At 56.7% G+C, this 57671-nt stretch carries 51 protein-coding genes and 2 pseudogenes (1 of these 53 cut by a window edge); 37 read left to right on the forward strand and 16 right to left on the reverse strand.

The features are described from left to right. Both sufE and ldtE read left to right on the forward strand, forming a co-directional pair. Positions 1–241, forward strand: the 3' portion of a protein-coding gene (gene sufE, locus HV213_RS12535; protein WP_181485912.1) for a cysteine desulfuration protein SufE. The gene continues 176 nt to the left of window position 1, outside the view; the window shows 241 of its 417 coding nt (coding positions 177–417); its start codon lies off the left edge, out of view; its stop codon occupies positions 239–241. Positions 242–340: 99 nt separating this feature from the next. Further along, a complete protein-coding gene (gene ldtE / locus HV213_RS12540; RefSeq protein ID WP_181485913.1) occupies positions 341–1324 on the forward strand; it encodes a L,D-transpeptidase LdtE in 984 nt (327 codons plus the stop codon). A gap of 66 nt (positions 1325–1390) precedes the next feature. Here ldtE and lpp read toward each other — a convergent pair whose 3' ends face one another. The 3 genes from lpp to ynhH form a co-directional block, all read right to left on the reverse strand. Then, positions 1391–1627, reverse strand: a complete 237-nt coding sequence (lpp, locus tag HV213_RS12545) for a murein lipoprotein Lpp (RefSeq protein ID WP_003029373.1) — start codon at positions 1625–1627, stop codon at positions 1391–1393. Positions 1628–1939: 312 nt separating this feature from the next. Next, complete coding sequence (pykF, locus tag HV213_RS12550; RefSeq protein ID WP_181485914.1) at positions 1940–3352, reverse strand: pyruvate kinase PykF; 1413 nt, start codon at positions 3350–3352, stop codon at positions 1940–1942. A gap of 7 nt (positions 3353–3359) precedes the next feature. Then, positions 3360–3770 (reverse strand): protein YnhH, encoded by a 411-nt coding sequence (gene ynhH / locus HV213_RS33725; RefSeq protein WP_442788159.1) that lies wholly within the window; start codon positions 3768–3770, stop codon positions 3360–3362. A gap of 93 nt (positions 3771–3863) precedes the next feature. Between ynhH and fumD the strand changes: the two genes are divergently transcribed. After that, positions 3864–4076: a fumarate hydratase FumD gene (gene fumD, locus HV213_RS12555; protein WP_110275751.1), complete on the forward strand. Its 213-nt coding sequence runs from the start codon at positions 3864–3866 to the stop codon at positions 4074–4076. Between the two features lie 26 nt (positions 4077–4102). Here the strand turns inward: fumD and HV213_RS12560 are convergent, their stop codons facing one another. Then, positions 4103–4741 carry a TetR/AcrR family transcriptional regulator gene (locus HV213_RS12560; protein ID WP_110275752.1) on the reverse strand — a complete coding sequence of 213 codons (639 nt, stop codon included), beginning with the start codon at positions 4739–4741 and terminating at the stop codon, positions 4103–4105. 126 nt (positions 4742–4867) lie between these two features. On the opposite strand from HV213_RS12560, the gene HV213_RS12565 reads away from it, so the two are divergent. The 4 genes from HV213_RS12565 to HV213_RS12580 all read left to right on the forward strand — a co-directional run bounded on the left by HV213_RS12565 (position 4868) and on the right by HV213_RS12580 (position 9785). Further along, complete coding sequence (locus HV213_RS12565) at positions 4868–6724, forward strand: bifunctional sugar phosphate isomerase/epimerase/4-hydroxyphenylpyruvate dioxygenase family protein (RefSeq protein WP_181485915.1); 1857 nt, start codon at positions 4868–4870, stop codon at positions 6722–6724. Positions 6725–6800: 76 nt separating this feature from the next. Further along, a complete protein-coding gene (locus tag HV213_RS12570) occupies positions 6801–8120 on the forward strand; it encodes an MFS transporter (RefSeq protein ID WP_181485916.1) in 1320 nt (439 codons plus the stop codon). A gap of 29 nt (positions 8121–8149) precedes the next feature. After that, positions 8150–8986: a shikimate dehydrogenase family protein gene (locus tag HV213_RS12575; RefSeq protein ID WP_181485917.1), complete on the forward strand. Its 837-nt coding sequence runs from the start codon at positions 8150–8152 to the stop codon at positions 8984–8986. Between the two features lie 55 nt (positions 8987–9041). Continuing rightward, positions 9042–9785, forward strand: coding sequence for a substrate-binding domain-containing protein (locus HV213_RS12580; protein WP_442788160.1), 744 nt, complete (start codon positions 9042–9044; stop codon positions 9783–9785). On the opposite strand, the gene HV213_RS12585 is transcribed toward HV213_RS12580, so the two are convergent. From HV213_RS12585 to HV213_RS12600, 4 genes and pseudogenes are all read right to left on the reverse strand, one after another. Further along, positions 9769–10518 (reverse strand): ABC transporter ATP-binding protein, encoded by a 750-nt coding sequence (locus HV213_RS12585; protein ID WP_181485918.1) that lies wholly within the window; start codon positions 10516–10518, stop codon positions 9769–9771. The two genes, HV213_RS12580 and HV213_RS12585, sit on opposite strands and share 17 nt — an antisense overlap. After that, positions 10518–11522 (reverse strand): FecCD family ABC transporter permease, encoded by a 1005-nt coding sequence (locus HV213_RS12590; protein ID WP_181485919.1) that lies wholly within the window; start codon positions 11520–11522, stop codon positions 10518–10520. The genes HV213_RS12585 and HV213_RS12590 overlap by 1 nt, the downstream gene beginning before the upstream one ends. Continuing rightward, positions 11512–12573 (reverse strand): ABC transporter substrate-binding protein, encoded by a 1062-nt coding sequence (locus tag HV213_RS12595; RefSeq protein WP_181485920.1) that lies wholly within the window; start codon positions 12571–12573, stop codon positions 11512–11514. The genes HV213_RS12590 and HV213_RS12595 overlap by 11 nt, the downstream gene beginning before the upstream one ends. A gap of 98 nt (positions 12574–12671) precedes the next feature. Next, a pseudogene (locus HV213_RS12600) lies at positions 12672–13479 on the reverse strand (DNA-binding transcriptional regulator). 192 nt (positions 13480–13671) lie between these two features. Here HV213_RS12600 and HV213_RS12605 point away from each other — a divergent pair. The 9 genes from HV213_RS12605 to HV213_RS12645 all read left to right on the forward strand — a co-directional run bounded on the left by HV213_RS12605 (position 13672) and on the right by HV213_RS12645 (position 23863). Next, the gene (locus tag HV213_RS12605) at positions 13672–15336 is read left to right on the forward strand and encodes a bifunctional 3-(3-hydroxy-phenyl)propionate/3-hydroxycinnamic acid hydroxylase (protein WP_181485921.1); all 1665 of its coding nucleotides are present in this window, start codon (positions 13672–13674) and stop codon (positions 15334–15336) included. 1 nt (position 15337) lies between these two features. Next, the gene (gene mhpB, locus HV213_RS12610; protein ID WP_181485922.1) at positions 15338–16282 is read left to right on the forward strand and encodes a 2,3-dihydroxyphenylpropionate/2,3-dihydroxicinnamic acid 1,2-dioxygenase; all 945 of its coding nucleotides are present in this window, start codon (positions 15338–15340) and stop codon (positions 16280–16282) included. A gap of 16 nt (positions 16283–16298) precedes the next feature. Further along, positions 16299–17165, forward strand: a complete 867-nt coding sequence (gene mhpC / locus HV213_RS12615) for a 2-hydroxy-6-oxonona-2,4-dienedioate hydrolase (RefSeq protein WP_181485923.1) — start codon at positions 16299–16301, stop codon at positions 17163–17165. Positions 17166–17174: 9 nt separating this feature from the next. Further along, positions 17175–17981, forward strand: coding sequence for a 2-keto-4-pentenoate hydratase (gene mhpD / locus HV213_RS12620; RefSeq protein WP_181485924.1), 807 nt, complete (start codon positions 17175–17177; stop codon positions 17979–17981). Beyond that, positions 17974–18924: an acetaldehyde dehydrogenase gene (gene mhpF, locus HV213_RS12625; RefSeq protein ID WP_181485925.1), complete on the forward strand. Its 951-nt coding sequence runs from the start codon at positions 17974–17976 to the stop codon at positions 18922–18924. Before mhpD ends, mhpF begins: the two co-directional genes overlap by 8 nt. Continuing rightward, positions 18921–19937: a 4-hydroxy-2-oxovalerate aldolase gene (gene mhpE, locus HV213_RS12630; RefSeq protein ID WP_181485926.1), complete on the forward strand. Its 1017-nt coding sequence runs from the start codon at positions 18921–18923 to the stop codon at positions 19935–19937. The genes mhpF and mhpE overlap by 4 nt, the downstream gene beginning before the upstream one ends. A gap of 264 nt (positions 19938–20201) precedes the next feature. Further along, positions 20202–21398 carry a 3-(3-hydroxy-phenyl)propionate transporter MhpT gene (gene mhpT, locus HV213_RS12635; RefSeq protein WP_181485927.1) on the forward strand — a complete coding sequence of 399 codons (1197 nt, stop codon included), beginning with the start codon at positions 20202–20204 and terminating at the stop codon, positions 21396–21398. A gap of 242 nt (positions 21399–21640) precedes the next feature. After that, positions 21641–22396, forward strand: coding sequence for a purine nucleoside phosphorylase YfiH/LACC1 family protein (locus tag HV213_RS12640; RefSeq protein ID WP_181485928.1), 756 nt, complete (start codon positions 21641–21643; stop codon positions 22394–22396). 63 nt (positions 22397–22459) lie between these two features. Further along, entirely contained in the window at positions 22460–23863 is a 1404-nt protein-coding gene (locus HV213_RS12645) for a CBM96 family carbohydrate-binding protein (protein ID WP_181485929.1), read from the forward strand. Positions 23864–24099: 236 nt separating this feature from the next. Here the strand turns inward: HV213_RS12645 and HV213_RS12650 are convergent, their stop codons facing one another. After that, positions 24100–25680 carry a rhodanese homology domain-containing protein gene (locus HV213_RS12650; RefSeq protein WP_181485930.1) on the reverse strand — a complete coding sequence of 527 codons (1581 nt, stop codon included), beginning with the start codon at positions 25678–25680 and terminating at the stop codon, positions 24100–24102. A 1-nt stretch (position 25681) separates the two neighbouring features. Beyond that, positions 25682–26278 (reverse strand): cysteine dioxygenase family protein, encoded by a 597-nt coding sequence (locus HV213_RS12655; protein WP_181485931.1) that lies wholly within the window; start codon positions 26276–26278, stop codon positions 25682–25684. 254 nt (positions 26279–26532) lie between these two features. On the opposite strand from HV213_RS12655, the gene HV213_RS12660 reads away from it, so the two are divergent. From HV213_RS12660 to HV213_RS12705, 10 genes and pseudogenes are all read left to right on the forward strand, one after another. Next, positions 26533–27426 carry a LysR family transcriptional regulator gene (locus HV213_RS12660; protein ID WP_181485932.1) on the forward strand — a complete coding sequence of 298 codons (894 nt, stop codon included), beginning with the start codon at positions 26533–26535 and terminating at the stop codon, positions 27424–27426. 144 nt (positions 27427–27570) lie between these two features. Continuing rightward, positions 27571–28675, forward strand: a pseudogene (locus tag HV213_RS12665) (LLM class flavin-dependent oxidoreductase). 34 nt (positions 28676–28709) lie between these two features. Then, positions 28710–29798 (forward strand): acyl-CoA dehydrogenase family protein, encoded by a 1089-nt coding sequence (locus HV213_RS12670; protein ID WP_181486401.1) that lies wholly within the window; start codon positions 28710–28712, stop codon positions 29796–29798. Positions 29799–29809: 11 nt separating this feature from the next. After that, positions 29810–30784 (forward strand): ABC transporter substrate-binding protein, encoded by a 975-nt coding sequence (locus tag HV213_RS12675; RefSeq protein WP_181485934.1) that lies wholly within the window; start codon positions 29810–29812, stop codon positions 30782–30784. Beyond that, positions 30781–31818, forward strand: a complete 1038-nt coding sequence (locus tag HV213_RS12680) for an ABC transporter substrate-binding protein (protein ID WP_181485935.1) — start codon at positions 30781–30783, stop codon at positions 31816–31818. The genes HV213_RS12675 and HV213_RS12680 overlap by 4 nt, the downstream gene beginning before the upstream one ends. Beyond that, on the forward strand, positions 31799–32794 hold the full coding sequence (locus HV213_RS12685; protein WP_181485936.1) for an ABC transporter permease: 996 nt from the start codon (positions 31799–31801) through the stop codon (positions 32792–32794). Before HV213_RS12680 ends, HV213_RS12685 begins: the two co-directional genes overlap by 20 nt. Continuing rightward, positions 32788–33576 (forward strand): ABC transporter ATP-binding protein, encoded by a 789-nt coding sequence (locus HV213_RS12690; protein ID WP_181485937.1) that lies wholly within the window; start codon positions 32788–32790, stop codon positions 33574–33576. Before HV213_RS12685 ends, HV213_RS12690 begins: the two co-directional genes overlap by 7 nt. A gap of 76 nt (positions 33577–33652) precedes the next feature. Then, positions 33653–34633, forward strand: coding sequence for an IS5-like element IS5 family transposase (locus HV213_RS12695; protein ID WP_000019403.1), 981 nt, complete (start codon positions 33653–33655; stop codon positions 34631–34633). A gap of 391 nt (positions 34634–35024) precedes the next feature. Further along, entirely contained in the window at positions 35025–36170 is a 1146-nt protein-coding gene (locus HV213_RS12700) for a toxin-antitoxin system YwqK family antitoxin (protein ID WP_228288607.1), read from the forward strand. A 14-nt stretch (positions 36171–36184) separates the two neighbouring features. Then, positions 36185–37918, forward strand: coding sequence for a tetratricopeptide repeat protein (locus HV213_RS12705; protein WP_181485938.1), 1734 nt, complete (start codon positions 36185–36187; stop codon positions 37916–37918). Between the two features lie 49 nt (positions 37919–37967). Here HV213_RS12705 and HV213_RS12710 read toward each other — a convergent pair whose 3' ends face one another. After that, positions 37968–40040 carry a TonB-dependent siderophore receptor gene (locus tag HV213_RS12710; RefSeq protein WP_181486403.1) on the reverse strand — a complete coding sequence of 691 codons (2073 nt, stop codon included), beginning with the start codon at positions 40038–40040 and terminating at the stop codon, positions 37968–37970. 505 nt (positions 40041–40545) lie between these two features. Here HV213_RS12710 and HV213_RS12715 point away from each other — a divergent pair. The 9 genes from HV213_RS12715 (at position 40546) to HV213_RS12755 (ending at position 48228) form a co-directional block, all read left to right on the forward strand. Next, positions 40546–41367: an ABC transporter ATP-binding protein gene (locus HV213_RS12715; RefSeq protein WP_181485939.1), complete on the forward strand. Its 822-nt coding sequence runs from the start codon at positions 40546–40548 to the stop codon at positions 41365–41367. Then, a complete protein-coding gene (locus HV213_RS12720; protein WP_181485940.1) occupies positions 41364–42389 on the forward strand; it encodes a FecCD family ABC transporter permease in 1026 nt (341 codons plus the stop codon). The genes HV213_RS12715 and HV213_RS12720 overlap by 4 nt, the downstream gene beginning before the upstream one ends. Then, positions 42386–43438, forward strand: coding sequence for a FecCD family ABC transporter permease (locus HV213_RS12725; RefSeq protein ID WP_181485941.1), 1053 nt, complete (start codon positions 42386–42388; stop codon positions 43436–43438). The genes HV213_RS12720 and HV213_RS12725 overlap by 4 nt, the downstream gene beginning before the upstream one ends. A gap of 15 nt (positions 43439–43453) precedes the next feature. Next, the gene (locus tag HV213_RS12730) at positions 43454–44401 is read left to right on the forward strand and encodes an ABC transporter substrate-binding protein (RefSeq protein WP_181485942.1); all 948 of its coding nucleotides are present in this window, start codon (positions 43454–43456) and stop codon (positions 44399–44401) included. Then, entirely contained in the window at positions 44398–45297 is a 900-nt protein-coding gene (locus HV213_RS12735; RefSeq protein ID WP_181485943.1) for a MurR/RpiR family transcriptional regulator, read from the forward strand. Before HV213_RS12730 ends, HV213_RS12735 begins: the two co-directional genes overlap by 4 nt. A 95-nt stretch (positions 45298–45392) precedes the next feature. Further along, positions 45393–46160, forward strand: coding sequence for a basic amino acid ABC transporter substrate-binding protein (locus HV213_RS12740; RefSeq protein WP_181485944.1), 768 nt, complete (start codon positions 45393–45395; stop codon positions 46158–46160). A 65-nt stretch (positions 46161–46225) separates the two neighbouring features. After that, positions 46226–46993 (forward strand): amino acid ABC transporter permease, encoded by a 768-nt coding sequence (locus tag HV213_RS12745; RefSeq protein WP_110277278.1) that lies wholly within the window; start codon positions 46226–46228, stop codon positions 46991–46993. Then, complete coding sequence (locus HV213_RS12750; RefSeq protein ID WP_181486404.1) at positions 46977–47699, forward strand: amino acid ABC transporter ATP-binding protein; 723 nt, start codon at positions 46977–46979, stop codon at positions 47697–47699. Before HV213_RS12745 ends, HV213_RS12750 begins: the two co-directional genes overlap by 17 nt. 79 nt (positions 47700–47778) lie before the next feature. After that, positions 47779–48228, forward strand: coding sequence for a methyltransferase family protein (locus HV213_RS12755; RefSeq protein WP_181485945.1), 450 nt, complete (start codon positions 47779–47781; stop codon positions 48226–48228). A gap of 48 nt (positions 48229–48276) precedes the next feature. Here the strand turns inward: HV213_RS12755 and HV213_RS12760 are convergent, their stop codons facing one another. After that, positions 48277–49482: an MFS transporter gene (locus HV213_RS12760; protein WP_181485946.1), complete on the reverse strand. Its 1206-nt coding sequence runs from the start codon at positions 49480–49482 to the stop codon at positions 48277–48279. A gap of 282 nt (positions 49483–49764) precedes the next feature. On the opposite strand from HV213_RS12760, the gene HV213_RS12765 reads away from it, so the two are divergent. Next, on the forward strand, positions 49765–50916 hold the full coding sequence (locus HV213_RS12765; RefSeq protein WP_228288608.1) for a M20 aminoacylase family protein: 1152 nt from the start codon (positions 49765–49767) through the stop codon (positions 50914–50916). Positions 50917–51233: 317 nt separating this feature from the next. Here the strand turns inward: HV213_RS12765 and HV213_RS12775 are convergent, their stop codons facing one another. The 3 genes from HV213_RS12775 to HV213_RS12785 all read right to left on the reverse strand — a co-directional run bounded on the left by HV213_RS12775 (position 51234) and on the right by HV213_RS12785 (position 56045). Continuing rightward, the gene (locus HV213_RS12775; protein ID WP_181482387.1) at positions 51234–52256 is read right to left on the reverse strand and encodes an IS110 family RNA-guided transposase; all 1023 of its coding nucleotides are present in this window, start codon (positions 52254–52256) and stop codon (positions 51234–51236) included. 317 nt (positions 52257–52573) lie between these two features. After that, positions 52574–54724 carry a formate dehydrogenase subunit alpha gene (gene fdhF / locus HV213_RS12780; RefSeq protein ID WP_181485948.1) on the reverse strand — a complete coding sequence of 717 codons (2151 nt, stop codon included), beginning with the start codon at positions 54722–54724 and terminating at the stop codon, positions 52574–52576. Positions 54725–54962: 238 nt separating this feature from the next. Beyond that, positions 54963–56045, reverse strand: coding sequence for a malate/lactate/ureidoglycolate dehydrogenase (locus tag HV213_RS12785; RefSeq protein ID WP_110277284.1), 1083 nt, complete (start codon positions 56043–56045; stop codon positions 54963–54965). Positions 56046–56407: 362 nt separating this feature from the next. Here HV213_RS12785 and HV213_RS12790 point away from each other — a divergent pair, with 362 nt between their 5' ends. Continuing rightward, positions 56408–56533 (forward strand): small membrane protein, encoded by a 126-nt coding sequence (locus HV213_RS12790; RefSeq protein WP_181421912.1) that lies wholly within the window; start codon positions 56408–56410, stop codon positions 56531–56533. Positions 56534–56553: 20 nt separating this feature from the next. Here the strand turns inward: HV213_RS12790 and HV213_RS12795 are convergent, their stop codons facing one another. After that, positions 56554–57441: a helix-turn-helix domain-containing protein gene (locus tag HV213_RS12795; RefSeq protein ID WP_228288609.1), complete on the reverse strand. Its 888-nt coding sequence runs from the start codon at positions 57439–57441 to the stop codon at positions 56554–56556. Positions 57442–57671: the final 230 nt, after the last annotated feature.

The following is a 57671-nucleotide window of genomic DNA, read 5'->3' on the forward strand; positions in this document are numbered from 1 at the left end:
GGCGCAGGATGAGACCGGCGCGATTACCCTGCGTGGCGACAGCGACGCGGCGATCGTGAAAGGGCTTATCGCAGTGGTGTTTATTCTTTATGATCAGATGACCGCCAAAGATATCACCGCTTTTGACGTGCGTCCGTGGTTCGAAAAAATGGCCCTGACGCAGCACCTCACCCCATCCCGGTCGCAAGGACTGGAAGCCATGATCCGCGCAATTCGCGCGAAAGCGGCAATTCTTAGCTAGAATAAAACAGGTAGATTTCATTCTGTTATGCGCGACGGGAGTTCGCTTCCCGTCGGCATACAGGCCTGGCGTTTTATCAGCGAAAGAAGGAATCTCAGTATGAAACGCGCGTCCCTCATTACCATAGCCCTTCTGAGCGCCCTCAGCGCGTCACACGCTGCCTGGGCCGTTGATTACCCACTTCCCCCAGCCAATAGCCGCCTGATTGGTGAAAACCAGTCCTGGACCGTGCAGGAGGACGACCGCAATCTACAGGCGATTGCCCGTCGTTTTGACACGGCGGCGATGCTGATCCTTGAAGCGAACGATACTATCGCGCCGGTGCAGCCTAAACCGGGTACTCAAGTGCTTATTCCCTCGCAAATGCTGCTGCCTGACGTACCGCGAGAGGGGATTGTCGTCAACCTGGCTGAACTGCGCCTTTACTACTTCCCGCCGGGCGTGAATCAGGTGCAGGTTTATCCGCTGGGAATTGGTCAACAGGGGCTGGAAACGCCAGAGATGACCACCCGTATCGGACAGAAAATCCCTAATCCGACCTGGACGCCGACGGCGGGCATACGAGCACGCTCGCTGGAGAAAGGAATTAAATTGCCGCCGGTAGTGCCTGCAGGGCCGTATAACCCGTTAGGACGCTATGCGCTGCGTCTGGCGTACGGTAACGGCGAGTATCTTATTCATGGTACTAATGCGCCGGACAGCGTAGGGCTACGCGTCAGCTCAGGCTGTATGCGAATGAATGCCGCGGATATTCAGTCTTTATTCAGTCAGGTGAGAAGCGGCACGCCGGTGCGCATTATCAATCAGCCAGTGAAGTTCGCCGTAGAGCCTGACGGCAAACGTTATGTTGAAGTTCATCGTCCGTTAACATCTGATGAAGGTAGCAATACGCAGACGATGGCCTATACGCACCCTGCGGAATTTCATCAGTTTGCTGGCGATAAAGCGGTAGATGAGGCGTTACTTAAGCGCGCACTGACCAGACGAGCAGGGTATCCGGTGGCGGTATCAGGTAGTGAGAACGCGACCTCAACGTTGTCGGTACAAAATGCGCCGGTGGATGAAGCGAAAAGAACGCAGTAGGCGGGGGCGAAAAGCAAAGCAAAAAAATGGCGCACAATGTGCGCCATTTTTATTACACAGATACTATTACTTACGGTATTTAGTAGCTGCGTTGTCCAGACGCTGGTTAGCGCGTGCTGCGTCATCTTTAGCAGCCTGAACGTCGGAACGCATTGCGTTCACGTCGTTGCTCAGCTGGTCAACTTTAGCGTTCAGAGTCTGAACGTCAGAAGACAGCTGATCGATTTTAGCATTGCTGGAGCAACCAGCCAGCAGAGTAGAACCCAGGATTACCGCGCCCAGTACCAGTTTAGTACGATTCATTATTAATACCCTCTAGATTGAGTTAATCTCCATGTAGCGTTACAAGTATTACACAAACTTTTTTGTGATGAGAATATTTTTTTACTTGAATGCACTTATTTTTGATCGTTCGCTCAAAGAAGCATCGAAATCGTCGCTTTAGTTTAAAAACGCGTGTGAAAACAGCACGCTTCCATCGGATTCATCTTAGATAATCTCTGGTTAAATAGTAAATTCCGATTTGCATTTTTATTAATAGTAGCTAGTACTAAAATAAAAAAAAGCGCCCCGAAGAGGCGCTTTTAAAGGAAACACTAATTAACCTGTAAATTATTACAGCACATGCACAGAAGCGGTATTGGTGGTTCCGCTTGGGACTAACGCGCCGGAAACCATAACAACTACGTCACCTTTGCGTGCCAGGCCGCTTTGCAGCGCCAGCTCTTTACCCTGGATATAGAAAGCATCAGTAGAAGAAATATCTTCTACCAGTTGCGCCACAACACCTTTGGTCAGCACCAGCTGACGCGCAGTCGTTTCGTTGGTGGTCAGCGCCAGGATGGTCGCATCCGGGAAGTATTTACGTACGGCACGTGCAGATTTTCCGCCCTGGGTCGCGACAACAATCAGCGGCGCTTCCAGTTTTTCAGCCGTTTCAACCGCACCGCGGCAAACCGCTTCGGTGATGCGCAGTTTACGGTTGTCGTTGTTGAACTCCAGACGGCTGGTCATCACGCGGTCGGTACGTTCGCAGATGGTCGCCATGATGGTGACCGCTTCTAGCGGATATTTACCTTTTGCGGATTCACCGGACAGCATCACTGCATCGGTACCGTCAAGGATGGCGTTAGCCACGTCGCCTGCTTCTGCACGGGTCGGACGCGGGTTTTTGATCATGGAATCCAGCATCTGAGTCGCGGTGATAACCACTTTACGCGCGCGGATACATTTCTCGATCATCATCTTCTGAGCGAAGATAACTTCTTCAACCGGGATCTCTACGCCCAGGTCGCCACGTGCAACCATGATGCCGTCAGACGCTTCGAGGATTTCGTCGAAATTGTTCAGGCCTTCCTGGTTTTCGATCTTGGAGATGATCTGGATCTTCTCGCCGCCGTGGGCTTTCAGGTGCTCACGGATTTCAACGACGTCAGAACGTTTACGGATAAAGGAAGCAGCAACAAAGTCAACGCCTTGCTCGCAACCGAAGATCAGGTCCTGTTTGTCTTTTTCAGCCAGCGCCGGCAGGGCGATGGAAACGCCAGGCAGGTTAACGCCTTTGTTCTCGCCGAGGTCGCCGTTGTTCAGTACTTTACAGACAACTTTGTTACCTTCGATTGCGGTGACTTCCATACCGATCAGACCATCGTCTACCAGTACGGTGTTGCCAACGCTCAGGTCGCTGGTGAAACCTTCATAGGTCACAGCAACGATATCGTTATTACCGACAACGGTTTTATCGGTGGTGAAGGTGAACGTCTGACCGGCTTTCAGGGAAACGTCGTTACCGCCTTCCAGCTTAATGGTACGAATTTCCGGACCTTTGGTATCCAGCAGGATAGCCGCTTTCTTACCGGTTTTACTCATCACATTGCGCAGGTTCTGGATGCGCTGACCGTGTTCCGCATAGTCACCGTGAGAGAAGTTCAGACGCATGACGTTCATGCCCGCGTCCAGCATTTTGGTTAACATCTCTTCAGATTCGGTTTTCGGACCGATGGTGCAAACAATTTTGGTCTTTTTCATGACAGTTTTAGTCTTTAAGTTGTGAAGGATAAGGATAGGGGATTCTCACTCCGTGGGCGCACTGCCATGGAGTTAAACCTGTATTACGAAAGTTGCTATGCCACGCTCTAAGGATAGGTGACAACATTAGAGCGTGCAGAAGAAAGTGTGCTGGCGGTTCAGCCCATGAAAAGAGGCAATGTGTTATGCGTTTAGTCATGCAATCCAATGCGCTGAAACCATTCAATAAGAATTTGCTGGGCATTATACGTTGCCAAATCCAAAAAAGAAAATGAAAACCATGTTTCATTTCTATAGCCATACACTTAACAAAAAGCAAACTAATCCTATGATTATCTGCAACACGTTTTTTCACCAGCTGACAAGATAAATAGCGCGAAAACGCGGATTTATTCACAAGTTTTGCAGAGAAAATCATCTACTGGCCAGCAAAAGCGGCACTGGTTTGATTTATCCAGAAAATATATCAATAATGATTTGATTGATAATGAAAATTTGTGAGCCAAATATAATGGGAAATAAAGCGAAAGACGACGAACTGTACCAGGAAATGTGTCGAGTAGTCGGTAAAGTCGTGCTTGAAATGCGCGATTTGGGCCAGGAGCCGAAACATATCGTTATCGCCGGCGTCCTGCGCACCGCTCTGGCTAACTCTCATGTTCAGCGTTCCGAACTGACGCAGGAAGCGATGGCGAAAGTTGTCCATGCTCTTTCTGGAAACTAGCCGTTCCTGCGCGCTGCCTTTTCGCTTCAGGAAATCACGAAGCGAACCACCGCTTTGACGGCAATATCGCAGTGATGTGTGACCATCGCTTCATCATCAATTTCCGGCAACGGATCGTCGAGATACAGGCTGCTGAAGGTATAAAAGTTTGATACCTGATAAAAGCTAAAGCTGCTGATCAGCCGATGCACATCGCGCGCTTCCAGTCCTGCCTGAAACACCCCTTGCTGCTGGCCGCGCTGAAGAATGTCTTCCAGAATCGACAGGGCGGTGCGGTTTAGCGGTTTTAACTGACCAGAATTTTTTAGCCATTTCCCGCGCTGCATATTTTCCATACAGATCACCCGCATATAGTCGGCGTGCGTAGCGTGATAGCGTACGCTCCACTTCACCAGTTGCACCAGCGCCTCGACCGGCGGCACGTTTTCCAGCCCAAGCTGCTGCTCGGTTTCGCGAATACGTGCATAGATGTGCTGGAGCACCGCCTGATAGAGTTGCTCTTTGGTCTTGAAGTAATAAACCACCATCCTTTTCGTGGTCTGCGCTTCGGTGGCGATCTGTTCCATTCGCGCACCTGACAATCCATGTTCCGCGAAAACGGTAATGGCAGCGGCAAAGATCCGCTCTTTGAGGGATTGTGCTTCATCGTGAGCAACGGCGGACATAACGGCTCCTTTTTAATAAGATGCAAAAAATACACATATTGATCACAATTTAGCAACCTATCATGGCGCAATTGAACCAAATGATACATATTCAGGTCTTAGGTCAGCTAATGACACGAGGACTCTATGCTGCGCTCAATCGCCACCGTCTCTATCTCCGGTACTTTACCCGAAAAGCTGCACGCGATTGCCGCGGCGGGTTATCAGGGCGTCGAAATCTTCGAAAACGATCTGCTCTATTATACGGGTACGCCGAGCGATATCCGTCATCTGGCCGCTGATTTAGGGCTAAAAATCACGCTTTTTCAACCCTTTCGTGATTTTGAAGGCGCCAGCCGCAGTCAGTTCGAAGCGAATCTGGAACGTGCAAAGCACAAATTCGCGCTAATGCATGAACTGGGCTGCGACACGATGTTGCTGTGCAGCAACGTCCAGCCGGATTGTTCCGCCGACGTTGAGCTACAGGTCGCTGACCTGCGTGCGCTGGCTGAACTGGCGGAGCAAGAGGGCATAGCTATTGGCTATGAGGCGCTGGCCTGGGGTACGCACGTCAACCGCTGGCATCAGGCCTGGGAGCGGGTCAAAAGCGTTGACAGCCCGGCGCTGGGCATTGTGCTCGACAGCTTCCATGTTCTGGCGCGCGGCGATACGCTCCAACGTCTGCCGGAAGTCCCGGCAGAGAAAATCACCTTTGTGCAGATGGCCGACGCGCCGCTGATGAAGATGGATATTCTGGAATGGAGCCGCCATTTCCGCTGCTTCCCCGGTCAGGGGCAGCTGCCGCTGGTGGATTTCGCCTGCGCGCTAACCCGCAGCGGCTATCGCGGCCCGTGGTCGCTGGAGATTTTCAATGATAGCTTCCGCGCCTCGCCCAACAATGTGACGGCGAAAGATGGCTATCGTTCTTTGCTGTGGCTGGAAGAGCAGACTCGCCAGCGGTTGCCGCAGAGCAGCGCGCCGTTGTTCGCGCCTCCGGAACTTCCTGAGTACGCCGGGCTGGAGTTTATCGAGTTCGCCGCGAATCCGGCGGAGGCTAAAGGGCTGGGACAACGGCTGGCGCAGCTCGGCTTTGCCGAAGAGGGAACGCATCGCTCAAAACGCGTCTCCCTCTGGCGTAACGGAGGGGCGCGGGTGGTGATCAATGCGCAACCGCACAGTTGGGCCGATCATTTTCACCAGCGCCATGGGGTGTCATTGTGCGCGATGGCGCTGCGCGTCAGCCAGAGTGAGGCGATTGTCGAACGCGCCCGCGCATACGGGTATGCTACCTGGCAGGGCGACGCAGGGCCGAATGAAAGCCCGATCCCGGCGATTTGCGCCCCGGACGGCAGCCTGATTTATCTGATTGAGATGGGGGATGATATTTACACCCGCGATTTCCATCTGTGCGCCGACCTGCCTCTGCGCGACGATTACCTCGGAATCGATCACCTGGCGCTGGGGATGGAGGCGGACAGCCGCGATAACTGGATTATCTTTTTCCGCACCGTATTTGGCTTCAGCCTTGAGCACGAACAAACTCTGCCGGACCCGTACGGGCTGGTGCGCAGCCTGGCGGTGCGCAGCCCACAGGGCGACATTCGCCTTGCATTAAATATCTCGCAAAGTCGCGCCACGCAGATTGCCCGCTCCGTCGCTTGCTATCAGGGCGCTGGCCTTCAGCACGCGGCCTTTGCCTGCCGTGATTTACCCGCCACGCTTGAAAGCCTGCCGCAGGTCTCCGTCAACGCGCTACCGATCCCGGCGAACTACTATGAGGATCTGCTGGCCCGTTTTGGTGAGAGCGACCGCGTTAACCTGCTAAAGCGCCTGCAAATTCTCTATGACCGCGATGGCAGCGGCGGCGAATTTCTGCATCTCTATACCCGTCCCTTCTCCGCAGGACGTTTTTTCTTCGAATTGACTGAGCGACGCGAGGGTTACGCACTTTATGGTGCTGTAAACGCAGCGGTACGCTTGTCAGCAATGCAGTACACCGAGTAATGTAGCAGATGGTTCACAACGCAACAGCACAAACACAATAACAACACGTATCTGTACTCTATGACAGGAAACGACTATGAACTCTTATAGCCAAAATCAGGCGACGGCGGGCGCAGCCAACGGCGTGCGACCTTCCCGGCGGCGTATCGGCATTCTTGCGCTGCTGGCCGTCGGCACAATGATCAATTATCTCGACCGTACGGTGTTGGGGATTGCCGCACCGCAGCTGACCGCTGAACTGGGTATCGATGCCGCGGTGATGGGGATCGTCTTCTCCGCTTTTGCCTGGACCTACGCGCTGGCGCAGATCCCCGGCGGGATCTTTCTGGACCGCTTTGGCAACAAAATTACCTATTTTCTGGCGTTGACCCTGTGGTCGCTATTTACCATGTTCCACGGTATGGCGGTGGGCCTGAAAACGCTGCTGCTGTGCCGCTTTGGTCTTGGCGTCAGCGAAGCGCCCTGTTTCCCGGTGAACAGTCGGGTGGTGAGCGCCTGGTTCCCGCAGCAGGAGCGTGCAAAAGCGACGGCGGTTTATACCGTCGGTGAATATCTCGGGCTGGCCTGCTTTTCACCGCTGCTGTTCTGGATCATGGGCAGCTTCGGCTGGCGGGCGCTGTTTATTAGCGTCGGCGCGGTTGGTGTGCTGTTTGCCCTGGTGTGGTGGCGTAATTACCGCGAGCCGCATGAGGATAAGCATCTTAATCAGCTGGAGCGCGAGCATATCGTCAACGGCGGCGGGATGACGACCGGAGCGGAACAACACACGGCGTTTAGCTGGCCGCTGATTCGCCAACTGCTGGCCAAACGGCAGATTCTCGGCGCCAGCATCGGGCAGTTCGCTGGTAATACGGTGCTGGTGTTCTTCCTCACCTGGTTCCCGACCTATCTGGCGACCGAACGCCATATGCCGTGGATCAAAGTCGGCTTCTTCGCCATCATGCCGTTTCTCGCGGCGGCGGGAGGCGTGATGTTCGGCGGTTGGGTTTCGGACAAATTGCTGAAAGCTACCGGCTCGGCAAACCTAGGACGCAAGCTGCCTATCGTTGCCGGTCTGCTGATGGCGAGCACCATTATTTCCGCCAACTGGTTGACCAGCGATCTGGCGGTCATCCTGGTGATGTCGTTCGCCTTCTTTGGTCAGGGAATGGTCGGTCTGGGCTGGACGTTAATTTCTGATATCGCGCCAAAAGGCCTCGGCGGCCTGACCGGCGGCTTATTTAACTTCTGCGCCAACCTCGCCGGGATCCTCACTCCGCTGGTGATTGGCTTTATCGTTGCCGCTACGGGAAATTTCTTCTATGCGCTTATCTATATCGGCGGTGCGGCGCTGCTGGGCGTAGCGGCCTATCTGTTTATTCTGGGCGACGTTAAACGTATCGAACTTTCGCAGTAACATTTTTGCAGTAACTAAAGGAGCAGGGCATGGTGATTAGTGGTAATACGCGGCTGATAGCGCATCTTGGCTACCCAACCGCCAAATTTAAAGCGCCGATGATTTATAACCCGTGGTTTGCCCATCAGCAGGTTGATGCCAAAGTGGTGCCGATGGGCGTGAAGCCAGAGGATTATGCCGCCTTTGTGCCGACGCTGTTTAAGATGACCAATATTATCGGCGCGCTGGTCACCATGCCGCACAAAATCACCACCTGCGAGCTGGTCCAGCATATTAGCCCGACGGCGGCGATTGCCGGAGCCTGTAACGCGATTCGCCTTGAAGCCGACGGCAGCCTGAGCGGTGATATGTTTGATGGCGATGGATTTGTTCTTGGCATTCAGCGTAAAGGTTTCGTGACACAAGGGGCGCGAGCGCTGGTGGTTGGTAGCGGCGGCGTAGGCTCGGCCATTGCCGCTTCGCTGGCGGCAGCTGGCGTTAGCGCGCTGACGCTGTACGACGCTCATTCGCAGACCGCGGAAGCGCTGGCTGAGCGTCTGCTTGCGCACTATCCTCAGCTGGATATTACCCTGATGCAGCGCGATCCGCAGGGCCACGATCTGGTGGTTAACGCGACGCCTCTGGGAATGAAAGAGGGCGATCCGCTGCCGCTGGATCCTCAACGTCTGACGCCGGGAACCTTTGTCGGCGAAGTGGTGATGGCCCAAGAGTTCACGCCATTATTGCTGGCGGCACAGGCGGCGGGATGCCCAATCCAGCGCGGTACCGATATGCTGTTCGAGATGATCCCGGCTTATCTTCGCTTCTTCAACCTGCCGGTGGCAACCCCGGAACAGCTGCGGGAACTGGCGGAAATTCGTTACTGAAACGGGCTGGATCCAGTTAATATGTCGCTATATTTATTAATATATAGCGATTGTCATGATTACCATCTCTTTAACGCTGCTGGCGGCGGGAAGCCTGAAAAGGGCTTTTATCCCGCTGCTGGCACGCTTTCAGCAGCAAACCGGCATCCCGGTCGATGTTCATTTTGGACCTGCAGGCCTGCTGCGCGAGCGCATTGAGGCCGGGGAACCCTGCTCCGTTTTCGCTTCAGCCAATACTCTACATCCGCAGGCGCTGCGTCAGACCGGGCTGGCCGGAGAGTGCCACTTATTTGCCCGTAATCAGCTTATGCTGACCGCCAGGCGCCGCGTGGAAACCGACGAGCGGGACTGGCTGGCGCTTCTCAGCGACCCGGTCTTGCGCCTGGGAACGTCAACACCGGGCTGCGACCCGTCGGGTGACTATACCTGGCAGCTTTTTTCCCTGATTGAACAACGTTGCCCCGGCGTGGGTGTAGCTATTACGGCTCGCGCCCGGCAGCTGGTAGGGGGACGAGACTCTCTGACCATACCTGCCGGTGAAACCGCCGGAGCATGGCTGATTCGCGAAAACTTAGCCGATCTGTTTATTGGCTATGCACATTACGCTACGCAGATGACGGCGTGCGCTGACCTGCGTACGCTGGTCATACCGCCGTCGTGGAATATTCGCTGCGACTATCAGCTGGCGCAGATTGAACAGAGTGCGGGGGCGCGACTGTTGTGCCGCTTTATCCTCGGCGTGGAGGGCCAGCGCTTCCTGAAAAACGCTGGTTTTTTGGCTATCAACGATGAATGGTAAACTGCGGGGCCAGCAGCGGAACCGCCGAGCCGGGATGATTGATTTTGCGCACCGGCAAACCATAGGCGCGCTGAAGGTTCTCTTCCGTCAACACGTCGATGGATTCTCCTGCCAGCCATTGCCCATCCGGTAACAGAAGCAAGGTATGGCTCGCTACCTGTAGAGCGTGAGTCGGGTCATGAGTGGTAAACACTACCGTGCGCCGTTGGCGGTGGGCGAGGTCGCTGATTAATTGCAGCACCACCTGCTGGTTGGCCAGATCCAGCGCTGAGCAGGGTTCATCCAGCAGGATATTCTGGCTGGCTCCCACCAGCGCTCTGGCGATCAGCACCAGCTGCTGCTGGCCGCCGGACAGCGAACGAAACACCTTATCGGCCAGCGACGCGATGCCGAGTTGTATCAGCGCCTCCTGCACCTGGCGCTCATCTTCCGCTGAAGGCTGAGCGAACAGATTGACGTGGCGGGCTCGCCCCATCAGCACTACGTCGCGCACCTGCCAGCTAAAGGCCGGGCGAAAAGATTGTGGCACAATGCCGATACCGCCCTCACAGGTAAACTGACCGCCGAGCGGCATCAGTACCCCGGTCAGGGTATCAAGCAGGGAGCTTTTACCGCGCCCGTTTGCGCCGAGCACCGTCCAGATATCGCCGGAACGGCACTGTAAACTCAATGGGGCAAACAGCGGCTGGCTATGACCATATAACAGGTCGGTTAAACGCAAGGAAAGCGTCATCAGAATGCCCCTCTGCGCCGTGAATGTACCAGCAGATAAGTGAACAGCGGTGCGCCAAGCAGGGCAGTAATAATGCCAATAGGGATCTCGGCCTGGGTTAACGTGCGGGCAAGGTCATCGACGACAATCATAAAACCGCCGCCAAGCCAGAAGGCGGTCGGCAGCAGACGCCGATGATCGGCCCCCACCAGCAGCCGCGCCAGATGCGGAATAACCAGTCCGACCCACGCAATGCTGCCGCTCACCGCCACCTGGGAAGCCACCAGCACCGCGCAGCACACCAGCACGCCACGGCGCAGGGCGGTAACGGAGACTCCCAGCCCGCGAGCGTCTTTGTCCTCCAGCGCCAGCAGATTAATCCGCCAGCGCAGCTTAAAGAGCACCGCCGCCGCGTAGCCCACTGGAATTGCCATCATCAGCACTTTGTGCCAGTTGGCAGTGGCAAAACTACCCAGCAGCCAGAAAACAATGTTTGGCAGCGTTTCTTCAGTATCGGCCAGGTACTGCATCAGGCTCACCAGCGCGGCAAAAAAGCCGCTGAGAATAATCCCTGAGAGGATCAGCACCAGCGTGCTTTCCCGCCCCTGAAGTGCGGCAATCAGGTACACCAGAATCAGCGCGGCAAGTCCGAAGAAAAAGGTTGAGGTCATCATCAGCAGGGTATTGAGCCCCAGCAGAATCGCCAGCGTACCGCCAAAAGCCGACCCGGAGGTGACGCCGATAATATGCGGATCCACCAGCGGATTCTGGAACACGCCTTGCAACGTGGCTCCGCACAGCCCCAGCGCACCGCCGGCCAGCAGCGCCATCACGATCCTTGGCAGCCTTACCGACCAGACAACCTGTCCGGCCACGCCGTCAACGGGCGAAAGATGCGCCAGCTGGCGGAAAACTTCCGCCAGGCTTAACGGGTATTGACCAAAACAGATTGAAGCGACGGCAATTAACAGCGTAACCAGCGCGAGGGTGCATTGTACCAGGGCCGGGTGGCGATTACTGAGCATCCGGCGTCCACTTCACGCGATAGAAACGCTGATAGTAATCCTGCGCTTTCGCATCAACATCGACGTTGTTATAGCGGGATGGGTAGAGCTTTTTCGCCATCCACAGTTCGCCAATAGCCAGCGCTTCGGGCATCGGGTAGCCCCAGGCTTTGGCGTATTCCGGCATCAGCCACACGCGGTGGTTTTTCACCGCATCAATGCTTTGCCACTGCGGGTCATTTTGTATTTGCTTGACGACGTCCGGATAGCGGTCCTGGACAAAAATCACCTCCGGGTTCCACTGCAGCACCTGCTCGAGCGACACCTGACGTGCGCCTTTCACGCTGGCGGCAGCGACGTTTAGCGCCCCGGCGTGCGTCATCATCAGGCCGGTATATTTACCCGAACCGTAGGTATTGAGATCCGGATTGGCCATATATACCCGTACCCGCTGGTTTTGCGGAATATCGGCAACCGGCGCGTTGGCTTTTTCCCGCGCGCTAAAGGTGTAGCTGATAAGGTCTTCAGCCTGAGTTTTACGATCAACCACATCGCCAATCAGGCGGATGCCCTGTTTCAGGCCCTCGTTGTAGGCCTGCTCTTCATCGGCCATCGTCGGGTTCATTTTGTTTTTCTCGCCTGCGGCATCCTGGCGCAGCGAGACGGCCACCACCGGGATCCCGGCGTTCTGGATCTGCTGGATCATTGCCAGCGGCGCATAGTTGGCGACAAACACCACCTGCGGATGCAGCGCCAGCAGGCTCTCGATATTGACCTGAGCCAGATCGCCCGGCATCGGCAGTTTCTCAATGCCTGGCATAAAGCGGGCAAACTGCGGGCCGAGCTGTTTTTTCCAACTGCTCATCACGCCGACGATATCGTCAGCGGCGTTAAGCTGCACCAGCAGGTTTAAGGTCTGGTGCTGAAGCACCACGGCGCGGGTGACGTGGTCGGGGAGGGTGACCTCGCGGCCCAACTGGTCGGTGACGATGCGGTCAGCAAAGGCCTGACCGGCGAACAGACTGGCGCTTAGCAGCGTCAGCGCCAATAAAAAACGCGGTTGTTTTGACATGGAATGGCTCAGTTGCGTAAAGGGAATCGCTATATATTAAAATACATAGCGAAACCGATCGCAATTGCTAGCAGGCCATTTACCCCTTCAGGACAGGGTTATTCGTAAAAAACCTCTTCATCGGCCATGCGTTCTTCGAGCTGGCTAGCCACTTTTTGCAATGAGGCGAGATACTTCTGTGCGGCCTGTTCAATGGTCATTGCCTGGGCCATATACACCAGGTTCAGGCAGCCGACAACCCGCTGCTGGCGGCGGACGGGCACCGCAATCGAGGCAATTTTCTCCTCCTGCTGCCAGCCGCGAAAGTTTTCGCCATAGCCGTTGTGCCGGGTGCGTTCGAGAATGGCGGCCAGCTTTTTCTGGCTCCCGCGCCAGTTGATACTCTTCTTCCGGGCGTGCGGCCAGCATCTCGATGATTGGGCTTCGTTCGTGTTCCGGCGCGAAGGCCAGCCAGGTTAATCCGGAGGCGGTCAGCAGCAGCGGCAGGCGGCGGCCGACCATCGCCCGGTGGAAAGAGAGGCGGCTGAAGCGGTGGGTGGTTTCGCGTACTACCATGGCATCAACATCCAGAGTCGTGATGTCGGTGGGCCATAAAACCTCCCGCAAAAGCTCGCCCAGTAGCGGCGTGGCGAGGGCAGAAATCCAATGCTCGTCACGAAATCCCTCACTTAATTGCCGGACTTTAATGGCTAAACGGAAGCTGTCATCGGAACTGCTGCGGCGAACGTATCCCTCATCCTGTAGCGTTTCCAGCAGCCGCCTGACGGTGGTGCGATGCAGGCCGCTAAACTCAGCCAGGGTGCCGACCGTCGCGCCTCCGTCGAATTTATTTAACAAATTTAATAACAATAACCCGCGGCTTAATCCGCGTACCGTCTTGTAATCCGCTGACGAATTTTCGCTCATATCGCCTCGATAAAAATCATTTTAAACAATCATGTGCACCTGGTGCACATCTGATGATGTTTTGATTGTAGCGCAATTTAGCAACTCTATACTGACCTCACTATAAAAATATATTCACATTTAATTAACAAGTTGCCGCGTTGTTGATGTTTTCCAGATAGCGGCAATTTGACCGAAGCGTGAGGTTTTGAAATGACAACATCTAATCCTGATATCCAACCGGTCGTGCAGCATACCGCCCAGGTGGCGATTGCCGGTGCTGGCCCTGTTGGTCTGATGATCGCCAACTACCTGGGGCAAATGGGCGTCAGCGTGCTGCTGATTGAGAAGCTGGATTCACTGATCGATTACCCCCGCGCCATCGGTATCGACGATGAAGCGCTGCGGGCGATGCAGGCCGTCGGACTGGTGGACAACGTGCTGCCGCACACCACGCCGTGGCACGCCATGCGCTTTCTGACTCCGAAAGGGCGCTGCTTCGCCGATATTCAGCCGATGACCGACGAGTTTGGCTGGTCGCGCCGCAACGCTTTTATTCAACCGCAGGTGGATGGGGTGATGTATGACGGCCTGAGCCGCTTCCCCCACGTACGCTGCTTGTTCTCCCGCGAAGTTGAAGCCTTCAGCCAGGATAGTGACGGTGTCACGTTAAACCTACACGGCAGCGATGGCGAGCACGAAACCGTACGCGCCGACTGGCTGGTGGCCTGCGACGGCGGCGCCAGCATTATTCGCCGGGCGCTGAATATTCCCTTTGAAGGGAAAACCGCGCCGAATCAGTGGATTGTTATCGATATTGCTAACGACCCGCTTGCCACTCCGCATGTCTATCTGTGCTGCGACCCGGTGCGCCCGTACGTCTCCGCCGCGCTGCCGCACGGGGTACGCCGCTTTGAATTTATGGTGATGCCAGGTGAAACCGAGGCCCAGTTGAGCGAGCCGGACAATATGCGCAAGCTGCTGAGCAAGGTGCTGCCGGACCCGGATAACGTCGAGCTGATCCGCCAGCGCGTCTATACCCATAACGCGCGCATCGCCGAACGCTTTCGCGTGGATCGCATACTGCTGGCGGGCGACGCCGCGCACATCATGCCGGTCTGGCAGGGGCAGGGTTACAACAGCGGCATGCGCGATGCCTTCAATCTGGCGTGGAAGCTGGCGCTGGTGGTGAACGGTCAGGCCGGAGAGTCGCTGCTCGATAGTTACCAGCAGGAGCGCCGGGACCACGCGAAAGCGATGATCGATCTGTCGGTCACCGCCGGTAACGTTCTGGCGCCGCCGAAACGCTGGCACGGCGCGGTACGCGATGGCGTTACCTGGCTGCTCAACTATCTGCCGCCGGTTAAACGCTACTTCCTCGAAATGCGCTTCAAGCCGATGCCGCAGTATCAAGATGGCGCGCTGCTGGCGGAAGGCGAAGGCAAAAATTCCCCGGTCGGCAAGATGTTTATCCAGCCGAAGGTCACGCTTGAAAACGGTGACGTCACGCTGCTGGATGAGGTGATTGGCGCGAACTTTGCCATCATCGGCTGGGGCTGTAACCCGCAATGGGGGCTGAGCGATGAGCAGATTTCCCGCTGGCGCGCCGCCGGAGTGCGTTTTATCCAGGTGGTGCCGGAGGTGCAGATTCATTGCGACCAGGACAACGTTCCCGGCGTCATTCGCCTCGGCGACACGCAAAATCGCCTGAAAAGCTGGTTTGCGCAGCACGATACCGCCATCGCCGTCGTGCGTCCGGACCGCTTCGTCGCCACCGTGGCGATACCGCAAACCCTGGGCAATAAGCTTGATGCGCTGGCGAGTAAAATGCAGCTGGCATCCGCGCAACCCGCAGCAAAGATTGAACAGGTGGCCTGATATGAATGCCTATCTTCATTGTCTCTCGCATACCCCGCTGGTGGGCTATGTTGACCCGGAGCAGGCGGTGCTGGACGAGGTCAACGGCGTGATCGCCGACGCGCGGGCGCGAATTGCCGCCTTCGACCCGGAACTGGTGGTGCTGTTTGCCCCCGATCACTACAACGGCTTTTTCTACGACGTGATGCCACCGTTCTGCCTGGGCATTGGCGCAACCTCTATTGGCGATTTCGCCAGCGCCAGCGGCGAGCTACCGGTGCCGACGGCGCTGGCGGAGGCCTGCGCTCACGCGGTGATGAAAGACGGTATCGACCTGGCGGTCTCTTACTGTATGCAGGTGGATCATGGCTTTGCGCAACCGCTGGAGTTTCTGCTCGGCGGGCTGGATAAGCTGCCGGTTCTGCCGGTGTTTATCAACGGCGTGGCGACGCCGCTGCCGGGGTTTCAGCGCACCCGGATGCTGGGCGAAGCCATCGGCCGCTTTCTCACCACTCTCAATAAACGCGTACTGATCCTCGGTTCCGGTGGACTTTCGCACCAGCCGCCGGTCCCGGAGCTGGCGAAGGCTGATGCGCATATGCGCGACCGGCTGCTGGGCAGCGGCAAACAGCTGCCGCCGGACGAGCGCGAGCTGCGCCAGCAGCGGGTAATCGGCGCGGCGAAGCAGTTTATTAAGGATCAAAACTCGCTCTATCCGCTCAACCCCATCTGGGATAACCGCTTTATGAGCCTGCTGGAGCAGGGGCGGCTGGCGGAGCTGGATGCCGTGAGTAACGAAGAGCTGTCGGCGATGGCGGGTAAATCGACGCACGAAATTAAAACCTGGGTAGCCGCCTTTGCTGCGCTATCCGCTTTTGGCAACTGGCGCAGCGAAGGCCGCTATTACCGACCCATCCCCGAGTGGATTGCCGGATTTGGCTCGCTGAGTGCCGCCACGCAGAACTGAATAAAAGGGAGAACATATGAGCTATCAACCACAAACCGAAGCCGCTACCAGTCGTTTCCTCAACGTTGAAGAGGACGGAAAAACCTTACGCATTCACTTTAACGACTGCGGCCAGGGCGATGAAACCGTGGTCCTGCTGCACGGCTCCGGCCCCGGCGCTACCGGCTGGGCTAACTTCAGCCGCAATATCGATCCGCTGGTCGAGGCGGGCTACCGGGTGATTCTGCTGGACTGCCCCGGCTGGGGGAAAAGCGACTCTATCATCAACGGTGGTTCCCGTTCTGATCTCAACGCCCGGGTGCTGAAAAGCGTCGTTGACCAACTGGATATCAGCAAAGCGCATCTGCTGGGCAACTCCATGGGCGGCCACAGCGCGGTGGCCTTTACCCTGAGCTGGCCGGAACGCGTTGGCAAACTGGTGCTGATGGGCGGCGGAACCGGCGGCATGAGCCTGTTTACGCCGATGCCGACGGAAGGGATCAAGCTGCTCAACGGCCTGTACCGCGAACCGACCATCGAAAACCTGAAAAAGATGATGAATATCTTTGTTTTCGATACCCGCGATCTGACCGAAGCGCTGTTCGAAGCGCGCCTCAACAATATGCTGTCGCGGCGGGATCATCTGGACAACTTTGTCAAAAGCCTGGAAGCCAATCCGAAGCAGTTCCCGGACTTCAGCCCGCGCCTTGGAGAAATCAGCGCCCGGACCTTGATCGTTTGGGGGCGTAACGACCGCTTCGTACCGATGGACGCCGGGCTGCGTCTGCTGGCAGGCATTAACGGCTCTGAACTGCATATCTATCGCGACTGCGGCCACTGGGCGCAGTGGGAACACGCGGATAGCTTCAACCAGCTAGTGCTCGATTTTCTGGCGCGGACTTAAGGAATCATCATGACCACGTTATCTCTTGAACAACTGGCACAGCGGCTGCGCGAGGCCGAAACCCAAGGGCAGGCGATTGAACCGCTGCGCGATATTATTGGCGTCGACAACGCCGAAGCTGCCTACGCCATCCAGCGGCTCAACGTCCAGCACCACGTCGCCAGGGGGCGCCGGGTAGTGGGGCGCAAGGTCGGACTGACCCATCCCAAAGTGCAACAACAGCTGGGCGTTGACCAGCCGGACTTCGGCACCCTGTTTGCCGATATGTGCTACGGCGATAACGCCAATGTGCCGTTCTCCCGTGTTTTGCAGCCGAAAGTGGAGGCCGAAATCGCCCTCGTGCTTAAACACGATCTGCCGCATGCCGATACCACCTTTGATGAGCTGTATGCCGCCATTGACTGGGTGCTGCCCGCGCTGGAAGTGGTCGGCAGCCGCATTCGCGACTGGTCGATTGGTTTCGTTGATACGGTAGCTGATAACGCTTCCTGCGGCGTCTACGTGATCGGCAGCCCGGCGCGGCGACCTGCCGGGTTGGATCTGAAAAACTGCACCATGCGCATGACCCGCAATCAGGAGGAAGTCTCCAGCGGGCGCGGCAGCGAATGTCTCGGTCATCCGCTGAACGCGGCGGTATGGCTGGCGCGCAAAATGGCCAGCCTTGGCGAGCCGCTGCGAGCGGGGGATATCGTGCTGACCGGCGCGCTGGGGCCGATGGTGGCGATTAACGCGGGCGATCGTTTTGAAGCCCATATTGAGGGGTTAGGTTCAGTGGCGGCTAGTTTTGTCGCCGGAGAGGAAGGCAGTCATGCGTAAACGTAAAGTTGCGATTATCGGCTCCGGTAATATTGGCACCGATTTAATGATCAAAATTCTGCGCCATGGGCAGCATCTGGAGATGGCGGTGATGGTCGGTATCGACCCTGAATCCGACGGGCTGGCGCGTGCGCGGCGTATGGATGTCGCCACCACCCACGAGGGAGTGGGTGGATTGATGCAGATGGCGGAATTCGCCGACATCGATTTTGTCTTTGATGCCACCAGCGCTGGCGCGCACATGAAAAACGACGCCGCGCTGCGCGAAGCCAAACCGGGAATTCGCGTTATCGACCTGACCCCGGCGGCTATTGGCCCGTACTGCGTACCGGTGGTCAACCTTGATGCCAATCTGCAACAGGGCAACGTTAATATGGTGACCTGCGGCGGCCAGGCGACCATCCCGATGGTGGCGGCGGTATCGCGAGTGGCGAAAGTCTATTACGCGGAAATCATCGCCTCGATCGCCAGCAAATCCGCCGGTCCGGGGACACGGGCTAATATCGATGAATTTACCGAAACCACCTCGCAGGCCATTGAGAAAGTCGGCGGCGCGGCGAAGGGCAAAGCGATTATTGTGCTGAATCCAGCGGAGCCACCGCTGATGATGCGCGATACCGTTTATATGCTGAGTGAAATGGCATCGCAGCAGGAAATTGCCGCCTCAATTGAAGAGATGGCGGCGGCGGTACAGGCTTATGTGCCGGGCTATCGCCTGAAGCAGCAGGTGCAGTTTGAAGTGATCCCGGAAGATAAACCGGTGAACTTGCCGGGTATTGGCCGCATCTCCGGCCTGAAAACGGCGGTTTATCTGGAAGTTGAAGGGGCAGCTCACTACCTGCCCGCCTGGGCGGGTAACCTCGATATTATGACCTCGGCGGCGTTAGCGACGGCGGAAAAAATGGCTCAGGCGATGAACGGTGCGGCGGGAGAAGCAGCATGAACGGCAAAAAACTCTATATCTCAGACGTGACCCTGCGTGATGGGATGCATGCTATTCGCCATCAGTATTCACTGGATAATGTGCGCCAGATTGCCCGGGCGCTGGATAGCGCGGGGGTCGATTCAATAGAAGTGGCGCACGGCGACGGTCTGCAAGGGTCGAGCTTCAACTACGGATTCGGCGCGCACAGCGACCTCGAGTGGATTGAAGCAGCGGCGGAGTCGGTCAGCCAGGCGAAAATTGCCACTTTACTGCTACCCGGTATCGGCACCCTCCACGACCTGAAAAACGCCTATCAGGCCGGGGCTCGGGTGGTGCGGGTCGCAACTCATTGCACCGAAGCGGATGTCTCGGCGCAGCATATCGCCTTCGCTCGCGAGCTGGGCATGGACACCGTTGGTTTCCTGATGATGAGCCATATGACCACCCCGGAGCAGTTGGCGCAGCAGGCGCTGAAGATGGAATCCTACGGTGCAACCTGTATCTACGTGGTCGATTCCGGCGGGGCGATGAATATGAACGACATTCGCGATCGTTTTCGCGCCCTGAAGGCGGTGCTGAAGCCGGAAACCGCTACCGGAATGCACGCGCACCATAACCTGAGCCTCGGCGTTGCCAACTCCATCGCCGCGGTGGAAGAGGGCTGTGACCGCATCGACGCCAGCCTGGCTGGGATGGGCGCTGGAGCAGGCAACGCGCCGCTGGAGGTCTTTATCGCCGCCGCCGACAAACTCGGCTGGAACCACGGTACCGATCTCTACGCCTTAATGAACGCCGCCGATGAGCTGGTGCGCCCGCTACAGGACCGTCCGGTGCGCGTTGACCGCGAAACGCTGGCGCTGGGCTATGCCGGGGTGTACTCGAGCTTCCTGCGCCATAGTGAAGTGGCGGCGGCGCGCTACGGCCTGAGCGCGGTGGATATTCTCGTCGAACTCGGCAAGCGGCGGATGGTGGGCGGTCAGGAAGATATGATCGTCGACGTCGCGCTGGACCTGCTTAATCGTAACAAATAGAAGAAACGCGCGGCTGATGGCAAATGTGCTTAAAAGCGAATGAGGGTTCGTTTTTCTCCCTCTCCCTTTCAGGGAGAGGGCCGGGGTGAGGGTTTTAACGAGCTGATTAATCAGCAGATTCCCCTCACCCTAACCCTCTCCCCTAAGGGGAGAGGGGATCGTCCGTGCTCTTTTTAGGGTTTGTCATCAGTCTCAATGCGCGGCTGGCAACGTATCAGCCGCCATTCACCTGCTCCGATTATCCGGATATCGCAAAGGTACCCTATGACCCAAACCACGACTGCAAGCAATTCACGCCTGATGTTAACCGTCGGGCTCTGTTTTATGGTGGCCCTGATGGAAGGGCTGGATCTGCAGGCGGCGGGCATTGCCGCCGTCGGCATGGCGCAGGCGTTCGCGCTGGATAAAATGCAGATGGGCTGGATTTTTAGCGCCGGGATCCTCGGCCTGCTGCCCGGCGCGCTGGTGGGCGGCATTCTGGCGGATCGTTATGGGCGCAAGCGTATTCTGCTGGGCTCGGTTCTGCTCTTTGGCCTGTTCTCCATCGCCACCGCTCTGGCGTGGAATTACCCGACGCTACTGCTGGCCAGGCTGTTGACCGGCGTTGGGCTGGGCGCTGCCCTACCCAATCTGATTGCTTTAACTTCCGAGGCAGCCGGTCCGCGCTTTCGCGGCAGGGCGGTGAGCCTGATGTACTGCGGCGTGCCGATTGGCGCAGCGCTGGCGGCGGCGCTGGGCTTTTTCGGCCTCGCTTCGGCATGGCAAACGGTATTCTGGGTTGGCGGTGTCGTTCCGCTGCTGTTGGTACCGTTATTAATGCGTTGGCTGCCGGAATCGCCGGTCTTTCGGCGCAGCGTGGAAGGCGTGCCGTTGCGTACGCTGCTCGCGCCGGGTAACGCCGCCGCCACGTTGCTGCTGTGGCTGTGCTATTTCTTCACGCTGCTGGTGGTGTATATGCTGATTAACTGGCTGCCGATGCTGTTAGTCGGTCAGGGTTTCAGCGCCAGCGAGGCGGCGGGCGTGATGTTTGTTCTCCAGTTCGGTGCCGCCAGCGGTACGCTGCTGCTGGGGGCGCTGATGGATAAGCTCAGCCCGCTGTGGATGTCGCTGTTGATTTACACCGGCATGCTGGCGTCGCTGCTGGCGCTGGGCACTGCATCGTCTCTTGGCGCGATGCTGTTTTCGGGATTTGTTGCCGGACTGTTCGCCACCGGCGGGCAGAGCGTGCTGTATGCCCTGGCGCCGCTGTTTTATCGCACCGAAATCCGCGCGACCGGGGTGGGGACTGCGGTGGCGATAGGGCGTTTAGGGGCAATGAGCGGCCCGCTGCTGGCGGGAAAAATGCTCGCGCTGGGCACCGGCACCCTCGGCGTGATGGCGGCTTCGGCTCCCGGAATTTTGCTGGCAGGTGCGGCGGTGTTCTGGCTGATGAGCCGACAAAAGCGCGCGGCGCTGGCCTGAGCATTTTCGCTTATTCCCGGGGGCGGCGCGGAAAAGCTGCGCCTTGCCCGGGCTACCCGCCCGCAGAAGGTTGTTGCTTGTAGCCGAGGGAGCTCCATAATAAAAAGGCGCTCAAAACCGTTCCCTCGCCCCTTTGGGGAGAGGGTTAGGGTGAGGGGAAGTCGCTCGCAGGATACCTTACCTTGCGCATCCACCCACTTTGGCATACGTTAAATCATCATCCATTGATTCTTCCGAGCATCATGTCTTTTACATCCCGCTTATTGAGCGATATCCCCGGCATCCGCTACGCCTTTCTCGATGTTCATGAAACTGCCTCCTTTCCCTACGGCGAAATGGCGCCGGTCAAGCTGGTTCACGGCAACGTCGTACATCACTATCAGGCACCGCAGGCGGAGCGACCCCACGCCGACGCGATGTTTACCGCCGTCAGGGGGCAGAAGATGGGCGTGGTGACCGCCGATTGCCTGCCGCTGCTGATGGCTTCGCGAGACGGGCGCTATATCTGTAGCGTCCACGCGGGCTGGCGCGGCGCGGCCAGCGGGATCATCGAAAATAGCCTCGCGCTGTTTCGGCGTTATCAGGTTTCTCCCGAAGAGCTGGTGGTGGTGAGCGGGCCGCATATTCACTCATGCTGCTACGAAGTTTCGTCGGATTTTTATCAAGCGCTGCTGGCAATGCCTGCGGGCGAACTGGCAAAACGCCATCGTGAACGTATTTTTCAGCCTCATCAGACCCCGTCTGAGGGGGCTCGGGCGAAAGCGACCAGCAGCGATAATTTATGGTTTGACCTGCGGGCTTTTGCCGAACTGCTGCTGCGCAATGCGGGCGTGCCTGATGAAAATATGGAGTGGTTGGGGAGCTGCACCTACTGTACGCCGCAGTCGTTGGGGTCGTTTCGCCGCCGCACCCATACGCCGGCAGAGAAGTCGTTCCAGTATTCCTGGATCATGCGCGAGCCGGGCGATGATGAGTTGATGAGACGAAATGATGATTGATGATGTGTAACATCGGCGGGCGTTTGCTATCTCTGCACTCCTTCAAACAAGGAGGATTGCAAAATGAAATTGAACTCGTTCGCTTTAAGTCTCGCCCCGCTGCTGGCCGCCAGCGCTTTTTCCGCTCATGCTGGCCCGCAGGCTCATGTGGTTTGCGCTTATCACCATACGCTCGGCGATGACGCCATTATGATGTTCGGTAAGCCGAATCAGGCCATGTGGCATGACTTTTTCGGCAACACCCATACCGATGCGGTGTCTACTTACCAGACGCTGCGCGACCAGCCGGAAACTACCTGCGATAACAAAGCCGACAGCTCTGCCTACTGGGCACCGTCGATGAAGCTACCGGATGGCCAGGTGGTGACGCCTGCCTACCAGAAAACCTATTACCAGACCACCAAAGTGGAACAACATCCGCTGCATCCGTTCCCGGCAGGCCTCGAACTGCTGGCTGGCGATCACCACGGTTCGGCACCCAGTTCGCGCATCACTTTTCTGTGCGCTAACGGCAAAGGCTACAGCAACAAAGCCGGAGAGGTCTGCGGGCTGCGTAAAGCGGGTGACGCGGTACAGTTTAATATCGGTATTCAGTTCCCTAACTGCTGGGATGGCGTCAACCTGAAGCCACATCATGGACATAGCAACGCAACCTACGACGTAAATGGTGCCTGCCCGACCGCTTATCCGGTCAAAATGCCGACGGTGAATATGAATATCGCCTATGTTCTGCCACAGATTAAATCTCTCGATACGGCGAAGGTTGAGCTGTCGATGGATCCGGTAATGAACGGTGATGTACGTGAAGAACACTGGGGTAGCATCTACTCCGCCCACGCTGATTTTATGAACGGCTGGACGGTAGACGCGGCGCACTATATGACCGAGCGCTGCATGAACAAGGGGATCGATTGCGGGAGCGCGGTGCCATATGGTTTCACGACGGTGGAAGAGAACGCGCTGGTAGACAGTACCGAACCGACTGCTACGCATGCTGCGCCAGAAAATCTGGTGGTGAGCGATAACTGGAAGAACGGTGGTCGCACGCATAATCCGGAAACCATGACGCTGGTGAAATTCCAGATCCCGCCGCTGCCGCAGGGGCAGGACACCTCACTGTTTAAATATCAGGTGCGGATTTACGGCGGTAAAGTGGAAACCAACGGTGCGGATCAGATCTTCTTCTATCCGGCGAGCAACGACTGGAGCGCAGATAGCGTGACCTGGAACCATCGTCCGTCCTGCAACTACAGCTCTGATGCCTCGTTATATCTGAATTCATCGCGGGAATACCGGATGGTGAACGTTGATAAAGCGGTGCGTAAGGCGCTGGCGGAAGGTAAAACCGAGATCTCCTGGTATATTGGCGGCGACCGTCAGGGCAACAGCTACCATTTCGACCCGGCTTTCGCGCAGCAGGAGCCAATGCTGATGCTGACCGGTTTTAAAACCACGCCAGAGATCTGATTTCGGTAGGTGCCGAGAAACTCCCGGAGGCGATGCTGCGCATCTGTCCGGGCTACCGCCCGCAGACGGTGATGAACCCGTAGCCCCGGTAAGGCGTCAGCCGCCACCGGGGAGATCATCCGAAGCTGCGCTGGATGTGGTTTCCCGGGTCGCGGCGTAAACGCCTTACCCGGGCTACCGGCCCGCAGGTGCCTGTGAACCGGTAGCCCTGCTAAGCGCAGCGCGAGCGAGAAGATTTACAATACCTTAAACCCGTGCGTGCCATCGCATGCCAGCTGTTCAACCAGGCCGAACTCCCAGTCGAGGTAGGCCTGCATTGCCGCAGGGGAGTTATCGGTTCCCTCATACGGACGGCGATAGCGATCGCTACGCGGCGTCGCCAGATGCGTCTCACCATGCTCCAGCGCCAGTCCGGCGCTAATCCACGCCAGCGTCCCGCCGCTCAATAGCTGTACCGGTTTACCGGTTAATGCCGCCACTTCCGGCACCGCGTATCTTGCCAGCAGGCTGCTGCCACAGGTGACAACGTAACGTTCAGCTGAGGGGATTGTCTCCAGTGCCTGACGCAGCTGCGCGCGCACCAGCCAGTACGCGCCGGGAATATGTCGGGCGACATAGTTGGCGCTGGTGGTGAAATCCAGCACCACGGTACCCGGCTCCCGTAGCTGTTCCGCCAGCTGCAGTGGCGAAATCTCCTCCGCCTGCGGTCCCGGAGGGACGCTGATGGCTGGGGTTCCGCGCTCGTTAAAATCATCCCGCCGCACATCGTTTAATACCGCAACCTCCCAGCCCATCTGCGCCAGCCAGGAGGCGGTTATCGGTGCACGAATCTCATCATCGGCAACCAGCACAATCCGCGCCCCGCGCACGCTGGCGAAATGATCGGTTTCCTGTATCAGCTGCCCGCCGGGAGCGCTCACGCTCTGCGGCAGATGGCCCGCAGCGTACTCTTCCGGGCTGCGTACATCGAATAGATACGTGGTACGTTCGGGCTGCCGCTGCCAGCGCTTAACGGTGTCACTATCGATAAAAATCACCCCCGCGCGCTCGGCTAGCTGTTTCACTTCCGCCACGCGTTCGGCTGAGGCGTGAAAATCTGTATCGTAGCGCCGCTGCTGACTATGTTCGAGTTCAAGCCCGGCTAAGGTCCAGCCGATGGTGCCGTTACGCAGCGCGTAGACCGGATTGGGCAAACCGGCGTTACGTAACGACTGGGTACCGATAATGCTGCGGGTGCGTCCCGCGCAGTTGACGATAACCGTGGTCTGCGGCGAAGGGAGCAGCCCCTCAATACGCAGCGCCAGCTCTGCGCCGGGCACGCTGATGCTGCCGGGAATATTCATAGTTTGATACTCATCGAAGCGGCGCGCGTCGACGATAACTACCTCCTGCTGACCGTTGAGCAGGTCTTTCACTTCTTCGGCGCTCAGCGAGGGCGTATGCCGCTTGCTTTCCACCAGTTCGCCGAAGGCTTTGCTCGGTGAATTGACATCCTGAAACAGCTCTCCGCCGCTGCGCTGCCAGCCTTGCAGGCCGCCTTCCAGCAGCGCAACGTCCTGATAGCCCCAGCTATGCAGACGCTCAACGGCCAGTTCCGCCAGACCTTCGCCGTTGTCATACACGGTAATCGGCGTCGTCAGGCGCGGTACGCGACGGAAAATTTCCAGCTCCAGCTTGCTCAGCGGCAGGTTAGCGGCAAACAGCGGATGATTGCGGGCGAACTCCGCCTCTTCGCGAAGGTCGACCAGCGCCAGCTCCGCGCCGTCAAGCAGCGCCTGGCGCAGCTGTGCCGCCGGGCGATAAGAGTAATCAGGCATATTAATTATCCTTAGAGAGATCCCAGATATTGGGTAAGTGGCGATTGGAGTAGCCGGAAACAAACGGTTTAACGAGGCCTTCCTCGGTATAAACCGCGCGCCTGACGCCGCCGATATTGCCGCCGTAGACGTGAATGCTGATAGAGACGCTGTCCGTCAGCGCGTTGCTTACCCGGTGAATGTCGCCGTCGCGGGAAGAGACCTTTTCCACCTCGCCAGGGGAGAGGCGTTCGGCAAGGCCGCTAACTACCGGCTGACCGTGCTGGTCCAGGCGGTAGCGCTGATTCTCCTCCGCGCCGCGCAGCATACCGATGGCTCCCCACACCCGGTGATCGTGAATCGGCGTCGATTGCCCCGGCCCCCAGACGAAACTCACAATGGAAAAACGCTGCCCGGAGTCGGCGTGCAGCAGATACTGCTGATAGTGGTGGGGATGCGGCAGCGTGTACTCCTCCGGCAGCCAGTCATCTTTTTTCACCAGCGTCGCCAGACGACGGGCTACGGCATCCAGCAGGGCGGGCTCATCGGTAAAATCGCGATGCAGGGCATCAACGTCTTGAATAAACTGGCGTAATTTTTCCACTCGCGGTGCGGTCATGATCGCTTCCTGTTGTCGGGACTGGTCTTTACGCTAGCAAAGGCGTTAATATAATTAAAATGCAATTTCCGCATATATTAATATGCAAAAATCACATTGATAGCCTACCCATCAAGCGTCATTGGCGCAGGCAGTTTGAACACGGACAGCGCGGAAGAACCGGAGCGTACACGTAGTACGTGAGGGATCTGAGCACTGCCCAGGTTCAAAATGGCAAGCAAAATAGCTCTGATGGGCCAGGCTTTAAGGATTCTATGCGCATCGACGACATTGACGCTCTGCTGGCCACCGTGCAGTTTTCCTCCCTGAATCAGGCCGCAGAATATCTTGGTATTACCCAATCGGCGATTACCCGCCGCCTCCAGCGTCTGGAGCAAACCCTGAACGTGACGCTGCTGGAGCGCCAGACCCGACCGCTTACCCTGACCGCTGCCGGGCACCGGGTTTACGAGCAATGTCTGAGTATCAAGCGGGAAACTAAAAAACTGTATGGCCTGCTCGACCCTGAGGCTGAGCCGCACGGCATCCTGCGTCTCGGGGTGCCGCAAAGCGTGGCGGAAATTGCGCTGCAACCGGCGCTGGCCGCGTTGCGCCAGCAGTTTCCCGCCCTGCAACCACAGGTCACCTGCGGCTGGAGCGGGCTGTTGCAAAGGCGGCTGGAGAGCGTCGAACTGGATGGGGTGCTGGCGATGGGGCCTGAGCAACTGAGCTTTGCTGACGGCTACAGCGGGCGGCTGCTTTGCCCGCTGGATATCGTGGTGATTGCGGCGAAAAGCTGGCGTCTGCACGCCGGAGCGCTGCGGGACTGCGCGGAGAAAGGCTGGGTGCTGAATCCCGACGGTTGCGGCCTGCGGGCGGGGCTGATCCGCGAGCTGCAATCGCAGGGGCTGCGGTTAGCGCTGAATGTGGAAACCGCCGGTGCCCAGTTGCAAATAAGCCTGGTGGCTCAGGGGCTGGGACTGGGCCTGGTACCGCGCGCTGCGCTGGCCGTCAGCCCTTGGCGCGATGAAGTGACGGTGCTGACGCTTGAGGATTTTCAGCCCGAGGTACATCTGTGGTTGGTTAACGCGCAAAATCTGGCTAATCTGAGCCAACCGCTGACTTTTTTTGCCGCTAAGGTCGTTCAGCAACTTAATGTATCTGTATGAAAAATATATGCAATTTTTTAAATGCTTATATCGCATATTAAGATATGATAAAAATGCATTTTGTTCATTAAGAGCCTGTGTATAGGGTAATGAAAACGCGCCGCCGCTGCGGCCCATTCGTTATCCTGATACAAGGAGTTCTGTATGAGCATTCAGTTTCTCGGCATGATCGGTCATCGCCTGTCGTCGGAAACCATCGCCCCGGTTGGCCCGATTTTTGACCGCGATTACATCGTGCGCTTTGCGCAAACCCACGAGGCTGCCGGGTTCGACCGCCTGCTGGTGGGCCACTGGTCCGATCAACCCGATGGATTTCTGGTGACCGCGCTGGCCGGGCTGTCGACGCAAAACATCAGCTTCCTGCTGGCGCATCGCCCCGGTTTTGTCTCGCCAACTCTTGCGGCGCGTAAATTCGCTACCCTTGAACACCTGCTGGGTGGACGCCTGGCAGTGCATATCATCAGCGGCGGTAATGATGCTGAGCAGCGCCGCGACGGTGACTATCTCGATCATGACCAGCGCTATGCCCGTACCGATGCCTTCCTCGACACCCTCCGCAAGGTCTGGACCGCCGAACAACCGGTGGATATCGCCAATGATTTTTATCAGGCGGAACAGGCCTGGTCGGCGATCCGCCCGCTGCAAAAGCCGCATATCCCCTTATATTTCGGCGGCTCGTCGGAAGCGGCCATTGCCGTGGCCGGAAAGCACGCCAACATTTTCGCCCTGTGGGGAGAGTCGCTGGCGCAAACCGATGAAACCATCCGGCGCGTGCGGGCCGAGGCGGCGAAACATCAGCGTGAGATTGGCTTCAGCGTCTCTTTCCGCCCGATTATCGCCGACACCGAAGCCGAAGCCTGGGAAAAAGCCGAGCATATTCTGCACGTCGCCACCGAACGCGCGGCGCAGACTGAAGGCGGTTTCAAAGCCAAGCCCGATAGCGTCGGCGCGCAGCGCCTGCGGGCGACGGCGGCGCAGGGCAAGGTGGTGGATAAGCGCCTGTGGACTGGGATCGCCCAACTGGTCGGCGGCGGTCACAACTCCACCGCGCTGGTGGGCACGCCAGAACAGGTTGCCGACGCGCTGCTCGACTACTACGACCTTGGGGTGCGCAACTTCCTGATCCGCGGATTCGATCCGCTCAACGATGCGCAGGAGTACGGGAAAGCGCTGCTGCCGATAACCCGTGAAAAAGCCGCCTTACGCTCCGTTGCGGAGCGCGCATCGTGACCGATTCCGCATTCGATGATTGGTCGCGGCGGCTGACGGAGATCCGCCAACTGATGGCAGAGCAGGCGGCCAGCCTCGACGCCAGCGGTGAATTTCCTCACCACAATATCGAACGTTTACGCCAGCGCGGCTTTTTAAGCCTTGCCGTGCCGCGACAACATGGCGGGGCGGGAGCCGATTTAGCGCGTCTTCAGCAGGCTATCGCCGCCATTGCCTGGGGTGAACCGGCGACGGCGCTGATCGTCTGCATGCAGTACCTGCATCACCTACGGCTGGCGGAAAATGAAAACTGGGCCGAGCCGCTGCGCCAGCAGGTTTTTCAGGATGCCGTTGAACGAGGCGGGTTGATTAATAGCCTGCGCGTGGAGCCGGAGCTGGGATCTCCGGCGCGCGGCGGTCTGCCGAAAACCGTGGCGAGCCGCAGCGCGGAGGGCTGGCGAATTAGCGGCCACAAAATCTATACCACCGGCATCGAAGGCCTGAGCTGGCTGGCACTCTGGGGTCGCAGTGACGACAGTACGCCGCTGGTCGGTACCTGGCTGGTACCCCGCGATAGTGACGGCATCACCGTGGTGAAAAGCTGGGATCACGCCGGAATGCGGGCAACTGGCAGTCATGAAGTCATTCTGAAAAATGTGCAGGTGTCTGCAGAGAATGCGGTGGACGTATGGCCTGTCGATGCGCCCCCCGCGCCGGATGCCGAACAGTTTCGCCTGTTTGCTAACCGCCATACGGCGCTGCTGGCGGCGATTTACGACAGCGTCGCCCGCGCCGCCCGCGACTGGCTGGTGGCATGGCTGAGTGCGCGTATTCCGGGAAACCTCGGGCAGCCTCTTTCCAGCCTGCCGCGAGTGCAGGAAAAGGTCGGGCAGATTGACGGCTTACTGCTGGTGAATCGCAACCTGCTGGAGAAGGCCGCGGAGCTGGGCTTTTCCGCCATCGAGGCGAATCTGGCAAAAGTCACCATTACCGATAACGCCATTCAGGCGGTGAACCTGGCGCTTGAGCTGACCGGCAATCATGGTCTGAGTCGGCAAAACCCTCTGGAACGCCACTATCGCAACGTGCTGTGCGGGCGGGTACATACCCCGCAGAACGACAGCGCGTGGTTGGCGGCAGGCAAATACGCTTTTCAAAAATAAGGATAATTCATATGCGCATACCCAAATTCACCCGTTTAGCCGGGGCGGTGATGCTGTTGGCCCTGAGCGGCTATGCGGCGGCTCAGGAGCGAATCACTCTACGCATCGCCGATCAAAAAGGCGGCATGCGTTCGCAGCTGGAAGCCGCCAACGCGCTGCAAAATCTCTCGTACGACATTAAGTGGGCCGAGTTTCCGGCCGCTGCGCCGCTGGCGGAAGCGCTGAACGCCGGTGCGGTGGACGTGGGGATTATCGGCGATGCGCCGCTGCTGTTCGCGCTGGCTAACGGTGCGCCGGTCAAAGCCATCGCCGTCGATAAAAGTAATCCGGCGGGGACCGCTGTGCTGGTCTCTCCCGGCAGCCCGCTGAAAAGCGCGGCGGATTTAAAAGGCAAGCGTATCGCCACCGGTAAAGGGTCGATTGGTCATTTCGTGGCGCTGAAAGCGCTGGAGCAGTCGGGCATTTCAGCCAAAGAGGTGCAGTGGGTGTTTCTCGGGCCGGTGGACGCCAAAGTGGCGCTGCTTAACGGCTCGGTAGATGCCTGGGCGACCTGGGAGCCGTACACCACTCAGCTGGTCAAGACCGACGAGGGGCAGATTCTGGTGAGCGGCAAAGGGCTGCTGCCGGGCAACACTTTCCTCGCCGCCACCGATGATGCGCTGAAAGATCCGCAAAAACGCGCGGCGCTACAAGATTATCTCAATCGCCTGGCCGGGGCCGAGCGCTGGGCCTACGCCAACCTTGATAGCTACGGTAAAACGCTGGGGGAAATTATCCGCTTCCCGGCGGATATCGCCCGCGCGCAGTTTGCCAATCGTCAGTCGCAGTGGCTGCGCCTGGATTCGCAAACGGTCGCCCAGCAGCAGTCTACGGCGGATTTCTACCTCGCTAACGGCCTGATCCGCGCAAAGCTCGACGTCACGCCGACATTTGATAACGGTTTTAGCGTGCCTGCCGCGCAGGCTCATGCGGAGGTCGCGCCATGATGCATTCCGGTTTTTCCCGCCGTCGCTTCTTACAATTAACCGGCGGCGTGGCGCTGGCGGGGGCATCCCTGCCGTTATGGGCTCACGATATGGCGGCGATGGCGAGCAGCGACGAGCATCCGGCGCTGCGCCTGGCACAGCCGTACAAAATCAAACTGGCGATAAACAAAAGCGCGGTGTGCCTTGCCCCGGTTGCCGTCGCGGAGCAGCAGAAGATTTTCAGTAAATACAATCTCGACGTTGAGTTTGTTAACTTCGGCAACTCAACGGACGTGCTGCTGGAGGCGATTGCCACCGGCAAGGCCGATGCCGGGGTTGGCATGGCGCTGCGCTGGCTGAAGGCGCTGGAACAGGGCTTCGACGTCAAGTTGACCGCCGGAACCCACGGCGGCTGTCTGAACCTGCTGACGGCGAAAAACTCGCCGTTTGGCGGCCTGGAGAGCTTAAAAGGGCAAACTATCGGCGTTACCGACATGGCCGGGCCGGACAAAAACTTCTTCGCCATTTTACTCAAGCGCCACGGCATCGACCCAATAAGCGACGTGCAGTGGAAAGTCTATCCCGCCGATCTGCTCAGCGTCGCGCTGGATAAACGCGAAATCGCTGCCATTAGCGGCAGCGAACCGTTTAGCTATCGCCTGCTGGAAACCGGTAAATATCAGCTTATCGCCAGCAATATGACCGGCGATTACGCCAATCTGAGCTGCTGCGTGCTGGGCGTCAGCGGTACCCTGGCGCGAGATCACAAACCCGCCGCCGCCGCGCTCACTCAGGCGATTCTTGAAGCGCACAGCTACGCCGCTGAACACCCGGAAAGCGTGGCGCAATCCTTCCTGGCCCATGCGCTCAATACCAATGAAGCGGAGGTTAGCGGGATCCTTCACGGGCAGGGGCACGGTCATCATGCGGTGGGCGAGGCGTTTGTCAAAGAGCTGACGCAGTATGCGGTGGATCTTCAGCGGGTGCAGGTGATCAAACCGGGGACCGATCCTCATCAGTTTGCGGAGAGTATTTATGTCAACGTTTTCGCCTGAACGGGTTCTGTCGCGCCCGACCCGCGGCAGGCCGCTGTGGAATGAAGGCCTGCTGGCTGGCGTATTGTGGCTGCTGGGCGGCTTTTTTACTCTCGCCTGGCCGGATGTCGGGCGGCGCTGGCCGTTTAGCGAAGGTTGGGCGCTGGCTCAGTTCAGCGTCGGCGGGGGACTACTGCTGCTGGCGCTGAGCTACCGCTACTGGCGGCAGCGGGGCGCGCGGTTGCAACATGCCGGGAAATGGCTGGCGCTGCTGCCGGTGCTGTTTGCTATATGGGAAGGGCTGACGGCGAAGACGGCGTTTCTGCCGGTACCGTTTTTCGCGCCGCCGCAGGCGCTGATTGAAGTGCTGCACGATGACTGGCCGCGCCTGATCGATAGCCTTCTGCATTCGCTGGGGCTGCTCGGGCTTGGCGTGCTGCTTGGCACCAGTTGCGGTTTTATCAGCGGTCTGGCGATCGGCTGGTCTCAGCGTATCGGCTACTGGGTACATCCGGTTTTGCGCCTGCTGGGGCCGGTGCCGTCCACCGCGCTGTTGCCGCTGTGCCTGTTTATCTTCCCTTCAAGCTTCGGCGCCAGCGTTTTTCTGATTGCGCTCAGCACCTGGTTCCCGGTGACCGTGCTGACCTGGTCCGGGGTGATCGGCATCGATAGGGCATGGTATGACGTGGCGCGGACCCTGGGGGCCAGCCAGCGCTTTCTGATTTTGCGGGTGGCGATTCCGGCGGCGCTACCGAACGTGTTTGTCGGCCTGTTTATGGGCCTCGGCGCGTCGTTTTCGGTGCTGATCGTCGCTGAAATGGTGGGGGTAAAATCCGGGATTGGCTTTTATCTGCAATGGGCGCAGGGCTGGGCGGCGTATCCTAATATGTACGCGGCGCTGCTGGTGATGGCGTTGTTATGTTCCGGCCTGATTAGCGGGCTGTTTATGGTCCGCGACAGGCTGCTGAGCTGGCAGCGGGGAGGGATGAAATGGTAACCGCGACGCTAAATTCTCAGGCGATATCTACCGGCGCAACGGTATCGATTAGCCATCTTCATCATGCTTTTACGCTTGGCAAACAGGCGGTTCCGGTGCTGGAGAATATCAGCCTGCAGCTGCGGCCCGGAGAGAGCGTCGCGCTGCTTGGGCCGTCAGGCTGCGGTAAATCGACTCTGCTTCGGCTGCTGGCGGGGCTGGAGGCGCAGCAGAGTGGGCAAATTCAGATTGATGAGGCGGCAATGGACGGACCGGGGCCCGAGCGAATTCTGGTGTTTCAGGACCCGACGCTCTACCCGTGGCTGACGGTACGGCAAAACGTGCTGCTGGGGCCGCAGGCGCAGGGCAAGAAGGGGCTTGAGCCGAAGGCCGACGCGCTGATTTCACGGATGGGGCTTGAGGCGTTTAGCGAGGCCTGGCCGCGCCAGCTTTCCGGCGGGATGGCGCAGCGTGCGGCGCTGGCGCGCGCGTTGCTAAATGAACCGCGCCTGCTGCTGCTCGATGAGCCGCTGGGCAAACTCGATTCGCTCACCCGCATCAGTATGCAGCGGGAGCTGATTGCACTGTGGCAGCAGCAGGGCTATACCAGCCTGCTGGTCACCCACGATATCGAAGAGGCGCTGCTGCTGTGTGAGCGGGTACTGGTGATGTCGCCGCGCCCGGGAAGAATTATCGCCGAGTTCGCGCTCCCGCTTGCGTTTCCTCGCCATCGCGATAATCCGCAGCTGTTGCAGTATCGGCAGGATATTTTACGTATTCTCGGGCAGGAAGAGGATTGGTAATTCCCTAAGGAAGGTGCGAACAAGTCCCTGATATGAGATCATGTTTGTCATCTGGAGCCATGGAACAGGGTTCATCATGAGTCATCAACTTACCTTCGCCGACAGTGAATTCAGCAGTAAGCGCCGTCAGACCAGAAAAGAGATTTTCTTGTCCCGCATGGAGCAGATTCTGCCATGGCAAAACATGGTGGAAGTCATCGAGCCGTTTTACCCCAAGGCTGGTAATGGCCGGCGACCTTATCCGCTGGAAACCATGCTACGCATTCACTGCATGCAGCATTGGTACAACCTGAGCGATGGCGCGATGGAAGATGCTCTGTACGAAATCGCCTCCATGCGTCTGTTTGCCCGGTTATCCCTGGATAGCGCCTTGCCGGACCGCACCACCATCATGAATTTCCGCCACCTGCTGGAGCAGCATCAACTGGCCCGCCAATTGTTCAAGACCATCAATCGCTGGCTGGCCGAAGCAGGCGTCATGATGACTCAAGGCACCTTGGTCGATGCCACCATCATTGAGGCACCCAGCTCGACCAAGAACAAAGAGCAGCAACGCGATCCGGAGATGCATCAGACCAAGAAAGGCAATCAGTGGCACTTTGGCATGAAGGCCCACATTGGTGTCGATGCCAAGAGTGGCCTGACCCACAGCCTAGTCACCACCGCGGCCAACGAGCATGACCTCAATCAGCTGGGTAATCTGCTGCATGGAGAGGAGCAATTTGTCTCAGCCGATGCCGGCTACCAAGGGGCGCCACAGCGCGAGGAGCTGGCCGAGGTGGATGTGGACTGGCTGATCGCCGAGCGCCCCGGCAAGGTAAGAACCTTGAAACAGCATCCACGCAAGAACAAAACGGCCATCAACATCGAATACATGAAAGCCAGCATCCGTGCCAGGGTGGAGCACCCATTTCGCATCATCAAGCGACAGTTCGGCTTCGTGAAAGCCAGATACAAGGGGTTGCTGAAAAACGATAACCAACTGGCGATGTTATTCACGCTGGCCAACCTGTTTCGGGCGGACCAAATGATACGTCAGTGGGAGAGATCTCACTAAAAACTGGGGATAACGCCTTAAATGGCGAAGAAACGGTCTAAATAGGCTGATTCAAGGCATTTACGGGAGAAAAAATCGGCTCAAACATGAAGAAATGAAATGACTGAGTCAGCCGAGAAGAATTTCCCCGCTTATTCGCACCTTCCCTAATGCCGGGCTTATACCCTAAATAATTCGAGTTGCAGGACAAGGCACTCGTGCCTTGAACAGCGCTTGCGCTGGCCCCGAAGGGGCGAGGCCCAGGGATGGGCCGAGTTATTGCCAACGCACATGCAACTTGAAGTATGACGGGTATATATAGCCCGGTAGTCGACAGAGGCATGATATAACTTTACACCTGAAACTGGCAGTAATATCTTTCCGGCAAAACATCCAAAACAAGGAATGAGTTTTGAGAAAGATATCTGCAGCCATTATATGCCTGGCTTATCCTTCAGTATCTTATTTGCAGCCGCTATCTCAGGAAAAACCTGAACCGATAACATTCATTGCGCAAATAGATAAGATTGATATTGGTAAAACCGCTATCGGTAAAGATATGAAACTGCCGTTGGCCGATCGCTTCTATTTTAAAAGTAAGACGCCCTGTAACCGGGATACGCTTTCAGCGCGTCCTCAATCATTCGGTTTAACCCTTAAGTTCGAGTATTTCGCTGATGGCAAAATTAAAGAAAAATCAACTTACCGCCAGGGTAAGGTCGTCGGCGAGAAAATTATCTATTTTCCTTCAGGGCAGGTTCGCTTAATTGCGCATAAAAATGACCGCGGTAATGACGATGGCGTTAGTGAGGAGTACAGCGAAGAAGGGAAGCTGTTATCGACCTCAACCTATAAAGATGGCAAACAGCTGGCAAAAAAAAGCTGGTATGAGAACGGTCAATTAAAACAGGAAGTACTCTTTGATAGTGAAGGCCGTAGAGATGGAGTGGCAAAAGAGTGGTTTGCCAATGGTCAGTTGAATACATTGGTCAGCTATAAGCATGATGTCAAAGATGGCAACGCCGAAGAGTGGCGGGAAAATGGCCAGCCTAAGTCACTTTATCCCTATAAAGATGGCAAGCTTGACGGTGAATCTAAGTACTGGGATGAACGCGGTAAGTTACAGTTCACCACGACGTATAAAGCGGATAAAAAGAATGGACCCGATCGCCGCTGGAGCGTAAATACGGGGAAAATAATCGAAGAAGTTGATTATGTCGATGATATTAAAAATGGCATGAAAAAAGAGTTTAACGATCGCACGGGGAAATTATTAAGCGCCGTACCTTATGTTGATGGCGATATGCATGGCACTGAGGAAACCTACGACCAAGATGGCGTCAGCGTTATCCGTTGCTATCGTAAAAATGAGCAACTGGCGGCGTTGTACAAACCCACGGAAATTACCAATAAAGCCAATCAGGGAGATGCCGCCGCGCAGTATGAACTGGGAAAATACCACCTGACTTGTACCGACTCTGCCACTGGAATGGCATGGTTAGAAAAATCTGCTAAGCAGGGTAATTCTGCGGCGCAGCTGCTATTGACGAAATCATAAAAGGAATTATTTAAATGAAAACTAAATTATCTCAACTGTCGCTGTTAACTCTGGCTACGCTGTTTTCGACCCCTCTCATGGCGCAAAGTCAGCAACAGCCGGATGTTTATTCCGTTGTTGAACGCAAGCTCGAAAAGGCGGTGCCGCTGGCCGAATATAGCAAGTTTTCTGCACAAGGCCCGTGGTTTGAACTACAAAGGGAAATGTTTATGTACGGCTCCATGGAGAGGGCCGATGCATTATTGAAGAAGCTGGATTCGCAATCGAAAGAGGCAAAGTTCGCGCTGAGTTTCTCCGCCAGCTGGCTTGCTGAAAATGACTCACCGGAAGCCGCGCTGGAATTTTTATCCAGAATAGGTCTGAAACAACCTGGCTCAATGACTTCATATGAGAGCTACATCAATACATGGGTGAAGAACAAGCGGCCAGAAAAAGCGCTGGCGCTGCTAAACAAGTCTGATGCTACAATTAAAGACTACTATTTCCCCGTTGTTTTAACTGCTTATCAATCTGACCCCGATCAGGCTGCCGCGCTGTATGAAAAAAACTATGGCGCCGAAGTCGTGTCACCTCCCATGCAGCTCAAAATGCTGGTGATTGTTGCTAAAGGTTATCAGGCGAAAAATGATATCCCCAACGCGACGCTTTATGCCGATAAAGCGTTAGCAATGCTGGATGCGATTATTGCGGAAGGGGAAAATTCCGGCGTAGCCTACTTTGAGCAATATATCGATTTGCTTAACCTGTATGCCTTTGCGGGTAACAAAGATAAAGCCATTGCGCTGTCAGAACGCTTAACGAAGGCGACGGGGGATAACGGCAGCTATTATGAACAGTCACTGCCGGGACTGTTGGCTTTTTACAAAGACAATGGCCTGACGTTGCTTTATTCAGTCGCGCTATCGGAAAGAATTGCCCAGAACGATAAAGCGTTTGCTTTCGAGCCAAAACCGCAGGATGAACTGAATCTGATTAGGCTGCTGTTTAATCTTGGTGAAAAAGAACTGTTTGAACAGCGCGTGGACAAACTGATGACCGCGCCGGAATATGCCTGCTACGACAATAATTATTGCAACGAAAATAAAATGCAGGCGTTGCAGTATCTTTATGAGCGTAAACAAGATGCGCTGGCGGATAAATACTTAAATACGCTTATCGCTGAATCACAGGGGCAGAGTTTTGACCAATGGGAGAGCGCGACAAAGCAGATCGCTAAAAGCCTGATGGAGATGGGACGCTTCACTGAAGGACAAAAGCTTGCCGCGAACGCAGAAGCTATTTATCTCGCTGAAGCGAAAAATAATCCGGGCAGAAGAATGGCGCGGCCCTATCAAACGCTTGCTGAATTTTACAGCTATGCCAACGACACCGTTAATGCCCGGCGGGTTCTGCATGAGCATGTTCCGGATTTTGAATCCTATACCATGATCGATTTTTATATGCGGGCGAAAGAGTGGGATAAAGCGCGCGAGCTAATGGTGCAGGAAGACAGAATTGATAGTTTAAACCTGACGCTGTTGCAAAATCTCTGCGTCACCAGCACGCCAGAATGTATCCAGCATCTCACTTTTACGCTGAATAAGCTGACTACTCAGGTCCCTATAACCTTTAAAGATGCTTCAGGGAACGAGCAGCTGTATCAGGTGGGTAAGATTTTCCATTCACTGGACATCAAGCCGACGGCTGAACAGCAGCAGCTTATTCAGACGCTGTATGACAACGCCGGGGCGATTAAGAAAAACCGTTAACCCTGTTTTCCCCGGTAGCCTAATTGGACTACCGGGGAACGCTATCAACTTAAAAATCCATTTTCACCGTAAACTGCACTTCGCGCGGGTCACCAATTTGGTTGCCGAGATTATTGGTGCCGATAGATGACGTGTAATAGGTCTTATCGAACAGGTTCTTCACGTTAACCTGCAGAGTGACCGGATATTGCAGCTTCATTTTATAGGCCGCGAACACATCCGCTACCGCATAGCCCTGCAGATAATAATCCGCGCCGTTGGTGCCGGAACGCTTGCTGACCGCCCGACCGCCACCGCCGACCGTCAGGGTATTGCTGTCGTAGACGTTATGAATGTCATAGCTCAGGAACAGCGAACCGGTGTGCTTCGGCACGTTCGGCAGCGGTTTGCCCTGGTAATCCGGGTCATCGGTAACTTTCGCGTCGGTATAACCGTAGCTGGCGATGACGCTAAGGTTATCGGTCAACGACCCGGCCACATCCACTTCCACGCCGCGCGAGCGGACTTTACCGGCGGTTTTCGCAATGGTTTCATCGCCCACCGCTTCGGTATAGAGGACGTTGCGCTTATCAATATCGAACAGCGCGATATTGGCAGTAACGCCGCTGAACAGCTCAAACTTCGCACCTAATTCGTAGGAAGTGGACTCTTCCGGCGGCAGGTTACCGATATAGCTGGCGATAGAGGACTGTGGCATAAACGACTGCGCCACGTTACCGAACAGCGAGATTGTCGGCGTCAGCTTATACACCAGGCCAACTTTCGGCGTCCATTTCTGGTCGCTGCTGTCGGTGTTGACGTTAAACGGACGGCCTTTACCCGCGTACTGGGTGTAATACTGATAGCGCACCCCGGCGACGGCTATCCACTTATCGGTCAGATAGAGCGCATCCTGAACGTAGCCCGCGTAGCTCTCCTGCTGAATACGCTGGTCGCTATCGGATGCCGAAACGCTGGAGCACTTGTCAACCGTGCCGTAGACCGGGTTATAGATATTGAATCCTTTCACGTTCTTACAGCGGATCATATCGGTACGCAGCAGATCGTAATTCTCGTACGCCAGGCCGGTGAGGATCTCGTTATAGAAACCGCCTATCACCACGTTACCCTGCAAATCCGCCCGCGTGGAGTGCATTTTCTGCGTTGAACCGTGGGTGGCGTCGACGCGGCGGGTCAGGTCTCCGGTCACTGAATCGTAGGCCATCACGCGGGCCTGATTATCGTTGTAGTGATCCTGGCTGTAGCTGTAGTCAAAGCGCGCGGTCCAGGCGTCATTAAGACGATATTCCGCATTCAGCTGCGCGAGATCGGAATAACCGTCGGTGATGTTAAACGGTTCATCAAAACGCGTTTTGCGATCGACGTTAACCGCATGACCGGTGTTCAGATCGAAGATAGTGCCGCGATCGAACGGGGTGCTGTAGTTACGGTGTGAATACGAAACGTTTACCGTCGCCTGTTCGCCGAACCAGGTCAGGGAAGGGTTGATAAAGCTGCTCTTCTCTTTGCCAAAATTGCGCCAGTAATCTTCATTCTGATATTCGCCAATCACCCGGTACGCCAGCTGCGTCCCTTCAATGGGGCCAGTTACGTCAAACTGACCGGTGCCGCCGCCAAAGCTGGTGGAAGTGGCGGAAACGGAGCCGCCGAAGGTGCGCTCCGGGCGTTTGGTGACGACGTTTATCAAGCCGCCGGGGTCGAGAATACCGTATAGCGTTGAGGCCGGGCCTTTCAGCACTTCGACCCGCTCGGTGGCGGCGGTAAAGCTGCGCGGCAGCACGGTGCGCAGTCCGTTAGTCATGATTGAACCATCGCGGTTAGAACCGAAACCGCGGCGGCTAAAGGCGTCCTGGGTGCCGCCTAACGTATTGGTTTGTACGACGTTAGCGACGTTATACAACGCCTCATCAAGATTGGTGACGTGCTGATCTTCCAGCACTTTATCGCTCACGGTATTGACCACCTGCGGAATATCCAGCATCGGCATCGAGGTCAGCGTGGCGGTTGAGGTACTGACCGGCTGATAGCCGCTAGTGGCGTTCTGCTGTGCGTCGTCAGCTACCACCGTAATCGTCTCGTCGGCGGTTTTCTTTGTTTTATCGGCGCTATTTTCTGCCGCCAATAATCCCGGTGAGGTCAAAAAAATCAGTGAAAAAAGCGCACGCCCTTTTAATGCCGAAAAAGGGACATTTAATGGAATCATTTTCTGTTTCTCGTGAACGAACCTCGCCTTTGCGGAGAGGTAAAGCCAATAAAATCATTGCCCTGAAAAATAAATCTATCTGTATTCGCTTTTGAAATGCGTTCAGATATGTAATTGAGAATCATTCAATCACGAAGGAATGTAGTAGTAAATGTTATGTAAGATAAAAAATCGTCAGCAGCAATAATCAATATTTTAGCGCTGAATTGAGAAAGCGATTTTGGATTAATTATTTGTTTTTATTGACTATTAAATCTATTTGTTAGCGTGTGGTTTTTGGTAGTAACCTGGCGTTTCTTCCGTAACGATGGGGTATTGACTACTACATTCATCCCCCGCATGATCAAAAGAGAATGAGATTTATTTTTGTTTGAGTGCGGAACGTGCGGGTTAGCGCCACGCCGTTGCGGCGCAGGAGTGAGTTATGCCACAGCGGGTGTTACCTGCAGAGCAGGGGATCGTTCTCGATTCCCTGTCGGCCGGATATGGCCAGACGTTAATTGTCGATAATATTCATCTGACCATCCCCCATGGGAAAATGACGGTACTGGCCGGGGCCAACGGTTCCGGTAAATCGACGCTGCTGTCGACTATCGCCCGGATGCTCAAGCCGCTGGGCGGCTGCGTGCGCCTGGACGGTGAGGTGATTCACCAGATGCCGACCCGGGAGGTTTCCCGCCGGTTGGGTATTTTGCCGCAATCGCCGCTGACGCCCGAAGGGCTAACGGTCTTTGAGTTGGTTTCGCGCGGACGCTATCCCTGGCAGGGGCTGATGCGTCAGTGGTCCGATGCCGATGAACGGGCGGTTGAAGAGGCGCTCCGGCTTACCGGCACCACCGAATTTGCCCATTTACCGGTCGACAGCCTCTCCGGCGGCCAGCGTCAGCGCTGCTGGATTGCGATGGCGCTGGCGCAGCAAACGTCGACCATCCTGCTGGATGAACCCACCACCTGGCTCGACCTGCGCTATCAGGTCGATATCCTCGAACTGCTGCAAACCTTAACCCGCGAACATGGTCGCACCGTAGTGACCGTCCTGCACGACCTGAACTTTGCGGTGAACTACGCCGACATGCTGGTGTTTCTCAAAAAAGGGCAGATCGCCGGGGTGATCGACGAAGGAGAAACCTGTACGCCGGAGCTGATTAAAACCGTCTTTGACGTTGACGTGCAGATGTCAGTCAATCCGCAGACCGGCAAGCCTTTTTTTATGCCGTTTCGCGTTCGCGAGGAGAGGGATTTATGAGCGCCTCCGCGCTGTCCCTGCATCGCCGACAATCCCGGCCCCGGCTGGCGCTGGTACTGCTGAGTCTGTTGCTGCTTGGCAGTTCGCTGGTGCATCTCGGGCTGGGCGCGCGCTGGATTGCGCCGCAAACGGTGATTCAGGCGCTTTTTCATTACGATCCACGCAACTTCGATCACCGCATTATTGTTGATTTACGCCTGGTGCGCCTGGCTGCAGCGCTGCTGACCGGCGCGGCGCTTGGCGTGGCAGGGCTGCTGCTGCAAACCGTGATCCGCAACCCGCTTGGCGAGCCGCATATTCTCGGCCTGAACGCCGGAGCTTCGCTGGCGGTGGTGGCAACTTCGGCGCTGGGAATTAGCCTCGGCGGTGTGGCGTTAGCCAGGCCGCTGACCGCCGCCTGCGGCGCAGCGCTGCTGTTTGGCGGCGTGATGCTGCTGTCGTCGTCAGGGCGAGGAGGGGCGACGCCGCTACGCATTACCCTGTGCGGGGTAGCGCTGTCGGCGTTTGCCTCGGCGGTGACCGCGGCGATTCTAATCCTCGATGAACAAACGCTGCTGGCGATGCGCACCTGGCTGGCGGGCGATCTTGCCGGTCTTAGCTGGCAAACGTTGCGCTCTGCGCTGATCCCTGCGCTGGCGGGGCTGACGATTGCGCTGGTGCTGGCACCGCGCCTGAACGTGCTGGCGCTGGGCGATAAGGTTGCGCTGGGGCTGGGGGTGAAGATAGTGCAGACCCGCCTGCTGGGACTTGCCGCCATCGCGCTGCTTTGTGGCTCGGCGGTGGCGGTAGCCGGGCCGATTGGTTTTGTTGGCCTGGTGGTGCCGCACGTGGTGCGTCGTCTGGTGACTGAAGATATTCGCCTGGCGCTGCCGTTGGCCGCTCCGGTCGGTGCGTTGGTGCTGGTGCTGGCGGACATCACCGCCCGCACGCTGGTGGCTCCTCAGGAGCTGGCCACCGGGGCGATGACCGCGCTGGTCGGCGCGCCGGTGTTTATTTTTATCGCCGCGAGGTTTTTTAAATGAAGAGCGCCGCCCATCGCGCCGGGTTTCGTCCATTTGCTGCTGGTTCTTATCAGTTGCTGCTGCGCCCGGTGGCGCTGAGAATCGCTGGTGGGTTGTTGCTGGTGACCCTGCTGTTGGCGCTATTCGGTCTGACGCGCGGCAGCTTCCCTATGCCCTCCGGGACGTTGCTCCAGGCGCTGCTGGCTCCGGAAAACGTGGCGGAGCAGCAACGCTTTATTTTGTTTGATATTCGCCTTCCGAGGCTATTTATGGCGTTGTTGTGCGGGGCGATGCTCGGCCTGGCCGGGGCGGCGATGCAGAGTATTACCCGCAACGGCCTGGCGGATCCCGGGCTTATCGGTGTGAAAGAGGGTGCCAGCATCGTGGTGCTGGCGCTGGTGCTGTTCTTTCCGGCGGTGGGACTCGTCTGGCGGCCGCTGGCGGGGATGCTCGGCGGTGTGCTGGTGGCGCTGCTGGTTCTGCTGCTGGCCCGTGACTGCTCGCGGCCGCGCTTTATTCTGATCGGTATCGGCGTGTCGTGGACGTTGGCAGCGGCGGTTGGCATTTTCATGACCACCGCAGACGTGCGTGACGTGCAGACGGCGATGATCTGGCTGGCGGGCAGTCTACATGCGGCGACCTGGCCGCTACTTATTGTGGCTTTTGGCTGGGCGCTGCCGGGGGCGCTGATTTTGTTTCTTACCGCCCGGGCCGCTGATGCGGCGCTGCTGGGCGACCGGACCGCCATCGGCCTCGGCGTGCGTTTGCAACAACTGACGCTGCTGCGCTTTTTCGCGCCGGTACTGCTGACTTCCGCCAGCGTCTCCTGCGTTGGCAGCCTGGGTTTTGTGGGTCTGATGGCACCGCATATGGCGCGTTTTTTACTGCGCGGCGGTCAGGTAGCTCTGCTCAGCGGCAGCGCGTTGATTGGCGCACTGCTGGTGTTAGTGACCGATACCCTGGGGCGACTGGCTTTTGCTCCGCTACAAATCCCGGCGGGAATTGTGATTGCCCTGGTCGGCTGCCCGTTTTTTATTGTGCTGCTTTGGCGTCGTCGTGACGCCTTGTAAATCAAAAGGATTGCTATGCGCTGGTTCATTTCTCTGCTGGTCTTAATGGCGGGCGTCGCCACGGCGGCCGATACGCAAACATTTACTGATGACTTAGGCCGGACGGTGACCGTCCCGCTGCACCCGCAGCGCATTGTGTCGATGCACGATCTGGATATCACCATTCCGCTGATCGAGCTTGGGGTGCCGCCGGTCGCCAGCCACGGACGGACCCGTCCTGACGGCAGCCATTTTCTCCGCTCCAGCGCGCAGTTAACCGGGATTGATTTCGATAACAGCGCGATTCAGTTTATCGGCACGGCGGATATCGACCTTGAAGCCGTCGCCGCCGCAAAGCCGGATTTGATTATCACCGAGAACAGCCGCCACGTTTCGGTTGAACAACTGGAGAAGATTGCCCCGACGGTGAGCATTGACCACCTGCAGGGCAGCGCGCCGCGCATTTATAGCAAGCTGGCGCAGTTGACCGGCACCCAACCGCGGTTATTGATCCTCGAACGTCGCTATCAGGAGCAGATTAAGCAGTTGAAGGCGACGGTGGATACGCAAAAGATTGTCGTGTCGGTGATTCAGGCCAATAACGGCAAGGTTACCGTGCATCACTCTTATCATGCTCTGGGACGCGTGCTGCGCGATGCCGGATTCCGCTTCCCGCCGCTGATTGACAAGATCCCCGATGGCCAGCGCATTGACGTGAGTGCCGAACAGCTACCGGAGCTGGATGCCGATTTCGTATTCGCCACCTGGCGCTCGGATACCGGCGGCAAGCCGCAGGATGAGCTACAGGCGATGGAAGGCGTGATGCCGGGCTGGTGTGATTTTATGCGCGCTTGCCGTACCGGGCGCTATATTCTGCTGCCGCGTGAAGATGTTATTTCGAACTCGTTTGCCGCACTGACGCTGATGGTCGCCCAGGTTCAGTCGCATATTGCCGGACGCCCTTTGCCCGAGGGACTGAAATGAAAACGCCGGTGAAGAGAGAGAAAGGGCGGGTTGACCTGTTTGGCGAGCGTTTTCGCGCCCGCGCGCATCAGCTGTCGCCACGCCTGCTGGTGGTGGTCAGCTATATCAATGACAACCGTGAAGTGGTGCTGGAGCGCACGGCCATGGAGATCGCTACCGCGACGAATACCTCGGATGCCACGGTGGTGCGGGCGATTCAGGCGCTGGGTTTTGCCGGGCTGCGTGAGCTTAAACAGACCATGGAGCGCTGGTTTGGTCCGTCGGCGACCTCGTCAGAAAAAATGATCTCGACGGTGGGCGCGCTGTCCAGCGATGTGAATTCGAGTATCGATTTCGTGCTCGAAGGGCACCAGCGGGCCTGCGCGGTGCTGTCGCGTCCTGATAACCGCGCGGCGGTGGCTCAGGCGGTGGCGCTGCTGAGTGATGCGCGTCAGGTGGGTATCTTCGGTATCGGTGCGTCGGGCATTCTCGCCGAATATACCGCCAGGCTGCTGAGCCGCATTGGCCTGCCTTCGTATGTGATGAACCGCACCGGATTTAGCCTCGCCGAACAGCTCATTAGCCTGCAACGCGGTGATGTGCTGATTATGATGGGGCAAAAATCGCCGCACCGGGAGGGAATGACCACCCTGCGTGAAGCGCGGCGGCTGGGGATCCCGACGATTCTGCTCACCCAGGCGGTGGACTCCCGCTTTAGCCAGGAGGCACAGGTGGTGATCGACGTGCCGCGCGGCGACGACAATGGCCGAGTGCCGCTACATGGTACGGTGCTGGTGTGCCTGGAGATGATCGTGCTATCGGTGGCCTCTACCGCGCCGCAAAAGACGGTAAAATCGATGAAGCGGATCAATGAATTGCATCGGGCTATTGGTAAATCCGGCGGTAAACGAGGCTAATCAAAAGATAATTCACCGCCGGGAAGGTTTCCGGTTGCATGCTCTGCTGACTCTGTGTATTTTTATGCAAAATAAATGCATAAAACGGAGTTGTTATGGTTAAGAATTGGATGAAAGCGTGCTGCCTGATGGCAGCGCTGATTGGCACCGCCCAGGCGGCCCAGCAAACTTACGTGGTCGGCTCCGGCGGGACCTATCGTCCGTTTGAGTTTGAAAACAGCCAGAAACAGCTGGAAGGTTTTGATATCGACATCATCAAAGCGATCGCGAAAGCGGAAGGTTTTGATATCAAACTGATTAACACCCCGTGGGAAGGGATCTTCGCCACGCTGAGCACCGGCGACCGCGACATTATTATCTCTGGGATCACCATCACCGATAAGCGCAAGCAGATGGTTGATTTCTCCGCCCCGTACTTCCCGGCTGAACAGTCCATCGTCGTTCCTGCAGACTCTAAAGTCACTTCACTGGAAGCGCTGAAAAGCGAGAAAGTCGGGGTGGTGAACTCCAGCACCGGCGATATCGTCGTTTCCGACGTACTGGGTAAAAACAGCACTTCAATCAAGCGTTTTGATAACACCCCGCTGATGCTGCAAGAGCTGTTTGAAGACGGCGTGAGCGCGGCGGTAGGTGATGTTGGTGTGGTGAAATACTACATCAAGCAGCACCCGGAGAAGCAGTTCAAACTGGTGCCGGACGCCAAATTTGAACGTCAGTATTTCGGCATTGCGGTAGCGAAAGGTAACAGCGAACTGCAGGCGAAAATCAACGCCGGTTTACAGAAAATCGTTGCTGATGGCACCTACGCCAAAATTTATAAAACCTGGTTCGACGAGAACGTACCGACGCTGCCAGCACAATAATCTGTATTTTTGTTTTCATCACGGCTATCGACATTAACGATAGCCGTATTTTTTAGGGAAGGGTTATGACGGGATTCCGTTGGGAGATCATTGAGGAGTACGGTCCGCTGTTTATGGACGGTGCCTTGATGACCATTAAATGTACCATTATCTGCGTGATCCTCGGCACCCTGTGGGGGCTGACCCTCGGGCTGGGGCGAATGGCGAAGGCCGAGCACGGGGTATGGAAATACGTTCTGCGTTACCTGGTGCAGTTTCCGGTACGCTTTTACGTCAGCGCGTTTCGCGGCACGCCGCTGTTTGTGCAAATCATGGTGGTTCACTTCGCACTGGTGCCGCTGTTTATCAATCCGCGCGATGGGCTGCTGGTCACCAGCGGCATGATGAGCGCCGATTTTGCCCGCGAGCTGCGCTCCAACTACGGCGCGTTTCTCTCCTGCGTCGTGGCGATAACGCTCAACGCCGGGGCCTATGTTTCCGAAATCTTCCGCGCCGGTATCCAGTCTATCGATAAAGGACAGATGGAAGCCTCCCGCGCGCTGGGGATGCCGTGGTGGAAAACTATGCGTCAGGTCATTCTGCCGCAGGCGTTTCGCCGCATTCTGCCGCCGCTCGGTAACAACGCCATTGCCATTGTTAAAGACTCCTCGCTGGCTTCAGCCATCGGTCTGGCGGATCTGGCCTACGCTGCGCGTACCGTTTCCGGCGCTTACGCCACCTACTGGGAACCCTACCTGACCATCTCTCTGGTTTACTGGGTTATTACTTTCCTGCTGGCGCAGCTGGTTAACCGTCTGGAAAAGAGGTTTGGCAAAAGTGATTCACATTCATAATTTACACAAGCGGTTCGGCGACAGCCACGTTCTGCGCGGCATCAGCTGTGATATCAAACCGCAGGAAGTGGTCTGCATTATCGGGCCATCGGGTTCGGGAAAAAGTACCTTTCTGCGCTGCATGAACGCGCTGGAAACCGTCAGCGAAGGTGAGGTTGAGGTGAACGGTTTTGCCGCCCACGATCGCGCCACTGACATTAATAAGATGCGCGAAAGCGTCGGTATGGTGTTTCAGCGTTTCAATCTGTTCCCGCACAAAACGGTGCTGGAAAACCTGATTATGGCGCCGATGAACCTGCGCGGCATGGCGCGAGCCGAGGCGGTACATCTGGCGGAAGAGCTGCTGGCGAAGGTGGGACTGAGCGACAAGCGCGACGCCTGGCCTTCCAGCCTTTCCGGTGGTCAGCAGCAGCGCGTGGCGATTGCCCGCGCGCTGGCGATGAAGCCGTCGATTATGCTGTTCGATGAGCCGACCTCGGCGCTGGATCCGGAGCTGGTGGGCGATGTGCTGGAGGTGATGAAAAATCTCGCCAGCGAAGGGATGACCATGGTCATTGTGACTCACGAAATGGGCTTTGCCCGCGAAGTGGCCGACCGGGTTATCTTTATCGACCAGGGGATTATTCAGGAAGAGGGCAAACCGGCGCAGATCTTTACCGCGCCAGTAAACCCGCGCACCGCTGAGTTTCTGAGTAAAGTGCTGTAATGGCTTTCAGCCCCGGCGTGCGCTATGCCGCCGGGGAACAATCCGAATGATTTTGTTGCTCATTCCATGGAGTGCGCTGATGTTAAGGAAGGTGTTCGTCCCGCCGGTTTTACTGCTGCTGTTTGTGCTTTTCGATCTATTGATTGCCGGACGCGAGTTCTGGGCGTGGCGTCCACTCTATTTCGGCCTTGCGCTGATCCCTCTTATCATTAGCGCGGTTATCGTCCTTGGGACGCTGCGCCAGTTTCGCACTCACCGTACCACCCTGAATCCGCTTCGAGCGCAAGAGACCACGACCCTGATGACCGACGGCTGGTTTCGCTATTCGCGCAATCCAATCTATCTGGCGATGACTGGCGTACAGCTGGCCCTGATTATTCTCAGCGGCAAACCGCTACTGCTGCTGACGCTACCGTTGTTGATCTATTTGCTGACCGTGCTGCATATCCGCCCGGAAGAAGCGGAAATGGCTCGTCTCTTTCCTCGCCAGTGGCCGGAATATGCGCGTAAAGTGCGGCGCTGGTTGTAGGATTACCAGCTCCGAAAGTCGCTGATTTTCGAAGCCCGGAGATAAAAACTACCGTGCGACTTCGCTAATATCATCCATCTCTTCTTCGCGTTCACGCGCATCCGCCAGCAGCGCTTTTTCGCTTTTGCCGAAGCACTGAATCAGCAGGAACAGCGCGCCGCTGGCAAATAGCGTCATCACCAGACCATCATAGCCCGCGACGCTAATCAGCAGGCTGCTGACCACCGGACCCGCGACGCTGCCAGCAGACCAGAAAAAACCCAGCAGGGCGTTGATCATTATCAGCTTCTGCCCGGAGAAGGTTTTCCCGGCGCGAACCAGCGATAGCGTATAGAGCGCGCCCGCCGCGGCTCCCAGAATCATACAGCCAACAATAAGCTGAATATTTGATGCCAGCAGGAACGGTAGGGCCAGCAGGGCGAGACAGAAAACGACCGCGCAGGTTAGATGTACGCGGCGGATGCCGAAGCGGTCGGCAATCCAGCCTAATGGTGCCTGGAACAGGGCGTCGCCGGTCAGGACTACCGTGACCAGCAGCACCGCCATCACTTCATTTAGCCCTTTATCCATACCGTACAGCGGCAGCAGCGCCAGAATGCTGGCATCAAAGAACGCAAAGCAGAACACGCCGGAAGCCAGTACCGGTAAAAAAGCGCCAAGGCTGCGCCAGCTGGCGTGTTCGGCGAGTCGTTCGCGGCTACCTGTTGGCAAGTGACGCAGCATCAGCAGGCAGGCCACGGTGATGCCGCCAATGACCAACAGCGCCCACGGCTGATAGTCTGGCCCGGCGGAAATCAATAATGGTCCAGCCAACTGACAGCCGGTGAAGGCAGAGGCGTAAATCCCGGTTAAGGTCGCCCGATTTTTGCCCGCCGCGCCGCCGGTTATCCAGCTCTCCCCGAGGACGATAATCACCCCAGAAGCCATGCCGGTAAGCAGTCGCGGCAGCAGAAGATGTGCAATATCAAAGCTCAGGCAGGAGGCTACCGTGGAGACTGCGAGCACCACCAGGCTGGCGGCCAGCAGCATCCCCATCTCAAAGCGTCGGCACAGCGCAGGTGAGAGGAAGGAGGAGATCATCATCCCCGCTGGCGGTAGCGCGGCCAGCAGGCCGACGTAGACGGTATCAATCTGCTGCTGTGCCAGCTCAAGACTGATTAAAGGCACCGTATAGCCGGTGATAAATCCCACTAATGAAGCGGCCATGATCATCGCCAGCGTGGGGGCAAGGCGACTCTGGTCTGGGTTGAACATTTTATTCCCGATAACGGAAGTCTGAAGAGTGAATTATTCGGCGAAAGGCCAGTATAGCTGCATAATAATTAATCGCACGCCTTCTGTCACCGTTGATATGACTGCCAAAAAAGGCGTCTCTGGCGGGACGCCTCGCTAATGCGCATGGGCTCAGGGTTTGCTGAATGTTGTCAGCGCGCGGGCGAAAGGATATAACCAATAGGATCGTCGGTAACGTATAACCGCAAATTATTGAATAAAACACTGGTTCAGCGCTGATGCTGTGCAGGAAAGGAGTAAGACATGGCAGTATCCCCTTCACTGATCGCCGAGGCCATCCGCTGGCGACGTGATTTTCATGCTTGCCCTGAACTGGGATACCAGGAGCAGGAAACCTCGCGGCGTATTGCTGAATTACTCACTTCATTTGGACTTCAGGTCCATACCGGGCTGGCGGGTACCGGCGTGGTGGCGACGCTGGAGAATGGCCCTGGTCCGGTAATTGGACTGCGGGCGGATATGGACGCGCTGCCGATAACCGAACTGGGCGACGTTAGCTATAAATCGCGCAATCCGGGCGTGATGCACGCCTGTGGGCACGATGGACATAGCGCGATGCTGCTGGCGGCAGCGGCGCATCTGGCGCAAACCCGCCGCTTTCGCGGCACCGTCCACTTTGTGTTTCAGCCCGCCGAGGAGAATCTGGGCGGCGCGCGTAAAATGGTGGAAGAAGGGTTGTTCGACCTGTTTCCAATGGACGGCATCTACGCGCTGCATAACTGGCCGGGCATTGCGTTGGGTCAGGTGGCGATTAACAGCGGGGCGATGATGGCCTCGCTCGATGCGTTTGAAATCACCCTGACGGGTAAAAGCTGTCATGCGGCGATGCCGGAACGCGGGGCGGACCCGATTGTCGCCGCGGCGCAGTTGATTATGGCGCTGCAAACGATTCCTTCGCGCCGCCTTTCACCGCAGGAATCTACGGTGGTAAGCATCACCCAGATTGCCGGCGGTGAGGCGATTAACGTTCTGCCGGATAAAGTAGTGCTGCGCGGAACCTTCCGCTGCCTGAACAACCAGGTGCGCGAGCGGGTGAGGGGGCTGATTGAGAGCTATGTCGCCGCTCAGCCGCAGGTCTCTGACGTCGAAGGGGAGATCTCCTGGTATCCGGGTTATCCGGTGACGACTAACGATCCTGCTGAAGCGCAAAAAGTTCGCGATGTGGCGACCGCGCTGCTGGGGGAATCTGCGGTGAGCTGGAACGGAAACCCATCCATGGCGTCGGAGGATTTTGCCTGCATGCTGGAAGCCTGTCCAGGAGCCTATTTTTGGATAGGGACCGACGGTGAGACGGCCTCGAAGCCGCTGCACAATGCCGGGTATGATTTTAATGATGAACTGATTCCGCACGGCGTAGCGCTGTGGACGGCGCTGGTGGAAAAGCTGCTGGCGTAAGATGCCGATCCCGGAGGCGGTGCTGCGCACCTGTCCGTATATGGACACCTCCCGTGATGCAAGCTATTTTTTGTGTGAGTCACCAGGGTAAGTTGCGTTCGTATATCCGGCCTCTCTTTCGGTACCGTCGTACCCGGGCCATGATGTGTTCTGCGCACCTGCTTCCTTTCGGGCTATCGGCTTTGCTTCGCAGGGAGCCTTCGGACAGGCCGGATTTCTCAGGTGCTGGTCTTACCGGTTACTCATCACGCTAAATCGCTTCGCAATCTCACGACAGGGTTACTGCTCTTTTTACTGCATGGCTCACGGGGCGTCGGTTAACCGGCGACCCGTGAACCATGGTAATCTTCTCCGCGACTCATCACCGCCCACGCTATCCGCACATTCTTGTTCGCCAGCGCCACCGTCGCGATATTCCGGTTCCGTCTTTCCGCCACCGACTGCAGCCACTGGCTCCGCCGGTCTTCTTTGCCTGCACATGTCTTCAGAACTGACCGTGCCCCGTGGATGACCAGCGTACGCAGGTAGCTGTCACCCCGCTTGCTGATATGCCCCAGCTGCTGCTTACCGCCGCTTGAGTGCTGCCGGGGAACCAGCCCCACATAAGCCGCCATCTCCCGACCGTTCTTAAACTGCGTCGCGTCACCCAACAACGCCACCATCGCGCTGGCGGTTATCACGCCGATACCTTCTATTTTCATCAGCCGCTGGATGCAGATATCTTCCCGCGCCGCCTCTGCGAGCCGCCGGTCATGCCCCGCCACCCGGTCATCCAGCATCCGCAGCTCTTCGGCCAGCTCGCACAGCAGGCGCATAAACCGGTCATCCCACTGCTCCTGCTGTGACAGTATCTCCGGCAGCGCCTTACGCAACTGGCTGATGCCGACCGGCAGCACCACGCCGAATTCGCCCAGAAAGCCCCGTATCTCGTTGCACAGCGCCGTGCGGCTTTTTATCACTCTGGCCCGCACGCGATGCTCCGCCTGAAGGGTCTGCTGGCGCTCTGTCTTAACCGCGACGAAGCGCATGGCGGGGCGGCTGATGGCTTCACAGATGGCTTCGGCATCGTTGGCATCATTCTTGTTGCCTTTGAGGTAAGGCTTGACGAATTTCGGGGGAATAATGCGCACGGTATGCCCCATGCGGGTGAGTTCGCGGGACCAGTAGTGGGATGATGCGCAGGCTTCAATCCCGATGGTGCAGGGAGCCAGCTGAGAGAAATAAGCGTGCATGTGGGCGCGGCGGAGAGATTTCCGCACGACGACATGTTCATGGTGATCCACAGCATGGATCTGAAAGACATTTTTTGCCAGGTCAAGACCGATACGTTTAATATTCATGGTGGACACCTCCTCCTGTGGACTGCAGGTAACACTTCCAGTCTGGCACGTTATGATGCCGTAAGGTGGGAGGTGTCCATCACATCGGGCTACGGGTCGGTGCGGGCTGGGATTTTGTTGCTGGTCGGGGGATTTCCCGGATCGCGGCGCGATGCGCCTTATCGGGCTACGGGTCGGTGCGGGCTGGATAATGTAGCCCGGCTAAGCGCAGCGCGAGCCGGGGATGTTTGTTGTTTTGTAGGCCGGGCAAGGCGTTAGCCGCCGCCCGGCAAAAAAGCTAAATATGCAGGAGGAAAAGTCCTTCTCCCTGCACCGTTTTACACGTTAACCGCCGCTTTCAGGCGGGCTTTCATCTCGCTGTAGCTTGTCCAGGCGTACTGCTCGGCCCAGCGCTGATCCTCAATTGCTTCCACCTTCACCGCACAATATTTGGTTTCCGGTGTCTTCGAGATTGGGTCGAGATTGTCCTGAGTTAATTCATTACAGGCGCCCACCCACCACTGATAGGTCATATACACGGCCCCGAGATTAATGCGATCGCTGATGTCGGCGCGGGTAATTACCTTGCCGCGTCGGGAACTGACCCACACCAGCTGTTGATCGGCAATCCCCAGACGCTGCGCGTCGGCGCGGTTGATTTGCACCCGGCCCGGTTCATCGGCGAGCGACTGCAACGCCGCACAGTTACCGGTCATCGAACGGCAGGAGTAATGGCCGACTTCGCGTACGGTGCACAGCACCAGCGGATACTCTGCATCCGGTATCTCCGCGGGCGCTCGCCACGGCGCGGCAAACAGCTGACCCTTTCCGGTTGGCGTATCGAACTGATTGTCCTTATACAGCCACGGCGTGCCGGGGTGATCCAGCGTCGGGCACGGCCACTGCACGTGGTTCATATCGCCCATTTTTTCATAAGTGACGCCATAGAATAGCGGGCACAGCTCGCGCATTTCGTCCCAGATCTGCTGGTTGTTATCGTAATGCATCGGGTAGCCCATTTCGCTGGCCAACAGACTGATGATTTCCCAGTCGCGCTTAACGTTACCGGTGGCAATAATCGCCTGTTCGAAGCGCTGAAAACCGCGGTCGGCGCAGGTAAAGACGCCGCCATGTTCGCCCCAGGAGGTGGCGGGCAGCAGCACATCAGCGATTTCTGCGGTTTTGGTCATAAAGATATCCTGCACCACCACAAAATCGAGCGCTTCGATACCTTTGCGCACCAGGCCCAGATCGGCCTCGGTCTGTAGCGGGTCTTCGCCCATGATGTAGTAGGCTTTGATCTCGCCGGTCAGCGCTTTATGCGGCACCTCGGTGATGCGGGTCCCAACTTTGTCGTCCATCAGCGCGGGATCAATACCCCAGGCTTTGGCGAATTTAGCGCGTGCGTTAGCATCGGTGACATCCTGATAGCCAGGGAACATATTTGGCAACACGCCCATATCACAGGCGCCCTGGACGTTGTTTTGCCCGCGCACAGGTCCCACGCCGACGTTAGCGCGTCCGAGGTTGCCGGTTAACAGTGCGAGGCTCGCCAGCCCTCTGACCACATCCACCGCCTGACCAAACTGGGTCACGCCCATGCCCCACATAATGGTGGCAGAAGGTGCGGCGGCAAACATGCGCATTGCCTGACGAATCTCAAGCGCCGAAACGCCGACTATCTCTTCGACAGCCTCGGGAGAGTAGTCTTTGACCATTTCACGATAGGTATCCAACCCTTCGGTATAACGCTCGACATAATCATGGTTATACAGATTCTCTTCCAACAGCACGTGGGCGAAGGCGTTAACCAGCGCCATATTACTGCCATTGTTGAGCTGGAGGTGGCGGTCGGCGATGCGGGCGGTTTCGATACGACGCGGGTCGCAGACGATGATTTTCGCGCCGTTTTCGCGGGCTTTAATCACCCGGCGGGCAACGATAGGGTGGGAATCGGCGCAGTTATAGCCAAATACCAGCAGGCATTTTGAGTTTTCAATATCGCTAATTGAGTTGCTCATCGCGCCGTTGCCGAGCGCTAACTGAAGACCGGCTACCGACGGGCCGTGGCAGACGCGGGCGCAGCAGTCGACGTTATTAGTATTGAGCACTCCGCGGGCGAACTTTTGCATCACATAGTTGGTTTCATTGCCGGTACCACGGGATGAACCGGTGGTCATAATGGCGCGCGGACCATGTTTTTCTTTTATTTCACGCAGTTTTTTCGCCGTGTAGCGGATAGCTTCATCCCAGCTGACCGGAGTGAATTTACCGCCTTTCTGGTAGCGAATCATCGGTTGCTGCAGGCGTGGCGTCAGCAGTTGCGTATCGTTGAGGAAATCCCAGCCGTAGTAGCCTTTGAGGCATAGCTGATTTTGGTTAGTCACACCATCGGCCGCTTCGGCGCGGATAATTTTATTGTTATCGACGACCAGCTTAAGTTTGCAACCGGCCCCGCAGTAAGGGCAAACGCTCGTGATTTTTTTCATCAGTAACAGACCTGTTAACAGAGAATAAACAACAACGGACAGACCGGGCCCGGCCCGCCTTTGTCAGGGCGTTCTCTGCCAGCGCATCGGCAGAGGACGGGAGCGTTATGCATACGCTGTGCCAAAATTTAACGTTATGATTTCATAGGGAATAGGGGGCTGGGCAGGCGAGGGTGATCATGATGTCGACACTAATGACGATGACATGACGCCCGGTTGGGCGTCATGAAGGGATGGGTCAGGCCAGCTTAAGCCGTAGCTGCGCGAGAGTCTCTGCGGGTAATCCGACTTCCTCGGCGGCGGCGCAAATCGCCTGCCAGCTCCCGGCATCCAGTGGAATACCCTGCGCCAGACGTTCCTGACGGTTGGCTTCTTCCCACTCGCCCGGGGCCAGAATCGGTGTATTTTCATCATGCGGTGACTGTTTGCACCAGTCGATAAACGCCTCGGTCTCACGCTGCATATCTGGCGCGTCGAATGCTTCCGGGCTGAGTATGATGGTGGTCATACAGTTGAAAATAGCGTCTACGCTGGCTTGTAGATTCTCCTTATGCGAGGTTTTGCCACCGGATACCGCGCCGCCAATGACTTCACACAACGTCGCCAGCGCGTAGCCTTTATGCTCGGCAAAGGTCAACAGCGCGCCGAGCGGCGAGGTCTGCATAACCGCCGGGTCGGTGGTGGGAACGCCCTGAGCGTCAATCAATGAACCTGGCGGTACCGGAACGCCTTTGTGCCAAGCGACGCGGGTCTTACCAAAAGCGATAGCGCTGGTGGCGTAATCCAGCAACAGCGGGGGATGGCCTTCGCGCGGGAAAACCACGCACAGCGGGTTGGTACCGAAGCGGCTGTCTTTGCCACGAAACGGCGCGACCATAATGTTGCCGACAACGTTCACGAAGTGAATAGAGATCATCCCGGCGGCGGCGCACTGTTCTGCCCAGTAGCCGATGCGGCCTATGTGGTGCGCGTTACGCAGTGCGACGGCGGCCATGCCGTGCTGTTTCGCTTTTTCGATGCCCATCTGCATGGCTTCGTGAGCCACTACCTGACCGAACCCGCCGTTACCATCAAGGGTGACGACCGCGCCTGCATCCTTCATCACGCTGGCATGGCGGTTGAGCTGAAGACAACCCAGCGCGTGGGAACGTACATAGCTCGGGATCATGCCCACGCCGTGGGAATCATGACCGGCAAGGTTAGCGGCAATCAGATGGTCGGCAACGAGGGAGGCTTCGGTGGGAGTACTGCCCATATGAGTGAACAGCGTTTTAACAAATTGATGCAGGTCCGTAGCCTGGAAGCGATGTCCTGTCTGCACTGATTTTCTCCTGTTTTTGGGTTGCGGTATTGTTGTTTTATGATGTTTGCGCTTCCATGCTGCTCTGTACGTCGGAGAAGATCAAGGTTTGAACCGGGTACGTAAAGAGAGGTGTTGAGGGGCAGAGAACAGAGTTGAGGCCCGGAAGTCTGGTTGTGCTGTTAAGAATCATTATTATAAAAATCTCATAATAAATCTTACCTGTCGAACATGATGGGGATATACCCCCTAAATAATTCGAGTTGCAGGAAGGCGGCGACGCAGTGAATCCCCGGGAGCTTACTGAAGTAAGTGACTGGGGTGAACGAGGAAAGCCAACACACATGCAGCTCGAATTATGACGGGGATAAGAGAGCGCAACAATGAATATCAGTACCATTTTTCTGATGACCATCGCTATTTTACTGCTGGGGATATCGGTATATAGCTTGCTAAGCTATATTAAAGAACGCCGGGCCAAACGCTTTCGGCCTTTCCGCCAGCGATAAGTTTGATATTGAGAGGCGAGTTAACTCGCCTTATTATAATTGTCTCGCCAGACTTTCGGTGATACGTGATATTTTTCGCGAAACTGCTTGCCAAATAATGGATGGCTGACAAAACCGCAAACCCAGGAAATCTGCTCAATGCGAAGCTGCAGGTTATTTTCCAGCATCTCTCTCGCAGCCTCTAAACGTATGTCTCTTATTAATGCCATCACCGATGTTTTCTGTTCATTAAAGGCTCTGTCGAGACTGGCGCGCGAGCAGCGTAGCGTTTGCGTCAGCATATCTGGCGATAAGCTATGTTGATGATAGTTCTGCATAATGAAAGACTTAGCGCCATTGAATAGATGGCTTAGCTTGCCTGGGGAAAATAAGCCTCTCTCTTTAGCGACATCGGCAAGCATGATTAAAGCCATATTATGCAATCCATCAACGACGGTCGCCGTCTCTTTTGTTGACAGAATGGCAGACTGCGCATCCAGTAACTGCATATGTGATTTCAAAAATCCTGCCAGATGATGATTTTCTAAAGAGACCATTGGGCTGTTTAATTTCCCACTGAATACTTCGTTTATTTTATCGCTGCGAGGAATAACGTAGAGCTGTTTTACATCATTACATTGATAATGATAATAGTCGTTGCGTTGGTGAACAATTAACGTTCCCTGATTCACCTGTGAGTTGGCGGACTCTTTACGACCGCGAATGATTTGGTTGCCCTGAACGATCAGTGAAATATAAATCGAAGATTCCGTTGTCTGGTGCGGGTCGAATATCGTTTCGTTTTTTGAACCCATCGCACTACAATAATCTCCGTTAACGCCGGAGATAGTTTTATGAGTGGCAATAATCTCGTCCGGCCGCCGGTTGTTAACCACTTCAATACCGTAGCAGTTAATGTTCTGCGACAATCTCTTATAGCGCTCTTCGGGTGCGATATCCGCTGCGCTTAAAACATGTGGAACGTACAGCGCCGTAGGTCTGGACATGGTTGTCTCTTATCCCAAGGTGACGGTTGCAGGTGGGTTGTTTTTACCTGTCGATTATAAGATTAATCTTAAAGAAAACCAGAGGTCAGGCGTTTTTTTACATTTCTCAGGTGCCCGGCATGCAACGAGTTTTATGACTATTAGTTTTTCTA

This window comes from Klebsiella sp. RHBSTW-00484 (genome assembly GCF_013705725.1).
In the GTDB taxonomy this organism is placed as follows: Bacteria; Pseudomonadota; Gammaproteobacteria; order Enterobacterales; family Enterobacteriaceae; genus Klebsiella.

Bases quoted from the DNA above. Each gene is read 5' to 3' on its own strand.
- ldtE (WP_181485913.1), top strand. From the start codon at position 341: ATGAAACGCGCGTCCCTCATTACCATAGCCCTTCTGAGCGCCCTCAGC.
- lpp (WP_003029373.1), bottom strand. From the start codon at position 1,627: ATGAATCGTACTAAACTGGTACTGGGCGCGGTAATCCTGGGTTCTACT.
- pykF (WP_181485914.1), bottom strand. From the start codon at position 3,352: ATGAAAAAGACCAAAATTGTTTGCACCATCGGTCCGAAAACCGAATCT.
- ynhH (WP_442788159.1), bottom strand. From the start codon at position 3,770: ATGATTTTCTCTGCAAAACTTGTGAATAAATCCGCGTTTTCGCGCTAT.
- fumD (WP_110275751.1), top strand. From the start codon at position 3,864: ATGGGAAATAAAGCGAAAGACGACGAACTGTACCAGGAAATGTGTCGA.
- HV213_RS12560 (WP_110275752.1), bottom strand. From the start codon at position 4,741: ATGTCCGCCGTTGCTCACGATGAAGCACAATCCCTCAAAGAGCGGATC.
- HV213_RS12565 (WP_181485915.1), top strand. From the start codon at position 4,868: ATGCTGCGCTCAATCGCCACCGTCTCTATCTCCGGTACTTTACCCGAA.
- HV213_RS12570 (WP_181485916.1), top strand. From the start codon at position 6,801: ATGAACTCTTATAGCCAAAATCAGGCGACGGCGGGCGCAGCCAACGGC.
- HV213_RS12575 (WP_181485917.1), top strand. From the start codon at position 8,150: ATGGTGATTAGTGGTAATACGCGGCTGATAGCGCATCTTGGCTACCCA.
- HV213_RS12580 (WP_442788160.1), top strand. From the start codon at position 9,042: ATGATTACCATCTCTTTAACGCTGCTGGCGGCGGGAAGCCTGAAAAGG.
- HV213_RS12585 (WP_181485918.1), bottom strand. From the start codon at position 10,518: ATGACGCTTTCCTTGCGTTTAACCGACCTGTTATATGGTCATAGCCAG.
- HV213_RS12590 (WP_181485919.1), bottom strand. From the start codon at position 11,522: ATGCTCAGTAATCGCCACCCGGCCCTGGTACAATGCACCCTCGCGCTG.
- HV213_RS12595 (WP_181485920.1), bottom strand. From the start codon at position 12,573: ATGTCAAAACAACCGCGTTTTTTATTGGCGCTGACGCTGCTAAGCGCC.
- HV213_RS12605 (WP_181485921.1), top strand. From the start codon at position 13,672: ATGACAACATCTAATCCTGATATCCAACCGGTCGTGCAGCATACCGCC.
- mhpB (WP_181485922.1), top strand. From the start codon at position 15,338: ATGAATGCCTATCTTCATTGTCTCTCGCATACCCCGCTGGTGGGCTAT.
- mhpC (WP_181485923.1), top strand. From the start codon at position 16,299: ATGAGCTATCAACCACAAACCGAAGCCGCTACCAGTCGTTTCCTCAAC.
- mhpD (WP_181485924.1), top strand. From the start codon at position 17,175: ATGACCACGTTATCTCTTGAACAACTGGCACAGCGGCTGCGCGAGGCC.
- mhpF (WP_181485925.1), top strand. From the start codon at position 17,974: ATGCGTAAACGTAAAGTTGCGATTATCGGCTCCGGTAATATTGGCACC.
- mhpE (WP_181485926.1), top strand. From the start codon at position 18,921: ATGAACGGCAAAAAACTCTATATCTCAGACGTGACCCTGCGTGATGGG.
- mhpT (WP_181485927.1), top strand. From the start codon at position 20,202: ATGACCCAAACCACGACTGCAAGCAATTCACGCCTGATGTTAACCGTC.
- HV213_RS12640 (WP_181485928.1), top strand. From the start codon at position 21,641: ATGTCTTTTACATCCCGCTTATTGAGCGATATCCCCGGCATCCGCTAC.
- HV213_RS12645 (WP_181485929.1), top strand. From the start codon at position 22,460: ATGAAATTGAACTCGTTCGCTTTAAGTCTCGCCCCGCTGCTGGCCGCC.
- HV213_RS12650 (WP_181485930.1), bottom strand. From the start codon at position 25,680: ATGCCTGATTACTCTTATCGCCCGGCGGCACAGCTGCGCCAGGCGCTG.
- HV213_RS12655 (WP_181485931.1), bottom strand. From the start codon at position 26,278: ATGACCGCACCGCGAGTGGAAAAATTACGCCAGTTTATTCAAGACGTT.
- HV213_RS12660 (WP_181485932.1), top strand. From the start codon at position 26,533: ATGCGCATCGACGACATTGACGCTCTGCTGGCCACCGTGCAGTTTTCC.
- HV213_RS12670 (WP_181486401.1), top strand. From the start codon at position 28,710: ATGGCAGAGCAGGCGGCCAGCCTCGACGCCAGCGGTGAATTTCCTCAC.
- HV213_RS12675 (WP_181485934.1), top strand. From the start codon at position 29,810: ATGCGCATACCCAAATTCACCCGTTTAGCCGGGGCGGTGATGCTGTTG.
- HV213_RS12680 (WP_181485935.1), top strand. From the start codon at position 30,781: ATGATGCATTCCGGTTTTTCCCGCCGTCGCTTCTTACAATTAACCGGC.
- HV213_RS12685 (WP_181485936.1), top strand. From the start codon at position 31,799: ATGTCAACGTTTTCGCCTGAACGGGTTCTGTCGCGCCCGACCCGCGGC.
- HV213_RS12690 (WP_181485937.1), top strand. From the start codon at position 32,788: ATGGTAACCGCGACGCTAAATTCTCAGGCGATATCTACCGGCGCAACG.
- HV213_RS12695 (WP_000019403.1), top strand. From the start codon at position 33,653: ATGAGTCATCAACTTACCTTCGCCGACAGTGAATTCAGCAGTAAGCGC.
- HV213_RS12705 (WP_181485938.1), top strand. From the start codon at position 36,185: ATGAAAACTAAATTATCTCAACTGTCGCTGTTAACTCTGGCTACGCTG.
- HV213_RS12715 (WP_181485939.1), top strand. From the start codon at position 40,546: ATGCCACAGCGGGTGTTACCTGCAGAGCAGGGGATCGTTCTCGATTCC.
- HV213_RS12720 (WP_181485940.1), top strand. From the start codon at position 41,364: ATGAGCGCCTCCGCGCTGTCCCTGCATCGCCGACAATCCCGGCCCCGG.
- HV213_RS12725 (WP_181485941.1), top strand. From the start codon at position 42,386: ATGAAGAGCGCCGCCCATCGCGCCGGGTTTCGTCCATTTGCTGCTGGT.
- HV213_RS12730 (WP_181485942.1), top strand. From the start codon at position 43,454: ATGCGCTGGTTCATTTCTCTGCTGGTCTTAATGGCGGGCGTCGCCACG.
- HV213_RS12735 (WP_181485943.1), top strand. From the start codon at position 44,398: ATGAAAACGCCGGTGAAGAGAGAGAAAGGGCGGGTTGACCTGTTTGGC.
- HV213_RS12740 (WP_181485944.1), top strand. From the start codon at position 45,393: ATGGTTAAGAATTGGATGAAAGCGTGCTGCCTGATGGCAGCGCTGATT.
- HV213_RS12745 (WP_110277278.1), top strand. From the start codon at position 46,226: ATGACGGGATTCCGTTGGGAGATCATTGAGGAGTACGGTCCGCTGTTT.
- HV213_RS12755 (WP_181485945.1), top strand. From the start codon at position 47,779: ATGTTAAGGAAGGTGTTCGTCCCGCCGGTTTTACTGCTGCTGTTTGTG.
- HV213_RS12760 (WP_181485946.1), bottom strand. From the start codon at position 49,482: ATGTTCAACCCAGACCAGAGTCGCCTTGCCCCCACGCTGGCGATGATC.
- HV213_RS12765 (WP_228288608.1), top strand. From the start codon at position 49,765: ATGGCAGTATCCCCTTCACTGATCGCCGAGGCCATCCGCTGGCGACGT.
- HV213_RS12775 (WP_181482387.1), bottom strand. From the start codon at position 52,256: ATGAATATTAAACGTATCGGTCTTGACCTGGCAAAAAATGTCTTTCAG.
- fdhF (WP_181485948.1), bottom strand. From the start codon at position 54,724: ATGAAAAAAATCACGAGCGTTTGCCCTTACTGCGGGGCCGGTTGCAAA.
- HV213_RS12790 (WP_181421912.1), top strand. From the start codon at position 56,408: ATGAATATCAGTACCATTTTTCTGATGACCATCGCTATTTTACTGCTG.